40 protein-coding genes and 1 other annotated feature (2 of these 41 only partly in view) are annotated in these 57,671 nt (G+C 46.0%); of the genes, 32 read left to right on the top strand and 8 right to left on the bottom strand.

What is annotated here, in order from left to right; translation table 11 throughout:
- The 9 genes from WH46_RS08675 to WH46_RS08635 form a co-directional block, all read left to right on the top strand.
- A protein-coding gene (locus WH46_RS08675) for a HAMP domain-containing sensor histidine kinase (protein WP_046226428.1) crosses the window boundary here: on the top strand, positions 1-1,292 show its 3' portion. It extends 172 nt beyond the left edge of the window; the window shows 1,292 of its 1,464 coding nt (coding positions 173-1,464); its start codon lies off the left edge, out of view; it ends in the stop codon at positions 1,290-1,292.
- Complete coding sequence (locus WH46_RS08670; RefSeq protein WP_052714169.1) at positions 1,289-2,434, top strand: hypothetical protein; 1,146 nt, start codon at positions 1,289-1,291, stop codon at positions 2,432-2,434. The genes WH46_RS08675 and WH46_RS08670 overlap by 4 nt, the downstream gene beginning before the upstream one ends.
- Before the next feature lie 261 nt (positions 2,435-2,695).
- The gene (locus tag WH46_RS08665) at positions 2,696-4,528 is read left to right on the top strand and encodes an acyltransferase family protein (RefSeq protein WP_046226427.1); all 1,833 of its coding nucleotides are present in this window, start codon (positions 2,696-2,698) and stop codon (positions 4,526-4,528) included.
- 27 nt (positions 4,529-4,555) lie between these two features.
- A complete protein-coding gene (locus tag WH46_RS08660) occupies positions 4,556-5,233 on the top strand; it encodes an SGNH/GDSL hydrolase family protein (protein ID WP_046226426.1) in 678 nt (225 codons plus the stop codon).
- A 57-nt stretch (positions 5,234-5,290) separates the two neighbouring features.
- The gene (locus WH46_RS08655; protein ID WP_046226425.1) at positions 5,291-6,304 is read left to right on the top strand and encodes an LCP family protein; all 1,014 of its coding nucleotides are present in this window, start codon (positions 5,291-5,293) and stop codon (positions 6,302-6,304) included.
- A 90-nt stretch (positions 6,305-6,394) separates the two neighbouring features.
- The gene (locus tag WH46_RS08650) at positions 6,395-9,211 is read left to right on the top strand and encodes a M14 family metallopeptidase (RefSeq protein WP_046226424.1); all 2,817 of its coding nucleotides are present in this window, start codon (positions 6,395-6,397) and stop codon (positions 9,209-9,211) included.
- A 269-nt stretch (positions 9,212-9,480) separates the two neighbouring features.
- Positions 9,481-10,818, top strand: a complete 1,338-nt coding sequence (locus WH46_RS08645; protein WP_046226423.1) for a DUF418 domain-containing protein — start codon at positions 9,481-9,483, stop codon at positions 10,816-10,818.
- A gap of 159 nt (positions 10,819-10,977) precedes the next feature.
- Complete coding sequence (locus tag WH46_RS08640) at positions 10,978-11,718, top strand: sulfite exporter TauE/SafE family protein (RefSeq protein WP_017815090.1); 741 nt, start codon at positions 10,978-10,980, stop codon at positions 11,716-11,718.
- A gap of 185 nt (positions 11,719-11,903) precedes the next feature.
- Positions 11,904-12,353, top strand: a complete 450-nt coding sequence (locus WH46_RS08635; RefSeq protein ID WP_046226422.1) for a hypothetical protein — start codon at positions 11,904-11,906, stop codon at positions 12,351-12,353.
- 103 nt (positions 12,354-12,456) lie between these two features.
- On the opposite strand, the gene WH46_RS08630 is transcribed toward WH46_RS08635, so the two are convergent.
- Complete coding sequence (locus WH46_RS08630) at positions 12,457-13,953, bottom strand: glycoside hydrolase family 43 protein (protein ID WP_046226421.1); 1,497 nt, start codon at positions 13,951-13,953, stop codon at positions 12,457-12,459.
- Positions 13,954-14,151: 198 nt separating this feature from the next.
- Here WH46_RS08630 and WH46_RS08625 point away from each other — a divergent pair, with 198 nt between their 5' ends.
- On the top strand, positions 14,152-15,057 hold the full coding sequence (locus WH46_RS08625; RefSeq protein ID WP_046226420.1) for an ArsR/SmtB family transcription factor: 906 nt from the start codon (positions 14,152-14,154) through the stop codon (positions 15,055-15,057).
- A gap of 449 nt (positions 15,058-15,506) precedes the next feature.
- Here WH46_RS08625 and WH46_RS08620 read toward each other — a convergent pair whose 3' ends face one another.
- Positions 15,507-16,751 carry an outer membrane protein assembly factor BamB family protein gene (locus WH46_RS08620; protein WP_046226419.1) on the bottom strand — a complete coding sequence of 415 codons (1,245 nt, stop codon included), beginning with the start codon at positions 16,749-16,751 and terminating at the stop codon, positions 15,507-15,509.
- A 261-nt stretch (positions 16,752-17,012) separates the two neighbouring features.
- On the opposite strand from WH46_RS08620, the gene WH46_RS08615 reads away from it, so the two are divergent.
- From WH46_RS08615 to WH46_RS08600, 4 genes are all read left to right on the top strand, one after another.
- The gene (locus WH46_RS08615; protein ID WP_046226418.1) at positions 17,013-17,591 is read left to right on the top strand and encodes an RNA polymerase sigma factor; all 579 of its coding nucleotides are present in this window, start codon (positions 17,013-17,015) and stop codon (positions 17,589-17,591) included.
- Entirely contained in the window at positions 17,588-18,724 is a 1,137-nt protein-coding gene (locus tag WH46_RS08610) for a DUF4179 domain-containing protein (RefSeq protein WP_046226417.1), read from the top strand. The genes WH46_RS08615 and WH46_RS08610 overlap by 4 nt, the downstream gene beginning before the upstream one ends.
- A 306-nt stretch (positions 18,725-19,030) precedes the next feature.
- Positions 19,031-19,287, top strand: a binding site (T-box leader).
- A 78-nt stretch (positions 19,288-19,365) separates the two neighbouring features.
- The gene (gene trpS, locus WH46_RS08605; RefSeq protein WP_046226416.1) at positions 19,366-20,358 is read left to right on the top strand and encodes a tryptophan--tRNA ligase; all 993 of its coding nucleotides are present in this window, start codon (positions 19,366-19,368) and stop codon (positions 20,356-20,358) included.
- A gap of 130 nt (positions 20,359-20,488) precedes the next feature.
- Positions 20,489-20,854, top strand: coding sequence for a hypothetical protein (locus WH46_RS08600; protein ID WP_017815081.1), 366 nt, complete (start codon positions 20,489-20,491; stop codon positions 20,852-20,854).
- A 179-nt stretch (positions 20,855-21,033) separates the two neighbouring features.
- Here the strand turns inward: WH46_RS08600 and WH46_RS08595 are convergent, their stop codons facing one another.
- Positions 21,034-21,714 carry an expansin ExlX gene (locus WH46_RS08595; RefSeq protein ID WP_046227162.1) on the bottom strand — a complete coding sequence of 227 codons (681 nt, stop codon included), beginning with the start codon at positions 21,712-21,714 and terminating at the stop codon, positions 21,034-21,036.
- 342 nt (positions 21,715-22,056) lie between these two features.
- Between WH46_RS08595 and WH46_RS23345 the strand changes: the two genes are divergently transcribed.
- The 14 genes from WH46_RS23345 (at position 22,057) to pelA (ending at position 41,318) form a co-directional block, all read left to right on the top strand.
- Positions 22,057-25,866, top strand: a complete 3,810-nt coding sequence (locus WH46_RS23345) for an S-layer homology domain-containing protein (protein WP_052714168.1) — start codon at positions 22,057-22,059, stop codon at positions 25,864-25,866.
- Positions 25,867-26,068: 202 nt separating this feature from the next.
- Complete coding sequence (locus tag WH46_RS08585) at positions 26,069-26,299, top strand: hypothetical protein (RefSeq protein WP_046226415.1); 231 nt, start codon at positions 26,069-26,071, stop codon at positions 26,297-26,299.
- A gap of 110 nt (positions 26,300-26,409) precedes the next feature.
- Positions 26,410-26,778, top strand: coding sequence for a hypothetical protein (locus tag WH46_RS08580; RefSeq protein ID WP_046226414.1), 369 nt, complete (start codon positions 26,410-26,412; stop codon positions 26,776-26,778).
- Between the two features lie 506 nt (positions 26,779-27,284).
- Positions 27,285-27,524 (top strand): YkuS family protein, encoded by a 240-nt coding sequence (locus WH46_RS08575; RefSeq protein ID WP_017815076.1) that lies wholly within the window; start codon positions 27,285-27,287, stop codon positions 27,522-27,524.
- Between the two features lie 112 nt (positions 27,525-27,636).
- A complete protein-coding gene (locus WH46_RS08570; protein ID WP_052714167.1) occupies positions 27,637-28,827 on the top strand; it encodes an alpha/beta hydrolase in 1,191 nt (396 codons plus the stop codon).
- A gap of 30 nt (positions 28,828-28,857) precedes the next feature.
- Positions 28,858-29,796, top strand: a complete 939-nt coding sequence (locus tag WH46_RS08565) for an alpha/beta hydrolase (RefSeq protein ID WP_046226413.1) — start codon at positions 28,858-28,860, stop codon at positions 29,794-29,796.
- Positions 29,797-29,826: 30 nt separating this feature from the next.
- The gene (locus WH46_RS08560; protein ID WP_017815074.1) at positions 29,827-30,189 is read left to right on the top strand and encodes a response regulator; all 363 of its coding nucleotides are present in this window, start codon (positions 29,827-29,829) and stop codon (positions 30,187-30,189) included.
- 1,854 nt (positions 30,190-32,043) lie between these two features.
- Positions 32,044-32,799: a GNAT family N-acetyltransferase gene (locus tag WH46_RS24375; RefSeq protein ID WP_052714166.1), complete on the top strand. Its 756-nt coding sequence runs from the start codon at positions 32,044-32,046 to the stop codon at positions 32,797-32,799.
- Between the two features lie 301 nt (positions 32,800-33,100).
- On the top strand, positions 33,101-34,831 hold the full coding sequence (poxB, locus tag WH46_RS08545; protein ID WP_046226411.1) for a ubiquinone-dependent pyruvate dehydrogenase: 1,731 nt from the start codon (positions 33,101-33,103) through the stop codon (positions 34,829-34,831).
- Between the two features lie 251 nt (positions 34,832-35,082).
- Positions 35,083-35,910 (top strand): alpha/beta fold hydrolase, encoded by an 828-nt coding sequence (locus WH46_RS08540; protein WP_046226410.1) that lies wholly within the window; start codon positions 35,083-35,085, stop codon positions 35,908-35,910.
- Complete coding sequence (locus WH46_RS08535; protein WP_046226409.1) at positions 35,910-36,467, top strand: nitrogen regulation protein NR(II); 558 nt, start codon at positions 35,910-35,912, stop codon at positions 36,465-36,467. Before WH46_RS08540 ends, WH46_RS08535 begins: the two co-directional genes overlap by 1 nt.
- Before the next feature lie 393 nt (positions 36,468-36,860).
- Positions 36,861-38,684 (top strand): proline--tRNA ligase, encoded by a 1,824-nt coding sequence (locus WH46_RS08530; protein WP_046226408.1) that lies wholly within the window; start codon positions 36,861-36,863, stop codon positions 38,682-38,684.
- Between the two features lie 108 nt (positions 38,685-38,792).
- On the top strand, positions 38,793-40,025 hold the full coding sequence (locus tag WH46_RS08525; protein WP_046226407.1) for an MFS transporter: 1,233 nt from the start codon (positions 38,793-38,795) through the stop codon (positions 40,023-40,025).
- Positions 40,026-40,355: 330 nt separating this feature from the next.
- Positions 40,356-41,318 (top strand): pectate lyase, encoded by a 963-nt coding sequence (pelA, locus tag WH46_RS08520; protein ID WP_017815067.1) that lies wholly within the window; start codon positions 40,356-40,358, stop codon positions 41,316-41,318.
- Positions 41,319-41,643: 325 nt separating this feature from the next.
- Here pelA and WH46_RS08515 read toward each other — a convergent pair whose 3' ends face one another.
- On the bottom strand, positions 41,644-42,465 hold the full coding sequence (locus WH46_RS08515; protein ID WP_046226406.1) for a M15 family metallopeptidase: 822 nt from the start codon (positions 42,463-42,465) through the stop codon (positions 41,644-41,646).
- A gap of 249 nt (positions 42,466-42,714) precedes the next feature.
- Between WH46_RS08515 and WH46_RS08510 the strand changes: the two genes are divergently transcribed.
- The gene (locus tag WH46_RS08510) at positions 42,715-43,848 is read left to right on the top strand and encodes an NAD(P)/FAD-dependent oxidoreductase (RefSeq protein ID WP_046226405.1); all 1,134 of its coding nucleotides are present in this window, start codon (positions 42,715-42,717) and stop codon (positions 43,846-43,848) included.
- Positions 43,849-44,114: 266 nt separating this feature from the next.
- On the top strand, positions 44,115-51,056 hold the full coding sequence (locus WH46_RS08505) for a non-ribosomal peptide synthetase (RefSeq protein ID WP_046226404.1): 6,942 nt from the start codon (positions 44,115-44,117) through the stop codon (positions 51,054-51,056).
- Between the two features lie 117 nt (positions 51,057-51,173).
- Here the strand turns inward: WH46_RS08505 and WH46_RS08500 are convergent, their stop codons facing one another.
- Complete coding sequence (locus tag WH46_RS08500; protein WP_046226403.1) at positions 51,174-51,638, bottom strand: hypothetical protein; 465 nt, start codon at positions 51,636-51,638, stop codon at positions 51,174-51,176.
- Between the two features lie 346 nt (positions 51,639-51,984).
- Here WH46_RS08500 and WH46_RS08495 point away from each other — a divergent pair, with 346 nt between their 5' ends.
- A complete protein-coding gene (locus tag WH46_RS08495) occupies positions 51,985-52,668 on the top strand; it encodes an SOS response-associated peptidase (protein WP_046226402.1) in 684 nt (227 codons plus the stop codon).
- Positions 52,669-53,060: 392 nt separating this feature from the next.
- Here the strand turns inward: WH46_RS08495 and WH46_RS08490 are convergent, their stop codons facing one another.
- From WH46_RS08490 to WH46_RS08480, 3 genes are all read right to left on the bottom strand, one after another.
- Positions 53,061-54,086 carry a bifunctional inositol 2-dehydrogenase/D-chiro-inositol 1-dehydrogenase gene (locus WH46_RS08490; protein ID WP_046226401.1) on the bottom strand — a complete coding sequence of 342 codons (1,026 nt, stop codon included), beginning with the start codon at positions 54,084-54,086 and terminating at the stop codon, positions 53,061-53,063.
- Between the two features lie 57 nt (positions 54,087-54,143).
- Positions 54,144-55,112 (bottom strand): sugar phosphate isomerase/epimerase family protein, encoded by a 969-nt coding sequence (locus WH46_RS08485; RefSeq protein ID WP_046226400.1) that lies wholly within the window; start codon positions 55,110-55,112, stop codon positions 54,144-54,146.
- Positions 55,113-55,316: 204 nt separating this feature from the next.
- On the bottom strand, positions 55,317-56,138 hold the full coding sequence (locus tag WH46_RS08480; protein WP_052714165.1) for a helix-turn-helix transcriptional regulator: 822 nt from the start codon (positions 56,136-56,138) through the stop codon (positions 55,317-55,319).
- A gap of 292 nt (positions 56,139-56,430) precedes the next feature.
- On the opposite strand from WH46_RS08480, the gene WH46_RS08475 reads away from it, so the two are divergent.
- Positions 56,431-57,671 carry the 5' portion of an FAD-binding protein gene (locus WH46_RS08475; RefSeq protein ID WP_082208350.1) on the top strand. It continues 22 nt past the right edge of the window, so only the first 1,241 of its 1,263 coding nucleotides appear in the window; the start codon lies at positions 56,431-56,433; its stop codon lies beyond the right edge, outside the window.

Raw genomic sequence — 57,671 nt, 5'->3', positions numbered from 1 at the left:
CTTTTCTGATCAACCATTTCACCAGCAATGAGTTATACTTTGGAGAGATTGCCCAGGAGATTGCGAGCGATCTTAACCACACCACCGATAGCAGCGTAGGGGTATACACCGTAGAGGGCAAATTGCTCTATGCGTCAGACGAATCCCGTTTTCCTGCGCAGATGCAGAGCGATCTGCAGCAGGCGGTTAGTGGCAATACTGCCTACAGTATTACAACCGGTAATGGCAAGACTACTGTGTTATTCTCCTATCCGGTTGTTATTGACGGTTCCAAAGTAGGAATTCTTCGTTTTTACCGGGACTTCAGCTCACTGTATGAACAGACAAATCAAGTTTTGCAGGTTACCCTCTATATTGCACTGGCGATTTTTGCAGCTGCATTTCTGTTCTCCTATATTTTGTCCCGGCATATTACGATTCCATTGACCAAGCTAACCCGCGCTTCGACCGAGGTCAAAAACGGCAATCTGGATATACGCCTGCATTTCCGGCGCAAGGACGAGATCGGCCATTTGGCTGAGAACTTCAACGACATGATCGGTCAAATCAGTAACCAGATCCATATTATCGAAAAGGATCGGGATCACCTCAAGGAGCTACATCAGCAGGAAAAGCGATTTTTCGATAATATTACCCATGAACTGAAGACGCCGTTAACGTCTATTCTCGGTTATGCGGAGTTGATCCGGCTGAACGGGGAGAAAGACCGTGCTTTTTTTGACAAAGGCATGAATCATATCATAGAGGAAAGCAGACGTCTGCATACGATGGTACTCAAGCTCCTCGAAGTCTCGCGCAATAGTAATATGCAGCACGAGCTGGAACCTGTAGATGCGGGGACGATCCTGCAGGATGTATGTGAAACTATGACTATTCGGGCTAGGCGATACAAGAAGGCTATTCAATACGATATTGGTGAAGGACTGATCTGTCTGGCTCATAGTGACAGGATCAGGCAGCTATTCATCAATCTGATCGACAATGCAATCAAGTATAGCCTTCCTTTGTCCACCGTATCTGTTCAGGCACAGCGGGAAGATGAGAATATTCGCTTTGTATTCAGCAATCCAAGTGATCCAATCGAGACGGAGCATCTGTCGAGACTGTTCCAGCCATTTTATCCGGCACATCCCAACAGTCCCGAAGAAGGAAGTGTAGGACTGGGGTTAAGCATCGTCAAAGCAATCGTGGAAGAATGTGAAGGTTCCATTTTTATTACCAGTGAGCATAACCATACGGTAGTTACTGTGGAATTAGCCGCCCTGGATATAGTGGAAAGTGAGAAAAAATGATGAAATACAATTCTATTAGAGCTTTTGCCGGACTGATTATTCTTATGATGTGTGTATCGGCATGCAGTGCAGAACCTCATACCGAGACGTTTGTCATGTCAAGCGGTAACGAGGTGACCAGCGTCGAACAGAGTTCCCGACCTTTTCAGATTCACAAAATCTATCGTCTTCCTGAAGCGTTGACAAATACAGTGCGATTGCTTGGCTGGTCGTCTTCCGATTCAGTTGTTGTAGCTGACAGGGATATAAGTGTATTGGATCAGGGAAATGTGAAACGCCTGGTGCGTCCCTATGAGCAAAGTAAGCTTATTTCAGGACTGCCTTATGTGAATTCTCATAGTACGCTTTCTCCGAATGGGAAATATATTTCCAGCACTTCTTCGACAACTACCAAAAGCAGATTGAAACTGATCAATCTGCAGGATGGTACAGAAAAGGAAATTGCCAGCTTTAATGCATCGGACAGCTATATACAATACATTTCCTGGTCCAATAATAGTGCATATCTCAGCTATCTTGTAGAAAGAATAAACGGTCTCCAGCCGGATTATTTATATATTTATGATATGAAGACTCAAACATCCAAAAAGTACGAGCTCACAAAATCCAGACAGGGAGATACACTGTTAAATGTAATGATTTCAAATGACGGCCGCAGCGTGCTGCTGCAGACGATCCGGAAAAATGAACAGCAGCGTATCACCCTGATCGCGGGGAAAGTCTCCGGCCGCAGCGTAGATATTCAGTACGAACGCGTTGTAGGTGGCGGAGAACAAACAACCTGGCTGAGTAACGATCAGTTTGTATTTCTTGGAGTCGATGGCACCCTGTACGAGTATGATCAGCGTAATGGTGAACTCTCGGTTCTACTCGAAAAAATACTCACCTTTAAATTTTCGCCAGATCGAAAAAATATTGCCTACACGACGTATGACGAGCAGACGGTTACTTACGTAGGCAAACTACAGGGAAGAAATATACTGTACAATGAAGCCGTGTATCATGGAATTCTGTTAAATGACATGTACTGGAGTCCGGATAATCAAAGTCTGCTAATTCAAGGACAAAAGCTGTTCGATCCTTCATTGAGCACATCGACAGAGTCGGTGACCAAAGAAGCTTTTGTAATTGAACTAAAATAAGGAACAGGATGGTAGAGGTTCCTAGCAGATACAATAAGCCTCAGCCCTATATCGGCGTTTCGCCGGAATAGGGCTTTTTTTTTTGCGCTGTTTTGCGCACTTTTGTTGGCTGCATAGCAATATGACTGGGTCTGATAACAGTCATGAAGATATCACGCTTGTGACAACTTGTTTACATGTCCGTCAAACTTCTGCGACATCTATTTCCTATAGTGAATAGAGTAAGAACATTAGCTCACCACAGACAAGGAAGGAACTACAATGAATGGGAAGCTTTATCCGAATCATGCAATGAAACGTTATATGACTGGACTGGATGGTCTAAGAGCTATTTCTGTCCTTGCCGTGATCGCTTATCACCTTCATTTGAAATGGGCACAGGGCGGATTGCTCGGTGTAGAGATTTTCTTCGTCATCTCCGGTTATCTGATTACAGACCAGCTTCTGTACGAATGGAAAACGTTTGGCCGAATATCGCTTCCGCAGTTCTGGGTGAAGCGAATGAGAAGATTACTGCCAGCCATGCTCGGTATGCTGATGGTAGTAGCAATGTGGCTGCTCCTTACCGATCCATCCCGGCTGATATCTTTGAAGGGAGATTTTTTCACTTCCATTTTCTATATCAATAACTGGTATCTGATTTTTCATGATGTTTCCTATTTTGAAAGCTTTGGACCTCCATCGCCGATCGGTCATCTCTGGTCACTCGCGATTGAAGAACAGTTTTATATTATTTGGCCGCTGGTACTGCTGATTGGTATATTTCTGGCACCAAGACGCGGCAAACTGACACTGCTCATTCTGATCGGTGCCGCTGTATCAGCTGTAGCCATGGCTATCCTGTATGAACCCGGTAGTGATCCCAGTAGAGGCTATTACGGAACCGATACCCGGGCATTTGCCATTCTGATTGGTGCAGCGCTCGCTGTACTATGGCCAAGCAGCAAGTTGAATTCACATATTTCTTCGCCAGCCAGGAATGTTCTGGATAGCCTTGGTGTGATAGGGATTGTTCTACTGCTCATACAAATTCACCAGACCAATGAGTATGATGATGCGCTGTATCCTACTGGATTCATTTATCTCTCAATCCTAACTGCCATTGTCATCGCCGTGCTCGTTCATCCTGCTAATAGGCTAGAAAGAATTATGGGTTGCCGTCCGCTCAGTTGGATCGGCAAACGTTCTTATAGTCTGTACATCTGGCATTATCCGGTGATTATCCTATCCAGTCCCGAAGTAAATACAGAAGATGTCAGCTATACACGTATTATTCTCCAGCTGGCTGTTAGTCTCGCAATGGCAGCCATTTCCTATAAATATATTGAAGAACCGATTCGCCGCAAAACGCTGCGGGGCTATCTGTACTCTATCCGCCGATCAGGCTATGGCAGTCAGGTGAGTCTGGTCACTGCCATGATGATTACTACTGTCATTCTGGCTTCCTGGCTCATGGGCTGGCAGGGGTGGAATTCCAATTCCTCGGCCATCGCTGTCATAGATTCGACAATAAGTAGCCAGGAAGCTGTTCAGCCACAGTCGCTGCAATATGATCCTGCGAAAGCAACGAATCAAGAAAAGCCAGTAGATCCGGTTGCAAAGGATTCGTCTGGCAGCGGCGAAGGCATTACAGCTATTGGAGATTCAGTAATTCTCGATGCGGCCCCTTTCCTCGAGAAAAAGCTGCCTGGCATCATTATTGACGGCAAAGTAGGCCGACAGATGACACAGGTGGATGACGTGATAGACAGCCTGAAGTCCCAGGGTAAACTCGGACAGACGCTGATTATCGAGCTGGGTACGAATGGCGTCTTTAACGAGACCCAACTGCGATCACTGCTGACTTCACTGCAGGATACTCGTCGAATCTATCTGGTCAATACCAGAGTCCCGCGCGACTGGCAGGATCGCGTCAATGCCAGTATACAAAAAGTTGCTGACGATTTTCATAACGTACAGATAATCGATTGGTATACAGCCAGTGCGAATAAGGATCAATTCTTTTACCAGGATGGCGTTCATCTCAAGCCGGAGGGCGCAGAATATTACGCGTCTCTGTTAGCCGACACGCTGCAGCAGAACCATACCTACTAATACAAGAATGAAAAGGATGATAAACCTATGAATAAAAAGAAAAGAAACCGATTGTTGGGCTTACTAATTATTATGGTAGCTGCAGGGGTGTTCGGAGTGCATTGGTACGCTCAAAAGCAGTCCGCCAAGGATGGGGAAAGTCAGCAGGGCATATCCGTATACCATGTCGATTCAGTCCAGCCGATTGCTCAGAAGCGTGGCGAGGCTCATGGAGGAGCTTCATCTACCTCCAGTCAGCTAACAGGCAAGGGAGTCACGATGATCGGTGATTCGGTTACTGTAGGGGTAGCTCCCTATCTCAAAGAGCAGATGCCCGACATTACTGTGGATGGCAAAGTAGGACGACAAATGTCCCAGGCAGGCAAGGTTCTTCGCGAACTGGCAGCCCAGGGTAATCTGGGCGATCGGGTCATTATTGAATTGGGGACGAATGGCCCTTTTAGTAAAGACCAACTGCGCAGTGTACTGCAGACACTATCCAATGCCAAGCAGGTACTGCTGGTCACAACCCGGGTTCCCAGAGGATGGCAGGATACAGTCAATGACACGATGGAGCAGACTGCCAGTGAGTTCAAAAATGTGCAGGTAGTCGATTGGTATGCAGCGAGTCAGGGTAAAGATCAATTCTTTTACAAGGATGGCATCCATTTAAAACCGGATGGCAGCAGATATTATACCTCACTGCTCGTTCAAGCCCTAAAATAATAAAGACAGATAACAACGAATTATCATTATCGATAGGTCTAAAGAAAGGAAATAACTATGGAACAGAAAAAGAAGAAAAATAGAAGGCGGACATTTATCGCCCTGGTCCTGATTATTATAGCAGCCAGTATCTTTTATTATTTCTTTTCGATTTATCGGGGACTGGATGGACTGAACAAAGGAGTAAATCATTCCCCATTGACCACAATCAGTGCCGCTCACGAAACACCTGTAAAAGCCCCGGAGTGGCTCGGTACCGAACCGGTCAATATCCTGCTGATGGGTGTAGATGCACGAGGAATTCAGAAAGGCGAAGTCCCCCGCTCCGACAGCATGATGGTCATTTCGATGGATCCGGTCAGGAAGCACATTCATGTATTTTCTATCCTGCGGGATACGTATACCGATATTCCGGGATATGACAAAAACCGGATCAATACTGCAATCACCCATGGCCCTGATACAGCCATGAAGGCAGCCAGTGAACTGCTCGGCATTCCTGTACAGTTTTATGTGTATACGGATTTTCAGGGATTTATCAAGCTGGTGGATGCCATAGGCGGGGTAGACTTTTACGTGGAAAAAGATATGCACTATGAAAGTGCAGCCGATCATCACGAATATGATATTAATCTCAAGCAGGGCAATCAGCATTTTGACGGCAAAACGGCGCTTCAGTATGTCCGATTCCGTCATGATGCTCTATCCGATTACTCCCGAACAGAGCGTCAACGTCAATTTACCAAGGCACTGGCAGACAAATTGAAAACAACGACCTCGATTATGAAGCTGCCTTCGATCCTGGATCAGATAAGTCCCTATATCGATACCAATCTAACCGTATCGGACATGTGGAATCTGGCTTCTGTCGGATATCAGAGCACCATGAAGGGCAGTGAACAGATCCCGCCGATGAAGCTGCTAAAAGAAACCTATGTTGGCCGGGCAGCTGTACTCGATATATCGAATCGCCAGGCACTTAAGCAATTTGTACAGGATACCATCACCTCGGATAATCCGGACACTGACAAAGATGCAAATGCATCGGCAAAATCAGAAAATCCGCTTTAATCAGCAGCGACAATCATCAAGTTGGATCTTATCGATCTGCAAACCACAGCATTTTATTATTACGATTTCAATTCCAAAGGAGACAAGGCAATGAACCGAAAATCCAAGATCCCTTTTTATTCTGCATTAACTGTATCTATTAGCGTACTTATCGGTACTACAGCACCTTTTACTGCCATGGCTCAGCCTGTGCTAAGTACCGAGACAATTACATCAGTGCAGCCGCATCAATCAACGACCGGCACTCCTACTACGGCTGATCGCCATATTCAGACACTGAAGCTGGACAAGCATACCGCATCCATGACCCAGAAGCGGGCCCTGAAAGCAACGTTCAGTCTCCCTCAGGGCGTTGATCCCAAAAAGGTCACCTGGACCTATGGCGGCAAACCGCTGTCTGAATGGAAAAAATACAAAAATGGAAAATATGAAGGAGCCCCTTTTATTACAGCATCACCGGTTCGAATAGTAAATGGACAAGCGACAGCTACAATTACTTTTGATCTTCCCTATGATACAGAGAATCTGTCAGCACCTTTTCTGCAAAGACCTCTGTACAAGTCACTTATGGGTACATTCAGCCTCTCTGCTGCAGTAAATGGCAAAGTTATTGCCCGCACACCCGTCAAGCTGACTCCTTACGAAAGTTATCATACGTATGAGGAGCTTAAACCGGAGATTGACGCTATCACTGCACAGGCTGCACGTCAGAACAACAGGTATATTCACACTCTGTCCATCGGCAAATCCGTAGAAGGCCGTGATATTTATATGACGATCGTAGCCAGGGACAAGGCGGTAGTGGACAAATATCAAACGATCACTCATCCCGCAATGATGAATGATCCGGCACAGCTGCAAAAAGATATCCAGTCCGGGACGTTTGGAGATTATCAGGTGCCTGTCTGGCTCAATAATATTCACCCTAATGAAGCGCCCGGAGTCGATTCCATTATGAATTATTTTAAAACAGCTGCTCTGGCCAAACAGATTACTTACAAGACCAAAACATCAGATGATCAACCGAACACAGTGCAGATGAACATGGATGATGCGCTGAATCATGTATTTTTCCTTCTTGTCTATACGGATAATCCGGATGGCAGAGTGCATCTTGAACGTACCAATGCCGCCTATTTTGATCTGAATCGGGATAATTCTTATCAGACTCAGCCGGAGACACGCAGTGTCACCGAGCAGATTGCCAAATGGTCACCGATATCCTTTCTGGATATGCATGGATTCGACAAGAACTTTCTGATCGAGCCGGCTACACCGCCGCATGATCCGAATATCGAATACGATTTGCTGATCGACCATATGGTGCAGCAGGCCAAAGACATGGGAGAAGCCGGTATCGCCAATACCAAATATGATTATTACCATATTCCATATGAAGAACACCGGAAAACGGTAGAAAACCCTGGCTATGTATCCAAAGGAACATCGTCTGGCTGGGATGATGCTTCTGCTGCCTATACTGCTGTACTTGCCATGCATCATGGTGCAATGGGACATACTCTCGAGATTCCCGAGACGAATGAAGATTCTACCAACGCACTCTATTATAGCGCGGCAGCAGCAACTTATTATGTGATGGAAAACAAACAGAATCTTTTCCTCAATCAGCTCAAAATCTATGAACGGGGGATCAACAATATAGACAGTCGCACGGTAGATCCGTATCTCGTAAATGCCAAAAACAAGATTATTGGTCGTCCGCGTCATGGTGATGATAACTTTTTCCCGGAATATTATGTGCTGCCGATCGATAAAGCATTGCAAAAGAACCCACTGGAAACATACCGGATGATCAAGTACTTCCTTCGTAACGGGGTAAAGGTAGAGCGTTCTATCGAACCGGTGACTACAGGAGGTCACACTTATCCGGCAGGATCATTCGTCGTAAATATGCATCAGGCGGAACATGGTATCGCAAATATGGTTCTGTATGATGGAGTCGATGTATCCGATTATCCTTCTGTAGCCGGCGAGATGGTACAGGACTTTCCGGATCTGCGCGGATTCAGCAGCTACTCTGTCCGGGATGTTGGAGCTTTTACAGGTAAAACATCGGCTGTAACTTCGGTATTCGTACCTGCTACGCAGTTGCCTGCTCATACTTCCTATACCGTTATACGCAATACCAATAATGATGCGATACAAGTAGTGAATCATCTGCTTGCTTCCGGTAAAAAGGTAACCATGCTAACCAGCAACCAATCCGGGATAGAAGCCGGAGACTTTGTAGCAGCCACCGATGATCTGAAGCCGCTTATATCCAAATACTATGTGGATACAGCTGCATTCCACGGTAGTAAGCCGCAGGGCAAAGTGCTCAAGCCCTCTGTCGTAGCCGCTCTTGGCGAGTCTGCTTATGTACTCAAAAATCTCGGATTCAAAGTGACCGAGAATCAGCAGCGCGCCGATGTACTGGTTAATACCTTTGACTCGGATAAGTTGGTGACCAGCGGTAAGCCTTATATTGCCTATGGCAACATGGGCATGGTGAATATAAAGGACTGGATTCCCGGATTTTCCTTTGCCGGTGCGACGTGGGAGCGATATGAGGGAGTATTCCGGACCGATATCAAGCAGGACAATCCGATTACTGCATCCTATGATGCCCAGGAATACTTGTACACCTTGTCCGGTTCCTATGTCACTACCGTACCAAAAACAGCCAAAGTACTTGCAGTGATCAGCAAACAGCCCGACTTTTACAAAGGGGGCTGGTGGCCCAAACATGATCAAGCCAAAGGCAAAATTCTTGCTTTTACTTATAAGGATAAAAGCAAAAATGTAACTGTATTCGCCAATGATCTGACGAGTGACGCACATCCACAGCATCAGTTCCGTCTATTGGCCAACTCTGTATTTCATGCTGCACCCGGTGCATCCGAATAAAGAGAACCTCCTAAATATAGAGAACCAGCAACCTTACTCTAGCGATCTGTTCAGGGTAAGGTTGCTTTTCTGATGACATTTGTTTAGGGGAATCGAGAAGAAGCAGATATTTCTGAGACCCTGCATCATTAACGGTTACAGTTCTCTGCTGCTTATGACATTCTGCCATACCTGACGTTTGTGACATCTTGTTTACAAGTTGATCAAACTTTGGCGACATCTGCGAAGTATATTGAATGAAGAACGCACATCACGTCTGTAGATACAGGATGAGGATGCGATTAATGAAGTTGGAATGGAATGAGGAGGAGTTCAAGTTGTTAAGCAGTATTCAGCGGACAGACAGGTCCGTCAGAAAATATGTAGAAAAAGTTGACCCATCTGGTGCAGAATCAGTCAATGGGGAGCAATCCAGAGTAGATATGGTGACGAATCAACCGAATGAAGTAGTCGGAGATAGCGCGACACCGATACAATCACGTTCTCGTAGCACAACTGCAATATCCAGACGAAAAGGAGGTGGACGCTTGATCGCTCTGGATGCAGCTCGTGGTCTGGCTGTAATCGGTATGTATTTGCAGCATTTCGGTTCCAATTTGACGATCTCGTCTATTGTAGCAGGTAACACGACACTGCTGTTTGTATTGTGCGGAGGAATATCCTATTCCATCATGGCTCAGCGTATGATGGAAAGAGGATCGGAGCCGATAGCGTTCCGTGCACGCATGATTGCTCGTGCAGTATTCGTGGACATCATCGGCTATCTGCTAATTATGCTCAATACCTCGTACGGAATCATATTACCCGCTTATGCCGCTTTGTTTGTACTGGCTTTATTATTGGTTCGGCGCTCGACACGTACCATCGCAACGACCGCAGTAGTTTTGCTCTTTTTGGCACCACCATTGATGCTGTTCGGGTCGAGCATGTTGAAGGATAGTTATCTGTTAAGTGATATCGCCGGTGGTCCGATGTCCGCATTGGCACTGGCACCTGTTTTTGTCGCAGGAATGGCTATTGGACGTATCGATCTGACGCGTATTCGTACAGGAGTATCGCTTACTGTTGGCGGTATCGTCATGCTGGTCACGGGCAAGCTGCTGGGTAACCTGGTAGTACCGGGATGGAGCGCCCGCTGGGAACAGTGGCTGATCAGCGTCATTGATTATTCTGCTGCACCACCTGATGAATATGCGATCTGGCCGCTGAATACGACGCCTGCACTATGGAACATGCTGTTCACGACTGCGCCACATACCGCATCGACTTTCCAGACGTGGATTGGACTCGGTATGGCATTTATCGCGCTCGGTGCGTCATGTCTTATAGCCCACAAATTATCTGCTATATTGATTCCATTTGCTGCTGTAGGACGTGTAGCGTTAACCATGTATGCATTACAGTTTGTCATCGTATGGATCTTGAGCTTGTTGAATATAGATTACAGTATGGAAAATGTGCCTTTCCATGACCTTGTCGTTGTACTGATGGGGCTATTGATAGGTTGGCTGTTCTCCCGGATGCCTTCGGGTCCGCTTGAGAATCTGATGCGTCGGTTTGATGGATTGTTCAGTTCCGCCAAGCCGGTGACGACACCTGTAAAGTAAGGATTCAGCTGTCTGCAAAGGAAGCAACCAGCTGCTGATAATGAAATATTCAAAAGAGAACTCTTTATGATAAAAGAGTTCTCTTTTTTGTGTACAATAGTCATAAAAGAAGAAGAGTGTACGGCATAATTCATACTATTTTACAACAAAGGAGTATATATGATTATAGTACAGGCGATTTTGGCAGGAGCCGCTATTATTCTTGTTGCGAGTTTTGTTCAGGGATTGACCAGTTTTGGATTTGCATTGATTGCACTGCCGCTGCTCAGCCTATTTATGCCGATTCAGCGTGCAGTGCCAATCATTGTTATTTTGAGTATGTTGATTTGTCTCTCCGTATTCCTGTCGATTCGCCGCGATGCCAATATCCGCAAAATTGCTTTGTTGATTATAGCGAGTGTGATTACAGCGCCGCTGGGTACTTTATTTCTGATTATTATAAGTGGTAGTACGCTCAAGATCATCACAGGTATACTGATCACTGTTTTTGCTATTTTTCTGATCAGTGGTCGTTCTTTTCCTATCGCCAATGAGAAAGCGGCCTATATCTCTGCTGGAGCGATTAGCGGCGTTCTGAATGGAAGTATATCGGTCAGTGGCCCGCCGATGGCATTGATGTTATCGAACCAGGGCATGTCGAAGCAGATGTTCCGGGCGAACCTGGCTCTGGTGGGAGTGATTCTGAATGCCGTGACTACCGTTACTTTTGCCTACAGTGGACTGATCGATCGGGAGCTTAGTCTGTATCTGGTCTGGATGCTGCCGGTCATGTTTATTGGGACCTGGATCGGCGCCAAAGCGGTTCGACATTTAAATGAACAAAAATTCAAAAAGTATTCGCTGGGTTTGATTATACTCTCTGGTATCTGGACATTACTCACAGGTCTGGGAGTGTTCTAATTGTCATTTTCTTTTACTATATGTATGAAGTCATATCATTTGTACGGAATATTATTTCTGCTTATTTTACACAAACTATAAATTACTATATGTTTAATATGGTAAAATAAGTTAAATTCGGTTCACTTCTCTGCTGCTCCTACATCCGGAAACCGGAATTTCTCAATTGTAGAGGGAGGTTAATTATGAAGGGTATAAACAGGTTTTTGTTTATCGCTTTATTATTGGTGTTGTCATTGTCCGGAAGTGGAACGGTCGGAGCAGAGGGAACAGGTACAGAGCGAGGTACGTCTCCACAGGCAGGTATGGGAATTATTTATGAATACTATGAGCTTCAACCCGGTGACTTGCAGTTTGCTGCGGACGTATACGCAGTTGCCGGCGCATGGGTATATATTGAAGTGCAACAGCCCGAGAAAGCCAGAACTGTCATCTCTTATGAGCGATATAGCCAGCAAAAAGGAGAATGGATACCTGTGCATGTAGACATTGTGGAAAATGGCGAACGAGGAAGCAGTGTTAATTTTCAGCCAGAGGAGGGCGTGGAGGGTCTATCTGAATATCGGGTAGCCATTTCGACAGATTCCCAGGCGTATATCAATATAGAAGGAACCTATCAGGCGAACGAAGGATAACGAAGTATTCGAATGATTACAAAAGCTAAGCCCCAGAACCTTTGTGTAAAGGTCTTGGGGCTTCTTTTTATAAAGTGAATCTATCGATATAACTACTGATTCTTCATACATATTGTACTTGGAAATTGGAGAACGCCGCTGTTGAACCTATGCCTGACGCATACAAGCCGATAACCACTCCCGTAAATCCGCCTGCCACTTCAGAAGAAAGATACCTCGTCTGCGCGCTGCCCAGTGGAATCTCGCGATTCTCTATACGAGCGAAGAAGTTATATCGTTCACGTTCTGCCCGGATGATGAGTGTCACTGGTTGATTGTCATTCAGTGCAAAAGCGGCTTCATTCGGTATAGAGGGGATACTCCCAATTGTGAGTTGCTGGATGACTTTGCATCCCGAATCATCTCTATACACACTCAAATCATAATGATGCTGCTCATCCATATAGAGGGTGATTCCCGCCTGTCCGGCGTGAACCTGCACGTCACACGAGATCTCTGCATCAAAATCCTTTTGCCGGATGCCAATAAAAGTAGGTGAACCTGCCTCGTTCAGCGTAGTTTCATTCCCATAGAGCAAGAGTCTCTTCGGCTCCAATGTATAATTGGCGAGCGAAGGGTGACGAAGATAACACCAGTCAGTATTCCAGTCGGTATTATCAAAGGTATACAGCTTCTGTTCCGCTTGGATCAGACTATCCGGAAGATGATCACTTTCAAATGTCATCAAAGTCGTACCTTCATGACCTGCCGTAAACCAACCCTCTTCATCAAAAGTGACCGGAGTCAAAAACACCTCGCGACCCAAGTGATGGTAAGTCTGCCAGCGTCCAATCTGTCTGAATGCCAGATGCAGCAGCCACCAGTTCCCTTGATGATCTTCGATCAGATCCGCATGGCCCACACCTTGCAGCTCATAACCACCCAGATTCCGATTGGTCAGTACCGGATTGAGTGGATAAGCTTCAAAAGGGCCATTTACCGAGTGACTACGGGCGTATGTCTCCATATGTCCATACTCGGTGCCACCTTCTGCAGCGAGCAGGTAATAGCGGCCATTAATTTTGTACATATGCGGACTCTCGAGATACCGCCCGCCGGATCCCTGCCAGATCGTACGACTTGGCGTCAACTTGTGCCCGGATGAAATATCAATCTGGCACTGCACAATGCCATGGATACCCTCATCATCTTCGCCATTACTCATGAAATACACACGATCTTCTTCGAAATAAAGGTCGGGATCGATTCCGCCCTGATCTACAAATACCGGCTCCGACCATTCGCCGTAAATATCATCGGTCCATATATAAAAATTCTGTCTGGTTGTGTCATTGGTCGTTGTTACATAAAAACGCCCCTGATAATGACGAATTGTAGGCGCGAACACACCACCCGAGCTGCTTACCTGTTCCAGCTGAACCTGAGTAGGACGGTTCAGGCAATGTCCAATTTGCTGCCAATTAATCAGGTCCTTACTCTCGAACAAGGGAATACCCGGAAAGTACTGAAATGAACTGCAGACGAGATAATAGGTATCGTCCACCTTGCATACACTTGGATCAGGGTAAAATCCTTTGATAACCGGATTGTTGTACCGCATGCTGTCACCTCATTGTATTTAGCTGTCTAATCATTGAGAAGTATAGTTGTCAGATAAAATCATTCAAAGGCTGCAGCCTCTATCATTAAACACCAGCAGCAGATCACTTTCAATACATCAAGCGTTGCTTCATTAATCAAATTGAGTTAAATTCATATAAATGTGAATTCATTGCTTGTGCTGAAGGAGAATATATTCATGCTAAAAACGGATGGCCAATCGCAATATCTACCTGTATATGAAGCACTGGCAAGCGAGGTGAGATGGAAGATCATGGAGTTCCTCGTGAGCGGCGAGAAAAGTGTCAAGGAGATCGCCGCCATGCTGCAGCTCAGTCCATCTATAGTAACTATGCATGTACGCAAATTAGAGGCGGCAGGAATAATCAGTAGTCGCAGGGTACGAAGAGAGGGAGGTACCCATAAGCTGTGCTTTCTTGTGCAGGATAGTATTCAGATTGCGCTGCCTTCCTCTTCACGCTTGAATGGCGTCACGGAGCATCATATTCCGGTAGGTCATTATACCGATTGTGAAGTGTATCCAACCTGTGGAATCGGTACATCGGAAAAAGAATTGGGGGTATGGGATGATCCGGGTTATTTTCATGATCCCGAGCGTGTGCAGGCTGCTATTCTCTGGTTCGCCAAAGGGTATGTTGAATACAAGCTGCGCAATCCACTGAAGCAGGAACAGATTGTGGAGCAGATCGAGATCTCGATGGAAATCGCTTCGGAAGCACCGGGGCTAAGAGATGCCTGGCTGTCGGATATCACTTTTACATTCAATGGCACTCGGCTCGGTACATGGACCAGCCCGGCGGATTTCGGCAGAGCAGCACGTGGCAAATATACTCCAGAGTGGTGGCATCGGAATCTGAATCAGTATGGCCTGCTCAAGACAATTCGTATGGACAGATCGGGAACTTATATGGATGAAGAGCGGATGTCGGATATAACGATCGGTGATCTGAATTTGCAGGAATCTTATTGGACATTACGCTTTGCTGTGGAAGAGGATGCAGCTCATGTTGGTGGTCTCACTCTATACGGCGCGGGATTTGGTAACCATGATCAGGATGTTGTGGTACGCGCTTATTATGTATAAGAAGGGCTGAATATGAAGCTGGCGAATGACGTGATGGTTCATTCAATCGGGTTGAACTTTTGGGGCCGAGCAACGGACGGAATTACTCCAATACTGGGCAAAACGATAACGAAATAGACGATGATTCACTATTAATCACTTTAATCGATTGTAGTCCAGGGCATATTAAAGAGCGTACTGAATTCGCGAAGTATCGCTTACAGTATGCAGATGATTTACTGGAAAAGATGTAGAGAGTGAGAAGATACTACAGAAAGAACCCCTTTTATTTGCAAAATAGATAATGTAGGATCTATAGAATATCCGCCTTAAAAAACAGCGTATAATATAAATTATACGCTGTTTTTATTCTAAGAGCTTATTTTACTGATATACGAGCACTTATGCACCTTCTAAATAACTATATTAATCAATAAATGTATATTATATCCAAACGTAATCACTCGTACTTACTTCTTGGATTTTTTATCATCAAGAGGGATTTCCGGAATTCTTACTGCCGATATTTTACCGGCTGTCTGAATAAGAAAATGGGTTTCGGCGTCCAGGGTCGTATTGAAGAAATTTGATTCGAAAATAGAGACACCCAGTTGCTGACCATTTTGCCGATTCAGAAAATATACATTCTCGTCCATGAGAGCAACTGCCAATACATTTCCGCTAAAATTAACCTGGTAGATCGGTGTGTAGAAACTATACGATGCTGCTGGTTTGGAACCGGAAAGTGTACCTAAAGGAATACGGAACAATCCCCATTGACGATCTTCATAACTGATGGTGCGTATAACGTAAAAATCTCCATCATAATAATCAACAGAAGCACCCCAACCGGACCAAGCTTCCTTATCGATGAGATACCCGAAAGTCTGAACTACTTTACCGGTCTGCAGATCAATTTTGTCTATATTGACTGTGTAACCGGGAGTTTCTTCGGTTTTGTATTTTTGACTATATACATACCCATCCTGGACGGTGATTGCTTTATTATATCGAGCTGCTGTTTTCCAGAGAAGCCGACCTGTGCGACTGTCATATGCATAAAAAGGATTACCGCGCTGCCAGTTAGGGCGATCCGGCATAGCCAGAATAATTGTATCACTACTTTGTTCCACCCGGTAACCTGCATTAGACGTTTTACTGTCCTGCCATTTCAATTTCCCGCTGACACGGTCAAAAGCACTTAATGTATGCGAGTCGCTAGTAATAATGAGATTCCCTTGTACAAGAACGTTTACTGGTACAGGCTTCTTCTTTGTTCCAGGATGAGGGATCGTCGATTTCCACAATACTTTACCGGTTTTCTGATCTAGCTTGTATAGCAGATTCTGCTTATTGATCACATACAGCGCGGTCGTATCCGCTACCGGAGGGGCAGCCATGGTGACCGGAACCGTCCATTTTGTTTTCCCGCTTGTTACTTCAGCAGCGGCAATTTGCTCTTTTAATTTGTAGTACACGCGTCCATTTGCATAGGTACTTATTTCTGCATCAACACCATATTGAGGTTTGCGAATTGTTTTCTCCCAGTCTGGAGTTAATTGTTGAAAGGTAGAACCCGTTGGTGCTGGATCACCGAGTTGATCTGCAGCATGTGCAGGCGTTCCGTGAGCACAAATAAACGGCGCCGCCCCTATTGTCAACGCAAACAGGAGTGGAAGAGATATTTTCTGTAAAGTTGTGAATTTATTTTTCATCTAAGTACTCCTTGAAGATAAATTTGGTATAAATGTATAGACGTTACAAGCTTATATTTTGTTCCGGCAAACACAATTCAAATTAGTTTACATAATTATTATTACGTAACCAAAATTAGAAATACATTAGAATGACCCATCATTTTTTCAATTGTAGGAAAGAAAAATATATGTGCCACCATGCTTTATGTACTAATTTATTGTAAATACCGAACACTTTGGCTTTTAAAAGCATATATATACAAAAAGGAGGATGAACCGTTGAATGAGTCTCTATCTCAAGAGCAAGCGCAGCATTTATTTGAAGAGCATTCTCACTACATATTCCGCATTGCTTTGGTTATGACCCGCTCCCGTATATTAGCCGACGATATGACGCAGGAAGTTTTTATTCAGCTATTTCGCAAATATCATCTATATAATAACGACCAGCCTATCCGTCCATGGATTGCGCGAATAACAGTAAATTTGATTCGTGGCTATTATCGTAAAAGGAAGTGGCAGGTGCTACTAGGTCGATTACCTGAACAAACAGGAGAAGACTATACCGACCAGATCGTTTTACAAAAGGAAAGAGGCCATATGTTATGGACGGCCGTCTCGCGGCTCTCTCTCAAACAACGTGAAGTCATTGTACTTCATTATTATGCCGGATTATCACTGGTCGAAGCTTCGGAAGCTCTCCATATCTCTCCCGGTACATGCAAATCCAGACTTCACGCCGGTCTGTGTAAACTAAGAAAATGTTATGAATTAAGAGAATTGGCGTTGGACGAAGAAATACTTTACTCCAATAAAAACAGCTCTGCCAAACCTGTTATCAAGGAGGATCGATCATGAATCACCTAAGACATGATAAGCTCTCCAATCGGGAATTAGAGGAATTAGAAGCAAGTATTCAGAGCGAGATTACCTCATGCGAACAGGAATGGAAAACATCGCTTTCTTTTGATCGGATCTGGTCAGAATATCATACTTCCAACTCTAAAAAGGAAGCTCGAGATTCCAAGCGCAGCAATCGCCCTAAATGGCAAATCGCTATTCTGTGTACACTTGTACTTGGTGTGGGAGTACTATTCACAGCCGCATTATTCCCTTCGATTGGTGAAGCGTTACGCAGTATATCCTTTGTTAACCGCTTATATCAGAGTGGTTTGACGAATCCGGAATATCAACGTATTGAACAGAAGCAGCTTGCCGATTACCTCAATGATTCCGTGACAGACCAGGGGATTTCTTTGACAGTGAATGATGTGTTTTATGATGGGGTCAATATCCTGATTAGCTATGAAGTGATCGACAAGGAAGGCAAGCAGCGGATCAAGGGAAGTAATCCGGGGCCGTGGTTGGACTATGACTTTCATGGAGCCAATCGTAGTGGAGCGATGATTGAACCTACAAATACATTGATTGATTCCAATCACCTCGAAGGTGTGACTATCATCAGTTTTATTGATGACAGTCTTCCCGATAAGATGAATGTTACTCTGTCCTGTGAGCGAATCACGGATGTGAGAGGGGATTGGAAGTTAACGATCCCTATTTCTCTGCAAAAAAGTAAACCTTACACCCAGACCATGTATCCTGATCTACCTTTTACAATGAATGGACGTACACTAAAAGTGAAAAAATTAATACTGGGTCCCGTATCCAACCAGATTACTATTACAGGAAATTCGCTGTCTTCTTACTGGGAACCTATGATTCAAGTAATGGATGACCAGAGCTATGTATTGGCACCAGCAGGTGGGGGAGGATCACCGGGAGAAATAATTAGAGGATTTAAACCTTTTACACTTCAGAATCCTCATCCCAAATATATAAAAATTATATTCAACGACCCACCGAAAGTAGCTTCTGATGGGACATCTGATGCCATATCTCCCAAACGAAAAAGCACTACCATCAAAATACCACTTCATTGGGAGCGAAAGGGGCAGTTGGTCCCAGAGCAAAAGCAGAAAGATCGTTAAAACAAATCAAAGGAACCCTGTGTTATTAGATTGTCCTTCCGTACTATACTTTTTTCATAATAAAGATGTCACCTAGCCAGCAAATCAATTATCGATTTGCTGGCTATTATTTTACTATGATAAAATATGCTTCTTTAAAATTTACATAATAATTATTATGTAAACTAAAATGATTTCGCATTCTTAATCTGTATTTTATTTCACTACATTCTCTATTATTTTATTACCATTTCACTACCTCTATAAAATAAATCTTGCCGATTGCGATATCATTCGCTAAAATAAGATCAATTATACGTCACCTATATCAAAGCTATGAATAGAAGGAGTAACTTAGCAGAATTGTCCAAGCGAGCCGGCGATTGGTGAGAGGTCCGGTACATGGAAGCTGAGTGAATGGGTCTATTCGCTTCAATCCGAACACGATCCCAGATGGTTAGTAGGCGTTGACGGCATCCCTCCGTTATCTCGGGGAGACCTGTTAGTCGTTGTGACAGGATAGAGAGCGGCCATATGGCCGTATTCGGGTGGTACCGCGGAGAACTAAGCACTTCGTCCCTTATTGATAGGGATGAAGTGCTTTTTGGCGTTCCGAGCGCTTGTTACAGAAGACGGATAATATCCATGAAGGAGGAATAGAAATGAAACGGATTTTGTCAGGCATCAAGCCCAGCGGTGATTTGAATATTGGAGGTTATGGAGGAGCGCTGAGTCAGTTTGTAAAGTATCAGCATGAATACGAGAGCTATTTCTTTATACCCGATCTGCATGCTGTTACGGTATATCAGGATCCGCGTGAACTGCACGAACGATCCAGGGAGATCGCGGCTTATTACATCGCTGCCGGTATTGATTATGATAAGTCACCTATTTTCCTGCAATCCCAGGTAAGTGCTCATGCCCAGATGGGATGGTTGATGGAGACGCAGGCACACTATGGTGAACTCGGCAGAATGACCCAATTCAAAGAAAAGACAGACAGCCAGGATAGCGTCAGTTCTGCGTTATTTACCTATCCAGCGCTTATGGCAGCTGATATCCTGTTATATCAAGCGACCCATGTACCTGTCGGAGATGATCAGAAGCAGCATCTGGAGCTAACCCGCGACTTGGCTCAGCGGTTCAACAACCGATATGGGCATACATTTACTCTGCCTGAACCTATTATTACCGAGATCGGCAGCCGTATTATGAGTCTGGATGATCCTTCTCGCAAAATGAGTAAAAGCAATCCCAACCCAAATAGCTATATTCTGTTGCAGGATTCACCCGAAAGTATCCGCAAAAAACTATCCCGCGCAGTTACCGATTCAGAAGGAATGGTACGCTACGACTGGGAACAAAAGCCGGCAATCAGTAATCTGATCGAGATCTATGCTGTCTTCTCGGGTGAACGGGTAGAAGAGATTGAACAACGCTACATAGGGCAGGGATACGGTGTATTCAAAAAGGAATTGACTGAAGTGGTTGTAGCGAAGCTGGTACCCATTCAGCAGCGTTTCTCGGAAATTATCGGCAGCAGTGAGCTGGATCAGATACTGCGACGCGGAGCAGAGCAAGCTTCGATGGTAGCCGACATGACTTTGCGTCAGGCTGCAAAAGCAATGGGATTCATAGTCAGCCATGAACAGTAACACATATAGTTCCTATCATCCTGGGCTATCAGTTGCCTGAATTACGGGTAAGAAGTAAGAACGACTGCTTTTGTTCCTGTAACAGAGCAGCAATACTATAGCAACGAGATGAGATAGGGAGGAATAGATTATGGGTTTTAATCTTGATAATTTGAAAGGTCTGCTTAACAATAAAGGAGACGGTAACAATAATGGTTCATCGGGTGGAATCATGGACATGATCAGCAAGCTTCCACTGGACCAGATTATCCAGAAGCTTCCGCTCGACAAACTGCTGACTCCGGAATTTATGCAAAAACATACACCGTTTCAATCGATAGGCGAGCTGTTGCAAAAGACAGGGTTGGGCTCAAATACTGACTCACCAGAGAAAGTGAAAGAGCTGCCTACCGACCAGGTCGATAGCCAGGTGAGCCAGAATACGCAGTTTGGTTCCTTGCAGCAGATGCTGCAAAAAGCAGCCGAATTCTATGCCGCCCGCAAAGGCGGACAGTAATTTCATGATTCCAGAAATCACTTGCTTTTCGCATTGAATTTATTATCTAATTTATAAAAAAACACAGAATTGTAAAAGGCGGCTGTCTCTTTATAGAGGCAGCCGCCTTACTGTGTACCGAAGAACTCCGGAATATTTCTTTTATACCTAGTCGATCTATTTTGTAATGACAATCGATATTAATTAGGGAACTGGGTATGACCAGCTACAATATAAGCATTGGAAGTACCGCTTTCCGGAAGTGCAGGAATGGTATCTGTTACTACTTTACCGCGGATATCGGTAATACGTACCTGAAGCGTCTTGTTTCCCAGTTGTTCACCGACAAAATGATTGTAATCCATCTTCGGCAGGCTTACCCAGCTGCCATTTTTTTGCACTTCCAGCTTCATAACCGGGTATTTATGGTTTCTGACCTGAATAGCTGCCCACCAGCGTGAACTGCCTTCCTTAATGCGATAGCTGAAGTTGCCGCTGATCGGCGCTTTGACCACTTTCCACTGAATATCTACTTTACCTTTGCTTACTTCTCCGATTTTGGCAAAAGCGTTGGGAGACAGATCTAGTGCACCGCTGGCACCATCCGGATACAGATCAGTAACATAGACGACCGTTTTCCCTTTGGGACCTTGTACTTCCAGATAGGCACCGGCAAGTGCTGCTTTGACACCGCCATAATTCATTTGTGCAGGATTGAGTGCAGTAATTTCCATATTGGCAGGAATCGGATCAAGCAGCACAGCTCCGCCTGAATAACCGGAACCGGTATAAGTCGCATAGCCTTTGTATGTATCATTCCAGGCAGCTGATGCTGGCAGAGCGAACAATACCAGACTTAGGGTGGCAATCATGCCGAGCATACTCCATTTGCGGGTGACAGACCATTTTATCAATATAATCCCTCCAGATCCATAGAATAAGGTGAGCTGTCTTATTCTCGGTGTCATGAACTTAGTATGATTCACAAAAATATGGTTCACCTCTATAAGTGGACAGCTACCGTTAACAATGTACTACATATTCACTTTAAAAACAATAAATGCCTATTTCTCATCATAAGGAACTTTTGTATCTGAAGACTGGAATAATCAAGGTATTTGAGAAGATATATGATTTTTACAGAGAAATGCTTTTATTTTTACGTTGGTATGATATGTTAGGAGCGATCAAGATTTTGACTACCGAACTGGAGGATCATACATATGAAGCAGTGGAAGAAAAAAGTCAGTCTGAGTGCAGCCGCCATTATGGTAGCATCGGCTATCGCTCCCGCAGGAACAATAACAAGTAGCATCTACGCAGAACAGTTGCAGACAGAGGTTGCTCCTGCTCTGCAGAAAGCCTCAATATCTGTAGAGGAGGCAGCTCATTCAGTCTCTGTCAGTGCAAATACATATGCGTTATCAGAGATTCGGCAGCAAAATACAGGCAGCAGGGTAACAGCCCGAGGATGGATTACATACAGAGAAGACACAGGAAGTAATTACAGTAATCTATACATTCAGGATGGAAGCGCCGGCATCGTGATCCGCGGACAGAATCTGCCTGGCGAACCGGGACAGGAGATTGAGACAACCGGTAAGCTGAGCGAATACCGCAAGCTGCTGCAGATTGAAGCGAGTGCAGCAGATACCTACATCCGGGAACAGACGCCTCAGACTGTGTCTGCACGTACGATTACAGCCGCAGACTTTACAGCAGATACTCCCTATGAAGGACAGCTTGTCCGGATTAATAAAGTTACCGTAACCGGTAAAAACAGTAATAACTATACACTCCAGGACAGCAGTGGCAACTTTACTGTATATAGTAAAAGTCCATGGCTGACTGCCGGAGAATCCTATGACTCGGTTACAGGAGTAATGTCCCGGTATAATGACAGCATCCAGCTGATTCCACGGTCTGTCGAGGATATTGCAGGTGCAGTTCCGCCGGTAGTCGAGCCACCGATCAAACTATCGATTCATGATATTCAGGGCGCATCCCAGCGTTCTCCCTATGAAGGACGTGAAGTACGCGAGGTAGAGGGAATCGTTACCATGGTCAAAGGAAAAACCACCTTTTATATGCAGACCGAAGATGCACTGGCTGATCAGGATGATCGTACTTCCGAAGCCGTTATGGTATACAAATCCGCTCATGGCATGAAAGTAGGCGATCGGGTCAGTGTAGATGGAGTGGTGAAGGAGTACAAGGAGACCGGCTACAGCGATGCCAGTGATCTGACGACTACTGAGATCGCTGCTTTCTCGATCAATCGTCTCGCCGAGAATCAGCCGCTACCGCAGCCTACCATTATCGGGCAGGGCGGCCGCATTATTCCGGGACAGATTGCTTCTGCACAGGGGTTGGCTTCCTTTGACCCTGCATCTTACAGTATAGATCTGTACGAGAGTCTGGAGGGTATGCGCGTTCAATTGAATAATGCCAGTATTATCGGACCCTATACGTATGAGATTCCAGTTGCGGTGGATATGCAGCCTGGCCTCAATGTAACTCCTGCAGGGGGCCTTGTAATCGCCAATAATCAGTTTAATCCAAATCGTCTGCTGATCGGGGAGAAGCCCAAGCAGCCGGTGAAGACAGGCGACCGGTTCGAAGGTCCTCTCTATGGAATCATGAGCTACAGCTATAGTAATTTCAAAATTCTGCCGGAAAAAGGATTGCCTTCTATCATCAGCGGTGGACTAAAACGTGAAGTATCAGCACTGCATAACGGTACCGAGCAGCTAACCATTGCCTCGTTTAACGTGGAGAACTTCTGGGATGATCCCGCTAATCAGGAGAAGACCCGGCGAATTGCACAGAATGTCGTTCAGAATCTGCATACGCCGGATATTATCGGGCTGATGGAAGTTCAGGATAATAACGGAGAGAAAGATGATGGAACTGCCGATGCCCAGACTAGCTTCAACGCGCTGATTCGCGAGATTCGCGCAGCTGGCGGTCCGGAATATCGGTATACGAGTATTGCTCCACAAAATAATGAGGACGGCGGAGCACCCGGCGGCAATATCCGTGTCGGCTTCCTGTACAATCCCGCTCGTGTAACCCTGGCAGAGGCTGCTGGAGGAACCGGAGATTCGGTCACGGCAGTCACCTACGGTCCGCAAGGACTTACCCACAATCCGGGAAGGATAGAGCCGGGCAATGAAGCATTTGCCAATTCCCGCAAATCGCTGGCCGCCCAGTTCATCTTCCATGGACGGCAGGTTATTGTAGTAGCCAATCACTTCAATTCCAAAGGAGGCGATCAGCCGCTATATGGTGCTGCACAGCCGCCTCAGCGAATCAGTGAAGTACAGCGCGCCAAGCAGGCTACGCTGCTCAGCCGTTTCATTCAGGATACGCTCGCGCAGAACAGCAGCGCGAATATCGTGCTGGTCGGCGACTTTAATGATTATCAATTCTCCAATACCCTGCAGATTCTCAAAGGGAACGTACTAACCAATCTGGTAGATACATTGCCGGAAAATGAACGATATTCCTATGTATATGAGGGTAACTCTCAGACACTGGATCATATTCTGATGACTGGTGGTCTGGCAGCTCGGGCACAGCTGGACATCGTACATCTCAATGCTGATTTCATGGAAGCCGATGGACGAGTAAGTGACCATGATCCGCTGCTGGCACGGATTGACTTCTCCAACCGTTCCAATAACGACAAGGACGATGACAAAGATCATCCGGGTCGCATCCCTGGAAATGGCACCAGTTCAGGCAATAATGGAAATTCAGGAGCGGGTGGCAGTACGCCGCCGGTAACTCCAACTCCGCCAGCTGCAGTCGATTCCATGCCAATTGCAGCGGGTGCATCAACAGATGGTACTGTATCCAGCTGGTCACTTCCAGTTGTTAAAAGTACAGACGGAGAGGATGCAGTAGCTGTAGCTGGACTAAGCGCAGATGCCACCGCAGCCATGCTCACCCAATCAGGAGAAGCACAGACACTGAATGTCCGGCTGCAGTCCACACAAGCTACCGATACCTATCGTTTGCAATGGCAACCTGAAGCGCAGCAGCTGTTAACCGAACAGGGTCGTATTAAGCAAATTACGGTCACAACGCCGATAGGCAGTTATGATATACCGGTCAACTGGCTGCAAGCTTCCAATAGCGTTTCCAAGCGTCTGGTATTGGAGATGTCAGCAGACCCGGCCGCTATGCAGCAAGCAGAAGGCAGCGGTTATCAAGTACGCAGCGCTGTACAATACAATCTGTATACGCTGGATAACAATGAGAATAAACAACCGATCCAGCAGATGGATCGTTATATCCGGCGCACCCTGCAAGTGGATGGTCTGGTGCCTGCCGACCGGATTGCTGTTGTACGGGTAGACACAGATACTAACGGCCGTACTATCTATACTTCGGTACCTTTCAATACCAAGGACGGAGCAGTCACCCTATTTAGCCGCAGTAACAGTACGTATGCTGTTCTAAATTCAGCGGTTCAATTGAATGATGTATCCGGCCATTGGGCACAGGCAGATATTAGCCGACTGGCAGATCAGCGGGTAATTACAGGAACGGTACAGGGTTCTTTCCGTCCGGATGCTGCTGTTACTCGGGCCGAGATGGCTGCTCTTCTGGTAAGAGCACTGGGTCTGTCTGGTGTAGAGAACGGTAGTACCTCATTCCGTGATATCGATAATTCGGCATGGTATGAAGATAGCGTGCGTACTGCTGCTCATGAGGGCCTGATCCAGGGCGATGCCAGCGGACGTTTTCGTCCGAATGCTACAATAACGCGGCAGGAGATGGCTGTCATGATAGAGCGCGCATTGGATTACATAGGAGCAGCGAACGTTACTGTCTCCAGTAGTCCTCCTGTCGATACCGCGAAAGCAGCAGTCTGGGCGAGACCGGCGATTGATCATCTGAGCGCTTCGGGACTGCTGAATGGCAATGCCAAAGGACAATTTCAACCGACCAAAAATCTTACTCGTGCCGAGAGCGCCGCTATCATTCAGCGACTGTTGAACCAGTTAACCGGTACTTCTCAGTAATCGCATATAAGCCTAAAAGTGCAATCTCCGAACCTAAAAATAGGGAGATTGCGCTTTTTGTTATGTTTGTCTTCTGAAGAGTCAACCTCTAGGCGGAGGAAACGCCGAAAACAATTCATCCTTCAAGCTGATTTGTAGAGCAGCGAATTGTAATAACATGATAGCAGATAGATAATTCCTGTATTACAAGGAGAGGGTCAGGATGAAATGTATGGATAATGAGGAACACGGTAATACGTTCACGATCACACAGACGGCTAAGTACTATTTTTATATGGAGTCGTTATCCCTGATGCAGTCAGCAGAGCCAATCACTGAATCTTGCCTTCAGCATTATTGCTGTACTGCTGAAGCTGTAGAGGCTGAACAACAGCAGATCGAACAAGAATTGGATTATCTTAATTCCTGGGAGAATATACTGGAATTTATCTAAAAGGAAAATTCGCAATATAATTACATAATAATAATTATGTAAACTTAAATGTATTTATTTCGATATTACTTTTTTTAACATATAAATATTACTCTAAAGGAGGAATTATAATGGGATTCAATTTGCACAATCTAAAAGGACTGTTGGATACAAAAACCAAAGGAAGTCAGGGGTCAGGTGGCAGCGGAATCATCGATCTGCTGAACAAACTGCCTCTGGACAAGATTATTCAGAAACTTCCCCTGGAGAAGCTGCTCACTCCCGAATTTATGCAAAAGTATACATCCTTTAAATCAGTAGGTGAAATGCTGCAAAAGATGGGGCTTGGCTCCAATAATGATTCGGCTACTCAGGTAATGCTGGTGCCCAAAGAGAAAATGGATAATCAACTGAGCCAGAATACGCAATTCAGCTCGCTCCAGCAAATGCTGCAAAAAGCTGCTGAGTTCTACGCTTCACGTAAAGCCGGTAATAAATAAATTTGCCAACATAGTCTACATTATTCTACAAAACCGTACTTCCAAATCAGGGGTACGGTTTTTGACTGTCGTTCAGCTTTCTTAGCTTCAATAATCATAATGTAATGCGATAAATGATAAATGATAAATGATAAATGATAAATGATAAATAATAATTCTTATTGTTTACATAATAATATATATGTAAACTAATTATCGATAAAAGCCCAATTTATATTGGATAGAGGGGAAGATTCGGTGAGTAATAAACTTTAGTATCATATGGAAGCCAATATAAGAGTGACTGCCCAAATCGAATAATATGAAATCCTATTGCTAATAGTATGATGCAAGTCCTCTAATCCGCTGTTGCACGTACTTTAATTAGCGGCATCACATCGTATGCTACGCATACATAAAAGCATTCATATCGACTATCAAGTTCCTGCATTCGTTTCATTATCGCCAAAGTTGGGGAAGCAAAGAAAGAGCGCACCAATCATATCGAATCTTGGGAGGTTATCATTATGGCTAAAATCGCCGTCGAAAAACCGTTTGATGATGTAAAGGAAGCACTGGAAGAAAAGGGACATCAGGTCGATCTGGTGGAGAGTGATCAAGAGCTGACCGGTTATGACCTGGGCGTAATCCGTGTTCAGAATGATGGAGACACGGATCTGTATGATTTCCCGGTTGTAAGCATTGAAGGCATGTCCATTGATGAAGTAGTAGAACGCGTGAGTGACTACATCGAGAAGATGAAGTAATACCATATGTAAGTACTTATGATTGATACGAGGCAGGCATAACTCTATGGCAAGTAGAGAATGTCTGCCTTTTTTATAAAAGGATCATTTGGTGAATAAGGAGAGATCAACTATGGAAATTGGCCAGCACTACCAGCAGCTAATGGCAACACTTCGTATGAGCCATCATAGCGAGAAGACAGGCAATCTGACGAAAATAATCAAATCTGTGCCAGACTCGGACATTCCGGGAGCACTGGATCCCCGAGTAAGGGATACGGTGGAGCAGCATGCTCAGGATCTGACTCTGCTACTGCCGGAGGAAGGCTCGGAAGCAGCAAAAGAGTCCGGCGAATTCGGTCAACCGGAGATGTCAGCAGAGGAAATTGCAGCTTTTCCTATTGAAGATATACGAACAGCCATGGTGCGTTCCAGTCTTGATATTATACGTGGAGATATCCGAATTATCGGAGAGACAATCGAGGGGCGAAATGGTGATATAGCTCTTCGAATTTATCGTCCCCATACAGGAGTATCCCTCCCGGCTATTGTCTATCTGCATAGCGGAGCCTTTATCGCAGGAGGTCTTGATGAGTCCCAGCATATTTGCAAAGCGCTGGCAGAGATGGCACATGCTGTCGTGATTGCAGTCGATTATCGGCTTGCTCCCGAGTATCCATTTCCGGCGGGATTAACCGATAGTCTGGATACCGTTCAGTGGGCATATAGTCAGGCAGATACTATAGGCATCAATCCCGAACAAATTGCTGTGGTCGGCAGCAGTGCCGGAGGAAACCTGGCGATCGGATGCTCAGTACTGGATAGACAGCAGGGAACTTCATTTATCGGATTTCAGGCGTTGCTCTACCCACCATTGAATCCGGCAAGCGTAACCGCGGAGGATTTCCAGTGGAAACTTAACGATCACGGGACAGAAGACAAGCGTCAGCATACACATCGTGAACTGACAGTAGGAGCGATTCAGGGATACGCCTTTCTCGGCGGTAAAGTATATGATCTGTATCTGCAGCAGCGAGCGAAGAAAACAGATCCTCTTGTCTCTCCACTGCTGCTGGAAGATATAAGCCAGATGCCGGAGACAATGATCGTTACGGCTGAATTTGACTATCTGAATCACGAAGGAGAAGCGATGGCAGCCAAGTTGGCCCGCGCTGGTATCCAAACCACTCTGCTCCACTATCAAGGGGTAGATCATGCGTTTGTAGATAAACTCGGGTATTATCCACAGGCAGAAGATTGTCTGGCCGAGATTGCTCGTGCCATTCGGCAAAAATGGGGAATCGACCGTATAGAATCCACATAAATCTTATTATCAAAGGGAGAGGAGAAGCTTATGCCACTTGATCCACAAGTCAAAGATTTTCTGAATATGTATAACCAGTATCAGATGCCTGCTCTCGATTCTATCGATCCAAAAATGATTCGTGCCATGGAACAAAATTCAGCTCTACAACAAATCGCTTCCCAAACCGATATATACCGGGTAGAGGATCGGACTATTCCTCTAGAGGACCGGCAGATTCCGGTTCGCCTGTATACACCGACAGATGCTAAAATTCATCCTGCCCTTGTTTTTTACCATGGAGGAGGCTGGGTGTTGGGAAGTCTGGATTCCCATGATGAATTATGCAGGAAGCTTGCTCGTGAAGCGGAATGTGTCGTCATCTCTGTCGATTACCGACTGGCTCCGGAACATCCTTTTCCGGCAGCTGTATGGGATGCATATGACTCTCTGCATTATATTGCAGAACATGCGGGAGAGTATGGTATTGATGCGGAGCAAATTGCAGTAGGCGGAGATAGTGCCGGTGGGAACCTGGCAGCCGTTGCCTGTATAATTGCCCGGGATAAAAGCGGACCTTCTGTCTGTTATCAACTGCTGTTTTATCCTTCGACAGGAAATGGGGCAGATACCCGTTCCTATCGGGAAAACAGTCAGGGCTATCTGCTGACAGCTGATATGATGAATTGGTTTCGCAAATGTTATTTTGAACAGCCGGATGATGAAAATCATCCTTATGCTTCACCCGTGCTGAGCAGTGACCTTAATGGATTACCGCCAGCGATGATCATTACAGCAGAATATGATCCACTGCGGGATAGTGGTGCCGAATATGCCCGCAGGCTGCAAGAAGAAGGCGTAGAAGTCGAATATCTCTGTTATGATGGCATGATTCATGGCTTTGTCACAATGAGTCAACTGGATCGGACACAGGAAGCGATTCGCCAGGCTGCTGCACGACTCAGACAGGTATATCAAATGGATGTCTAAATGAATGATAATTATTGGAGGAATAAACAAATGGCTAAAATTATGGTAGTGGATGACGCTGCATTTATGAGAATGATGCTAAAGGATATGCTGGCTGGGCTGGGACATGATATTGTAGCAGAAGCGGGGAATGGACTGGAAGCAGTCAAAGCGTATGAAGCTAACAAGCCCGATCTGGTGACGATGGATATCACCATGCCGGAAATGGATGGAATTGAAGCTGTGCGTTCTATTCGTAGTTCGGACCCTGGTGCCAAAATTATTATGTGCTCCGCAATGGGCCAACAGGCAATGATCGTAGATGCTATTCAAGCCGGTGCCAAAGACTTTATCGTGAAGCCATTTCAAAAAGACCGTGTAGAAATTGCTATTAACAAAGTACTCGGTGTATAAATTTGATGATACCAAAGATCTGGGCAACTGCTGTCCAGGTCTTTGATATACATTTCATCTGTAATTATGTATACAAATATAAATCCCCCACATACTTGAATTAACAAGGCTGTGGGGGTTTAATCGTTAGTAGCAATATTCAATTGTAACCTATCCTCCTATACAACAATCCACATGCTTGACATGGTATAGACTTGCACCGATCCATGCTGCCGATTGTCCAAGCTCTGCAGTCGCAGACAACCGTTTAGCGATTGTTCATCGATTTCATTTTGGGGAAGCTTTATCCGAAAAGCTTCGCATGTCCGTTATTTCCCTTTTCGACGGGCTCAATAGACGGTTCATGGGTTTTCACCTGATTTACGGTGAAGAAGGTTCATCCGCACATTTACAATGAATCATCCATGTCCTTGCATATGGGATGAGTTCCCACATACCACGATATCACGAAAAACGTTTTCACTGACGCTTTTCCCGCGTGAGACCGATCTAGTATGCTTCGCTAACCTGTTTCATTGGAATCCTGCTCCCTTCCTAACAAGTCAATTCAACATTGTTCGAAAATAGCATTTTCCTTTGTTCACAGCCTTTCATCATATTCAAAATGAAGAACATACTTTCATTCGTTCTACAAATTATTCATTTTAGCAGATAAAGATTTAAAGCTTAACAGTAGAGATTTAAAGCATTTTAAAAATTTAAATCCTTAGCCTTTACTGAACATTTAAAAGCTTAAAACGTTTTAAAATTTCTTGCTTTGCATCATACCATTGAATCTCGAATCCATTTCATACGCTTGCAATCATTTCTTTAATGCAGGTACAGCTTTCTTCATTTCCTTGAATTTACTGCTTCATACATAAATCCGTTGTAGATCAATCTCCATGAGTCCCCACATACCCACGAACTGCGAAAGATGTTTTCACGTACACCTTCCAGTGTGCAGCCGATTATAATATGCTTCGCTTACGCTATTGCATTGGAATCCTGCTCCCTTCTTAGCAAGTATTGGTCATTCTTGCTTGAAAACAGTTCATTCCGAGCCTACTTTCTGTCGTAATTTGACTCTGTACCGCCGATTGCTTCCCGCATACTCCAATATCCACGAAAAACGCTGTCACTACGCTTTCCTAGCGTGAAATTGTGCTAGTATGCTTCGCTACCTTTTTCCAACGGAATCCTGCTCCTTTCCCGCAAGTAGTTAATGCTTGCTTGAAAAAGCTTCTTCCTTCTTGCTTTCGTCAATGTGCTAGATTGATGTCCCGCATACCTGCAATCTGCGATCATGGGCATTTTCACGTATGCCAGATTGTTCTGCAGTTGAACCAGTATGCTTCGCTAACCTATTCCATTGGACGATCTCTCCTTTCCCGATAAAAAAGAATTGGAGGGAATCACCTAACAACGCCGTTAATGCTTGATGTTGAAGCGTTGTTTGTTGTTGCTTGTTGGTGATGACTACATCATACTCCCGATGTCCCAAAAATGAAAACGCTATAAAATTGATTAAGAGAGTGTAAAATCGCATGAGGATAAAATATATCATGTATGCTCTGAATTCCAGCTTTTTCCTTCTTTTTCTTAGTTATTTCGTTATAAAACGTTGAAAAGACGGCTCAAACTATCCTTTTTATCCTGTATTTATATACCTTCTCCCGTTTACATCCACCAAATAAAAAGATCATCTATGTAAAAAGAAAGTAAAAATGCGGACGCAAGAGAAAAGCTCTACAGATTGGGTAATAACTATATAACAAAAGAGGATGAGGTAGAGCAGTACATACTCATCCATCCCAATAGACAGCTGTTCTATGCCGGATGAATGGCATGCAGCAAGGAATGGAGGAATAAATAATGAAAAATCCAATCAAAGAATTAAAAGGCATTAAAGATAGTATTAACGAAGCCAAACAGGCGATGGATGGAATAAAGGCTACACTCAATGATGTGAAAAGCGACGTTGATGAAGCCAAGCAAAATTTGCAGCATACTATGGAGCATGCCAAAGAAACTTCCCAAGAAGCTAAAGCATCCACTGATCAGCTCAAAAGTGGAATCCAGAACAGCAAAACGGCGGTACAGGATACCCGTAATAATCTGTCTTCGGCAACACAGGATGTGAAGCAGAGCGTGACGATTGTTAAAGAAGAATTCAATACACCCGGCGGCGGATTTGCAGCAGATGAAGATCAGACAAAGCAAGGGAGTAACCGCCTTGGCGCATCTGGAACTATGACGTCTTCGGACAGTCAACTTCCTGTCATGCAGCCACCGCAAGCTACCGCGATTACGCCAGCGTATGAGAATCCGGGAGCAGAACTAATTGAAGGTGGACAGTTGATCAAGGAAGGCACTGCTTTTTTCCTGAAAAAAGGAGAAGAAATCGTTGGAGAAATCACTTATATTCCCGGACCGGAAAGTGATACATGGACGCTGAACCATACCTATGTAAATCCAGAGTACCGGGGCGGCAAAATTGCTCAAGGATTACTGGATCAGGTCGTTCAAGCGGCTAGAGCAGAGAACAAAAAAATTCTGCCAACATGTTCCTATGCACTGGCCCAATTCAAGCGTCATTCCCAATACGAAGATGTATGGATGCGTTATTAATCGTCTGATTGAGCCGCAGACGATCTATTATACAGATTGATGTTGTATGCCAAACGCCTGGATGATGTCCAGGCGTTTTTCTTATACATACAGCACGACAGGTACAAGAAACGATATACCTTTTATGCGCAGCGAAGAAAGATGAATTATATAATTATAGTTACATAATAAATAAGATGATTAATTTATTGGTCGGTTGTTAAGTGCAAGGAGAATAGGGGTAAAGAGACAGAGAGAAGTACGCAAAATTTGTAGAGAATTGTTGTAAAATACGAGCCAGTGGATACGGGAGGTAGAGATTTTGAAAAAGACAATTGCAGATTCCGTTGTAGAGACGCTAGTGAAAGCCGGGGTAAAGCGCATTTTTGGTATTACAGGCGATTCGCTGAATGCGATTATTGATGCTGTACGGCGCTCCGGTAAAATTGAATGGATTCATGTTCGGCATGAAGAAGTAGCTGCGTTTGCGGCGGGCGCCGACGCCGAGTTGAACGGTACGATCGCAGTCTGCGCAGGCAGCAGCGGGCCGGGTAATCTTCATTTGATTAACGGATTGTATGATTGTTATCGTAACCGGGTGCCGGTACTGGCGATTGCAGCTCATATCCCGAGTGACGAGATCGGCAGTGGTTATTTTCAGGCTACGCATCCCGAGCTTATTTTTCAGGAGTGCAGTGATTTCTGTGAAGTCATTATGACCGAGAAGCAGATGCCACGTACACTGACCATGGCGGTTCAGACAGCTATTGCGGGTTCTACCGTATCTGTTGTTGTTCTTCCAGGGGATATTGCCAGTCTGGATGAATCGACTCATCCTATTCCTGAGCAGGTCTACCATGCAGCCAAGCCGGTCGTATTGCCTTCGGAAGAAGAACTGCAGACACTAGCCCAGTATCTGAATGAGGGCAAAAAAATCACTCTGCTTTGTGGTGCAGGCTGCAAAGGCGCTCATGCCGAGCTGATGGAGCTGTGTGAGAAGCTTCAATCTCCAATGGTTATTGCCCTGCGCGGGAAGGAACATCTGGAGTATAACAATCCCTATTTTGCCGGACTGACCGGACTGATCGGTTATTCCTCGGGTTATCATGCGATGATGGATTGCGATCTGCTGTTAATGCTCGGAACCGATTTCCCCTATCGGCAGTTCTATCCGGAAGATGCAACGATTATCCAGCTGGATATTGATCCTTCCCGTCTGGGCAGACGAACCAATATCACACTCGGCCTATGTGGAGATGTCAAATCCACTGTACAGCAGATTCTACCGCGTCTGACCACGGAGCATGATTCCGGTCATTTACGCAAATCTGCGGACCGTTATGCCAAAGTACGTGAAGAACTCGACGAGATGGCAGTCAAAGGACGTACCGGACGCAAAGGAATGCATCCCCAGTATCTGGCCAAAGTGGTCAGTGATGCCGCTGCAGAAGATGCTATCTTCACTTGTGATGTGGGCACACCTACCGTCTGGGCAGCTCGTTATCTGGAAATGAGTGAACAACGCCGACTGATTGGTTCCTTTAACCATGGTACGATGGCTAATGCACTGCCACAGGCGATCGGACTGCAGGCAGCAGAGCGGGGACGCCAGATCATTTCACTCTCGGGTGATGGAGGTCTCAGCATGCTGATGGGCGATCTGATTACACTCAAGCAGCATAATCTGCCCGTAAATGTCGTTGTTTTCAATAACAGTGCACTGAGCTTTGTAGAATTGGAAATGAAAGCGGGAGGTTACCTGGAAACCGGTACAGATCTGCATCAGACCGATTTTGCAGCGGTAGCAAACGCGCTTGGTATTCTTGGTATTCGTGTCGAAGATCCAGAAGATCTGGAAGATGCAGTGCAGCGTGCGCTGGCACATGATGGTCCTACCCTGATCGATGTAGTGGTCAATCGTCAGGAACTGTCCATGCCACCAACCATTACCTTGCAGCAAGCCAAAGGATTCTCCCTCTGGATGGCGAGAGCCATTATGAACGGACGTGGCGATGAACTGATTGATCTGGCCAAGACCAATCTGCTTCGCTGATCAATAATAAATAGGGACAGCAGCTCATGAAGCTGTTGTCCCTATTTGTGCGTGATGGGTCAGTAAAAGGCAGACAGCCGATCCTCTGTTTTGCTATAATTACCCGATTGCACCAGCTTTATCATTACAAATCCAGATGGGTATAGAATCCTCAATCTACTATATTAATTAAAATTTTATGCAATATATTTGATATTTAAGATATACTGAAGTCTATAGTCTATATGGCAGCTTCAAGAAAGGAGCTTGATATGTCTACCATCCTGAGTCGAAATAATGTAAGAGTTACAGGGAAAGGAAGTCAGCCCATCGTTTTTGCTCATGGTTTTGGATGCGATCAAAGTATGTGGCGATTTGTTGCCCCTGCATTTGAACAAAATTACAAGATTATCTTATTTGATCATATAGGCTCCGGAAAATCTGATCTTCAGGCATACGATGCCGACCATCATAATCGGCTTACCGGTTATGCGAAGGATATGCTCCAGATTTGTGATGAGCTTCAGCTGGAAAGTCCAATATTCATTGGTCATTCGGTCAGCGGGATGATCGGTCTGCTCGCTTCACTATCGAGGCCGGGTTATTTCAAAAATCTGATCCTGATTGCGCCTTCACCGCGATATATCAATGATTTACCTGATTACATAGGCGGTTTTGAACAGAAGGATATTGAAGAACTCCTCTCATTAATGCAGCAAAACCATTTGGGTTGGGCAAGCTTTCTCGCGCCAATCGCTATGGGAAATCCGGATCAGCCGGAGCTGACTGCTGAATTGCATGAGAGTTTTTGCTTGTCCGATCCGGTCATTATACAACAATTTGCCGAGATTACCTTTATGTCGGATTATCGTTCCGAACTTCGACATGTGACAGCACCTTCACTTATTTTACAATGTGATCAGGACTATATTGCTCCTCTGGAAGTAGGGGCTTATATGCATCAGCAGATCCCGCACAGCATCTTTCAGCTAATGGAAGCGACGGGACATTGTCCCCATATGAGCCATCCGGATGAGACGATTTCTCTAATTGAGGAATATCTGACTCAATCAGTTACGGGAATGGAGATGTCAGGCTGATGAATAAACGATTGGACCCAGTGTTTTGCGGCTATATGTCATTATCTTCTGGCCATCTTATTACAGCTGCAAATGAAACGCTGCTGGAGCTGCTGGGTTATAATCAGAACGGACTTTATGGCTGTCATTTTGAATCGATTCTTACCCGGGCCAGTCGTATTTTCTACCAGATGTATTTTATCCCAAGAATTCGTCTGAATACCAATATTGAAGCTCTTCAGTTAGCAATCAAGTCAGGGGACGGTACCGAAGTTCCATTTCTGATCAATGCGAGAATACGGGAACGGGAGGGAGCAGCTGTATATGAATTGATCCTGCTTCCCATGCATCAGCAGATTCAACATGAAGAGCAGATTCGTATACTCAACCAGGAAGCCAAACGGCTGCAGCAAGAACTGGACATGCTTAGAAAGTCGGCAGAAGATTCCACAGCAGGCCAGCAAGAATTGGCCCGGCAGATTGATCTCCAGGAACAAAAAATTGAGCTGATGGAATCGTATGCCGGTAAATCCAAACCAGGTGAAGCACTCTTGACAGGTTCGCAGCTGATCGAGTAATCTCTATATTAACTTATTTTAGTAAATATGGAATGCACTATATTCCATCTTGCTAATCGTCAATAGCTATGATCAGGACCCCTTGGTTCTTCCATCGCTGTACAGAGAGGAAATCCACCGGCTGCAAGGTTTCCCGCTGCGACTGAATCCTGCCCCTATCCTGTGAGCTGCAATATGCAGCAGAGAATGCTATCTCTGAACTGTATTATTATTGCCGGATGCCTCCGTTAACGGCTGAAGGATTATGTAATCGCAGACGTATCGTATGTATTCCGCTTGCTGCAGAACCATGCTGCTGATTAATAATCGAAATTAGGGTGGTACCACGACACATTCGTCCCTGACGGATGTGTCTTTTTGCTTTTCCATACATTATTAGGGAGGAATTCAGCTATGAAGCAGAGTCAACTGTTAGCCGTCACGCTGCGTGAATCACCTGGAGATGCAGAAGCAGCAAGCCACCGCTTATTACTGCGGGCAGGCTATATTCGCCAGCTTGCAGCAGGTATTTATACGTATCTGCCACTTGGACGCATCGTGCTGCGCAAGTTGGAGCAGCTGATCCGCGAAGAGATGGATCAGAGTGGTGCCCAGGAAGTCCTATTGCCAGCGATACAGCCTGCCGAACTGTGGCAGGAATCCGGCCGTTATGATCGGTATGGTCGGGAACTGCTCCGTCTTCAAGATCGGCACCAGCGGGATTTTGTGCTCGGGCCGACGCATGAAGAAGTAATAACCGACCTGATTCGTAGCGAGATCGGTTCCTATCGTCAGCTGCCGGTTATCCTGTATCAGATTCAGACCAAGTTCAGGGATGAGCGCCGTCCACGATCCGGTCTGCTTCGAGGAAGAGAATTTCTGATGAAAGATGCCTATTCTTTTGACATGGATGAAGTCACTATGCAGCAGTCCTACAAAATGATGTATGATGCCTATCATCGTATTTTACAACGCTGCGGGCTGGACTTCCGCGCTGTGGAAGCAGATGCAGGATCGATCGGAGGAGAGGGCAATACACATGAGTTTATGGTCATGACCGAGGCTGGAGAAGATACGATTGCTGTCTGTACCCATTGTGATTATGCTGCTAATCTGGAAAAGGCAGAATCTGCGGTAATCCCATCGGCTGCAGGGTCCGATACCGATTATACAACCCCAACAGTTTTATCGTATGAAGCTGCTGGGGAAGAAGAGATCACTCCAATCCATGTGTCCCATTTGATTACAAAGACAACTGAAGTCGGGAATGGCTTGCATCCTGAGAAGTTCCACACTCCAGGTCTGCGAACGATCACTGAGCTGACCCAGGCATTATCAATTACAGCAGATCACATCATCAAAACAGTCATTTTCCTGGCGGATCAGCAGCCGATTGCTGTGTTGATTCGTGGCGATGAAGAGATTAATGCAATCAAAGTCCAGAATTATCTGCAGGTGGATGAATTGATTCTGGCTGATGCAGACACGATTCAACGTCTAACAAGCGCTCCGGTTGGATTTGCCGGGCCTTATGGTCTTGCAGCTAACGATTTGACCTGGCTGGCTGATTATTCCATCCTCTCGCTGCAGGATGCTATCGCTGGAGGCAATGAAGAAGACTATCATTATCGTCATATCAATGTGCAGCGCGACCTTAACCTCCTGCATATCGGCGATTTCCGCAATGTTCGTGCGGGGGACAGTTGTCCGCGCTGTCAGGAAGGACATATTTGTTTTCAGCGTGGGATCGAAGTAGGGCATGTGTTTCAGCTGGGAGATAAATACAGCGCTGCGATGAATGCTACTTATACGGATTCATCCGGTCAGGATCAATTTATACAAATGGGCTGCTATGGCATTGGTGTATCCAGACTGGTCGCTGCGATCGTAGAGCAGCATCATGATGAGCAGGGGATATGCTGGCCTGGTGCTATAGCTCCTTATCAGGTTCATCTGATTCCGATCTCTACCAAGGATGAGCAGCAGATGAGTGTAGCTCTCCAGCTGTATGAGAGACTGATCCAGGCTCATCATGACGTACTTCTGGATGATCGGGAAGAACGAGCCGGCGTCAAGTTCAAAGATTCCGATCTGATCGGCATCCCAATACGCCTTATTATAGGCAAAGGAGCTGCTGCAGGCGAAGTAGAATACGTGGAGCGCAGCACGGGTATACGTGAGCAGCTGACTATCGAAGGCGCGATTCAGCGTATCCTGACAGCAGGTATCAGACCATAGATGCGATGAAATGAAATTACTTTTAATAAATGTTTTAAAAAGTTCTGCTCTGATGATATGATAGATGCTGAATCAGCAGATATTCCAAAGATGGAGGTTATTGCACCTATGGCTACACTGTTTCTGATTGTCATCTATTTATCCTTTATCAGCCTGGGAATTCCCGATTCCATGCTGGGAGCAGCCTGGCCGGTCATGCATCTGGATATTCGGGCGCCCTTTGGAGCAGCCGGTACATTATCGCTTATCGCATCGGTAGGTACTATCCTGTCCAGTCTGGCCAGTGGTACCCTGCTGAACAAGCTGGGCACCGGACTGGTCACCCTGATCAGCTGCTGCCTGACTGCCGGAGCGCTGCTCGGTTTTGCTTTTGTTCCGTCGCTGACCTGGCTGGCAGTACTCGCGATTCCGCTCGGAATTGGTGCCGGTGCGGTCGATTCCGGGTTGAATCATTATGTAGCCTCCAACTATAAAGCCCATCATATGAGCTGGCTGCACTGCTTTTGGGGTGTAGGAGCCACTACAGGACCCATTATTATGGCCTACTATATGGGGACGGAAAGCTCATGGAGAGGCGGTTATCAGGCCGTAGCCATTATACAGATGGTGCTTGTTGTTATCCTGCTGTTCACACTGCCGCTCTGGAAAAAAGTAGCCTCGATTCAGCAGGAAGCCAAGCAGCGTGAGAAGCAAACTCAATCTACTTCCGAGTTACATACAACAGATTCAACATCGGATAACGATCCTTCGTCCGATGCGCCTGCCACCAAAATGAATTTATTGCGAATCCCTGGCGTTAATTTTACACTGCTGACATTTCTGTTCTACTGCGGGGCAGAGGCAACAGTAGGGTTATGGGGAGCCAGCTTCTTTGTTGGAGCGCGGGGAGTGACTCCCGAAATGGCTGCAGGCTGGGTGTCGTTGTATTTTGCCGGTATTACACTGGGACGACTAATCACAGGCTTCCTGACACTGCGTATGAGCAACCGCAAGCTAATCCTGATTGGGCAGCTGACTGCCGTTGCAGGTGGAATTCTGCTGCTTATGCCGCTACCGCCGGTTCTATTAATGAGCGGTCTGATTCTGATTGGTATCGGATTTGCCCCAATCTTCCCCGGACTGCTGCATGAGACACCTGCCCGTTTTGGAGAAAAGAATGCTGCCCGGCTAATGGGTTATCAGCTGGCTATGGCGTATGTAGGTATTACTATTTTGCCGCCTTTATTCGGATTGATTGCTGCTTATGTACATGTAGGATGGTTCCCTTTCGTTGTTCTCGCTTACATTCTGCTCATGCTGCTATTTGCAGAACGCGTGAATCAGAAATTAAGACATGCCTAGCATTTAATCCTATCTATAAGCAAATAGGTATTATAATTTGATATACAAATTGTGTTTTCGGATTGTCATTTTCTCGCTTACTTAACCTCCAGCTCCTATCCATGAAGCTGGAGGTTTTTTATGTAAGAATTCCTGATTATTATATATGTAATTACACAAAAAGAGAATCGAAATCATTGACACAAAAATGCATAATATGTAAAATTACCACATGTTTGATTGCGTTTACATAATAATGCATTGTATTTAACCATTTGGAAAATACAATGCAGAATGGCGAAATCAGACATATATTCTGTAATACAATCCATTTGATGAGGAGAAATGATTATGCAAAAAAACAAACTCTGGCTGCTGCTTCAAATTGTAAGTCTGGCAGCGATTATGGCACTTGTACTGCCAACCTTCTCTACGGTTCATGCTGCTGATGGTGACGGTACCACAGCCAGCATATCGGACATTCTGAAAAATCAGCAGGCGGATGGCGGCTGGAAAAAATACTATGACGAAAACAGCGGAGACTGGGCCAAGTCAACAATCGACAATAAGGCTACATATACGGAAATTCGCCGACTGGCTGCCGAATACACCAAAACCCGCAATAGCCAGTACTCGGCTGCAGCTATCAAAGGTATCAACTTCCTCTTGACTATGCAGTATGCCAACGGCGGCTGGCCGCAGGTATACAAAGCTTCCGGCTATCATCAGCACATCACATATAACGACAATGCAATGGTCAGTGTAATGACGCTGCTGGATGAAGTAGCCAACAAAAAAGGCGATTTTTCCTTTATCGACAATACCCTGGCTGGCAAAAGCAAGCAGGCTGTAGACAAAGGTATCGACTGCATCCTGAAAACACAGGTTGTATCAGGCGGTAAACTGACTGCATGGGGACAACAACATGACTCTGTTACGCTGAAACCGGCAGGCGCTCGTATCTATGAAGTACCTTCTCTGAGTGCAAGCGAAAGTTCGGGTATCGTAGCCTTCCTGAAAACAAGACCTGCTACTTCCCAGATCACAGCATCGATCAAAGCAGCGGAAGACTGGTTCAAAGCAGTCAAAATTACCGGCATCCGCGTTGTAAAAACAAGCTCTGATGTAACGGTAGTTAGCGATCCAAGTGTAACTACACCGATCTGGGCACGCTTTTACGAACTGAACACCAACAAACCAATCTTTGTTGGTCGTGATGGTGTAGTGAAATATCAGCTTAAGGATATTGATCAGGAGAGACGTACTGGTTATGCATGGTATGGCAACTGGCCTTCCAAGCTGGGAATTAATTAATTTGATTCCATTGCATTCGGTTATGTATGGTCGGCTATCCTGAGCAGTACTATACTGTATGGCTCTATATACGATCAGGCTATTCCAGACAAAGATATGACTATAATAATAAAGACCTTCTTTCCTTGGCGGAAGAAGGTCTTTATTATTATAGTCGGCACGGAATATATCCATATTTGATCCATAATAGAGTTTATTATTCTGCATCGTTGGTATCCATGATCATTTGTAAATTGCCCTTCGTTGCCGGAAGGTTGTATCTTCTTGCATTCAGGTATAGGCTACACGCCCACAGCCAGAATATGCAGACAACATCAGGTTGCAATCAGGAAGAGGAGGTTTGTTGTTGCTGTTTATATTCTTCCAGCGTCAGCTGCTTGCTCGTGATTTCACCTGCTATTGTTTTACCAACATAGCGCAGATGCCATGGCTCGTAGGTGTAGCCGGTAATACTTTCCTTGCCTTTGGGATAACGGATAATGAATCCATAGGAAGAGGCATGTTGAGCAAGCCATTTGGCTTCCTTGGTTCCGGCAAAACAGCCGGTGGCTGCGCAGCGGCCGTTCGATCCGCTTACATCGATAGCAAGTCCGGTCTCGTGTTCACTGGTACCTGGATACGCACTGTAGGTACGAGCTTTGGCTTCACCATCCCGGCGTACATATGCTTCAAAGATCGCTTTCTGTCGAGCATGGGAACGATAAGCAGAGACGCCGGCCAGCGGCACATGGTCCTGATCAGCTGCAGCAAACATTTGCTTCAGCGCAGCGGCTGCTTCTTTGCGCATTTTGCGCTTTTCAATCTTCTCTTTAAATGTAAATCGTACATCGGCATATACCAGATCTGCTGGCGTATACTTTTCCGGCAGTTTATTCTGCTTGTTAACCAGTACATCAATTGCTTCCGGCTGAGTAACCGTCTTCATCGCTGTACTGGTACTAGCTGTCGGACGGAGCGAGACGGGCGAAGCGGAAGTGTTGACTGTATTAGTGGACTCTCTCGGTGTTTTAGCGAGAGGAGCTGTGGCGGTATGTACCGGAGTGGAAACTGGGCTATATGGCTGCTGTGCGTTCGTACTATTGCTGCAGGCAGACAACAGGCAGATCGTACTGATCGCTGCCATCACAATTCCTTTTTTGTTTATCATCTGTTATTCTCCTTTTCCAAAAGTATCTCGTCTGGATACGGCGCGGATGATAGCCGTATTGCAGTGTGGGCAATAATCCTATCCTCTACATAAACTATATTCATTATGCCAGGTCATCGTATCTATATCGTATCGAACTTGTTGCTATCTTGTAAATGTTTCCCGGGAATTCGGCATGGACTTCATTGCTACTCATGCTAAGATAGTATAGCGTGTAACTATAGAGAAGACAGGAAAGGAAATACAGCAATGAAGAAAGTAATTGTAATCGGTGCAGGAATTCTGGGCGCTTCGACAGCGTATCAGCTCGCCCGGTCCGGAGCAGAGGTGCTTTTGATCGATCGGCAGGATCAGGGGCAAGCTACCGATGCGGCAGCCGGCATTATCTGCCCGTGGCTGTCCCAGCGTCGCAATCAGGCCTGGTATCGTCTTGCAAGAGGCGGAGCACAGTTCTATCCACAGCTGATTCAAGAGCTCGAAAATGAGGGAGAGACCGATACCGGGTATGCGCAGGTAGGCGCACTCAGTATTCATACCGATACCGGTAAAATCGGCAAAATGGAAGAACGGGCGCGCTTGCGCAGAGATAATGCGCCGGAGATCGGGGAGATCACTATACTCGATGAAGAGCAGACCCGTCAGCAGTTCCCGCTACTACAGGAAGGTTATCAGGCTGTACATATCAGCGGCGCAGCTCGTATCGATGGACGTGCTTTGCGGGATGCGCTGATTCGGTCAGCCGTGCGAAATGGAGCTGCATTTATTCAAGGAGACGCAGTCTTGCAATGGGAAGCGGATCGTATTACTGGAGTTCAGGTTGGAACGGATAGGTATGCGGCAGATGAAGTTGCTGTCTGTGCGGGAGCCTGGGCCCATTCGCTGCTGCGACCACTGGGTATTGATTTCAAAGTTAGCTTCCAAAAAGCACAGATTATGCATCTACAGACGACGAATCAGTCCGATACCGGCAGCTGGCCGGTTGTAATTCCGCCTACGGATCATTATCTGCTGGCTTTTGATGATCAGAAGATCGTGATCGGAGCTACTCATGAGAATGATGTAGAAGGATATGACACCCGAATTACAGCTGGGGGCATGCAGGAGGTACTCAACAAAGGCCTGGAGCTGGCACCGGGACTGATGGACAGTACTTTTCAGGAAGTACGGGTAGGATTCCGTCCATTCACACCAGGATTTCTGCCTGTGATCGGCAGGATACCTGGCTGGAAAGGTCTGCTGGCGGCCAATGGGCTCGGAGCATCCGGTCTGACGGCAGGGCCATATCTGGGCAGTCAGCTTGCCAAGCTGGCGCTGGAGATGGACCTGGATATTACAATCGAGGATTATGATATCAGCCAAGCTATCGAACAGATTTCGCTCTAGAATATTTTTGGTTTTTCAAAAGAGTTCTGAAAGATATGTAGATGATTACGTTCTCCCTTTAGAAAGTTCAAATCAAGAAGCAGCTGCTCCGGTGGCTGCTTTTTTTCATATTCTCATCTCTAATCATGTGTGCTTAGCACGTTATTCTTTTCCATTGTATACTGGTAAAGATGCTGTATTGGTAATAAAAAGAATTTTAAGAAATACAAGGAAATAAATATTATCCATACCATCCAATCAAGTACAGGCGAAGGGAGCTCTATATAATGACGAGCAGACACAACCATGCGGAAAATGAGAACGAGTCCCGGCAGTTCTGGCAAGAATATTTGAGAGGGATTACAGAAGCTTCTATTCTGCCGCAGCGCTTCACCAGTATAGAGCAAAATCGGGATACCTATGCCTCCATTCCCGAGCAGTATGAGCAGGTAGTCTACTTATTTGGTCAGGATCTCACTGCTTCCCTGATGGAATACGCCAGCAGCAGCGAAATCGCGCTGACTACACTGCTGCAGACGATCTGGGGCATTGTACTGCAGAAATACAATAACAGCGAAGAGGCTGTATTGGGCATGCTATTTTCCGGTAGCAATCAGGAACAGGGCCCATTAGCTGTACCGGAGCGTCGTATTCTTCCACTTCGCATAAAGACTTCCCGTACCACAACTTTCCACGAATTGTGCCGGGAAGTCCAGCAATCCTGGGCATTGATAGTCAACCAGCCATTATATAACCCGATAGAACTTCAGGAGATTGCGGATATTTCTCATCCGCTGATTAATCATGTGCTTGTATTTGAGCATGACACGCTAGATACTGCTTATTCGGCAGACATCAAGAACGAGATAGCATCATCTTCATCATCTACAAGAAGCCATACTGATAAATCTTACTTTGTGGATTCAGGTTCAGAAGAGGATCATCTTCACTACAGCATCCATATCCGTCTGGATCGGGCCCTGCATATCTCTTTTTCATACAATCCTGCCGTATATGATCGTGATCGTATACAGGCGGTCTGTCAGCACATCTCCCAGATTGCCGAGGCAGTTATGAAGCATCCCTATCTGCCTGTGCATACTTTCTCCATGCTGACTGCAGCAGAGCAGTATCAACTTATGCATACATTCCGTGGACAAACTATAGACCTGCCTGCAGACAAGACAGTACATGAACTTTTCGAGGAATGTGTTCAGCTGCAGCCGGATGCTGTAGCGATTGTCTGTAACGGACAATCCTTTACCTACAGGCAATTGAATGCCAGAGCGAATCAATTGGCACGTGTTCTGCGCAGGAGAGGAGCGGGACCGGAGCAGATTATTGGCATTATGGCCCATCATTCACTGGAGATGTTCATTGGTGTACTGGGCATTATCAAGTCCGGTGCTGCGTATCTGCCTATAGACCCTTCGTATCCAGTACAGCGAGTATCTTATATGCTGGAAGACAGCCGTACGACGCAGCTACTGATTCAGCCGGGTCTGGCTCTTCCCGAGTCTTATACAGGAACGAACATCCTGCTTGACCCTTCGGTATGGGAAAAGGAACAAGACCATAACATCGAGCCGCTGCATGAAGATCACCATCTGGCATATGTCATTTATACATCCGGTTCCACGGGACAGCCCAAAGGGGTAATGATCGAGCATCAGGCACTTGTGAATCTGTGCAGCTGGCATAATCAGGCTTTTCAGACGTCTCCGGCGGATCGCAGTACCAAGCTGGCAGGCTTTGGGTTTGATGCCTCGGTATGGGAGACATTTCCGCCTCTGCTGGCTGGTATGACGGTACATATTATCGACGAGAGAATACGCGGTGATATTTACGCACTGCAATCGTATTTTGCAGAGCATGATATTACGATTGCTTTTCTGCCTACCCAGCTGGCTGTTCAATTTATGGAGCTGGATCATCCTGGTCTGCGTCTGCTGCTGATTGGAGGAGAGCGCATCCAGCAGTTCAAGTCGCAGTCGTATCAAGTGATTAACAATTATGGACCTACCGAGAATACGGTGGTAACGACCAGTGGTTGGCTGGATGCAGATTCTCCTGTACTTACGATTGGCAGACCGGTCAGCAATCATCAGGTATTGATCCTGGATCATGCCGGACAGATGCAGCCTGTTGGTGTAACAGGAGAGCTATGTGTATCTGGAAGCGGGCTGGCACGTGGATATTTGCATCGTCCGGAGTTGACGGCAGAGCAATTCACCCGTCATCCCTTGTTCCCCGAAGAGCAAATCTATCATACCGGAGATTTGGCATGCTGGCTGCCGGATGGGCAGATTGAATATAAAGGTAGAAAAGATGAACAGGTCAAAATCCGTGGTTATCGTATTGAACCCGGTGAAATCGATGTTGAGCTAATGCAGTATCCAGCTATTCGTGAATCGCTCACTATTGCCAAGCAGGATCAAGAAGGATATGCCTATCTCTGCGCATACATCGTCTCCGATAGAGCATGGACAACGACCGAACTGCGTGAACATATCCTTCGTGCATTACCGGAGTATATGATTCCTGCCTATTTTATACAGATCGATCAGCTGCCGCTAACTGCCAATGGAAAAGTAAACAAATCGGCGCTGCCCGATCCGCCAGCCTATTCGTCCGCTTCTTTCGCACCTCCGGTAACCGATAACGAGATTGCACTTGCTGCCCTCTTCGAACAGATACTGGGTGTTCGGCAAATCGGCATTCACGATCACTTTTTTGAACGAGGGGGTCACTCTCTCAAAGCGATGACACTGGTATCCAGAATTCACAGGGAAATGAATATTGATATTCCGCTGAATGAAATCTTTTTAAGACCGACTGTACACGAGCTTGCCGATTTTATGGACCAAGCCGAATACAATCTATTCCGCAGTATCCCGCGGGCGCCAGAGCAGACCTGTTACCCGGTCTCATCCGCGCAGCGGCGTATGTATATGGTTCAGCATATTCAGGATACAGCGACTACAGCTTATAATATCCCACTCCTTTTCGAAATGAAGGGATACTTGGACCCCGCAAGACTTAATAGCGCATGGCAAAGATTGATCGCTCGGCATGAGAGTCTGCGGACTTCTTTTCATATGATTGACGGGCAGCTGATGCAGCATATTCATGAGGATATATCGTGGGAAATGGAGATTCATGAGACTGCAGCAGCTGAACAGCAGATGATGTTGCCGTCTTTTATCCGTCCATTTGAGTTATCCCAGGCTCCGCTGATCCGCGCAGGTCTATTCCGCTTCGGACAGGATCATCATCTGCTCCTGCTGGATATGCATCATATTATCTCGGATGGGGTATCCACAAGCATCCTGTTTGAGGACTTGCTGAAGCTGTACCAGGGGGAAGTGTTGCCTGAACTCGCGCTTCAGTACAAGGACTACGCTGTCTGGCAGCAATCGGAGATGGGCAGGTTGAAGTGGGAAGAACACAAGCAGTACTGGATGCAGCAGTTGAACGGAGAACTACCAGTTATGGAGCTACCCACTGATTATCCGCGTCCTGCTGTTCAGGATTATAGTGGTGAACTATGGAAATTCCATATAGATAAAGAGCTGCATAGCCAGATGCAGCAGCTCTGTCTGAATCAGGGAGTCACTCTGCATATGCTGATGCTCGCTGTATTCCAGCTGATGCTATCCAAATATACCAATCAGCAGGATATCATCACCGGTGCTCCGATCGCCGGCCGTTCTCATGCGGATGTACAGTCCATCCCGGGAATGTTCGTCAATATGCTGGCATTGCGGACACGCCCTGCACCGGAACTGGTATTTACCGATTATCTGGCACAGTGCAGGGAGACGATCCTGGAGGCATATACCCATTCGGATTATCCCTTTGAAGAACTGGTAGAACAGCTTGGAATTCAGCGCGATGTAAGTCGGCATCCGCTGTTTGATGTACTGTTTACCGTGCAGAATTTTACCAAACCGGAGTTTCGTCTGCCGGGTCTGGATATCCTTTCTGTCGAGCCGGACTGGAATCCATCCAAGTTCGCGATGAACTGGACCGTACTGGAAGGGGAGATGCTGGAGATTACTGTAGAGTATAGTACCAGCCTGTTCCAATCGTCTACGATTGTACGGATGGCGGAACATTATACCGAGCTGCTGAGACAGATTGTAGCTCATCCGCAGCAAAGTCATGCCGAACTCCATATGCTGGGTCCTGACGAGTATGAGCAGCTGACAATCACATTCAACCAGACAGCTGCCCAGTATCCAAAAGAGCAATGTATTCAAGAGCTGTTCGAGCAGCAGTGCAGACTTTATCCGGATCGTCCAGCAGTCATCATGGGAGAGCGGCAGCTGACATATGCTCAACTGAACCAGCAAGCCAATCAGCTTGCCCATACGCTGATCCGCCGCGGCGCAGGATACCATCCAGGCAAGAATCAGATCATCGGTCTGCTCGCTGAACGTTCACCGGAGATGATTATTGCTATTCTGGCTATTCTCAAAGCAGGTGCTGCATATCTGCCGATCGATCCGACGCATCCGGCAGAGCGCATCCTGCGTATGCTGTCTGACAGTGAAGCATCTTATGTAATTTCACAGCATCGTGAGCTGTGGACGGATTCCGATCGCTATGATGGTGAGGTATTGTATCTATCGGATCAGCCGGGTCAGGCAGAACCGGTATATTCTCCGCCTATCATGATACAACCGGAGCAATTGGCATATGTTATGTATACCTCGGGTTCGACCGGACAACCCAAAGGAGTTATGGTTACGCACCGGAATATTGTAAAAACCGTGATCAACAATGGTTTCCTGGATATTACACCACAGGATCGGGTTTTGCAGCTGTCCAATTATGCTTTTGACGGTTCTACATTTGATCTGTATGGAACTCTTCTCCATGGTGCAGCACTGGTACTGGTCACCCGTGAACAGTTGCTTCATCCGGTATCCCTGATCGATTACATGCGCAGCCAGCAGATTTCGGTAGCCCTAATGACCGTTGCGCTGTTCAATACCCTTGTAGAAGTGAACCTGAATGGTCTAACCGGTCTGCGCAAGCTGCTATTTGGAGGCGAGCAGGCTTCACGTGCCCATGTGGATAAAGCGATCCGTACACTGGGAGAGGATGTGTTGATTAACGTCTATGGACCTACAGAAACGACTGTAGGTGCAGCAGTATGGCCGGTGAATCAGATGCTGCTGGATCAGGGACAGCTGCCGATCGGTCGACCGATCCATAATACATCCCTGTATATCCTGAATACATTCGGGCAGCCACAGCCGGTCGGTATTACCGGCGAACTCTGGATCGGTGGGGAAGGCGTATCGTTGGGATATCTGCGACGTCCGGAACTTACAGCAGAGCGATTTATCGATAACCCATGGATACCCGGGACGCGCATGTACCGCTCAGGGGATCTGGCCCGCTGGCTCCCGGATGGCAATGTGGATTATCAGGGACGAATGGATGAGCAGGTCAAGATCCGTGGCAACCGGATTGAGCTGGGCGAGATTGAAGCAGCACTGTTGGAACATCCGTCTATTCAGGGGACCGTCGTTATCGCTCTTCAAAAAGATCATGCTTATTCCAGTCTTTGTGCTTATATTGTAGCCAACGAAGAATGGACGATCAGTAAACTGCGGTCTCATCTGGGGGTACGCATACCGGATTATATGATTCCTTCCCGTTTCATCGCGCTCGACCAGATACCACTTACATCCAATGGTAAAGTAGACAAACGGGCACTGCCTGTCCCTCATACAGATGGGGATCGGGAGATGATTGCTCCGCATACAATTACCGAAACAAGCCTGATCCAGTTGGTAGCGGAAGTGATGGAGATGCAACCGGAACAGATCAGTATGAATGATAATTTATTTGATATTGGCGGTCATTCGCTCAGCATTCTGAAAATGATTGGCAAATCCCATACGATCGGCTGGAAGCTGGAAATGAAGGACTTCTATATTTACCGTTCCTTTGCCGAATTAGCCTACAAAATAGATGCCGGAGAGTTGGATTCCAGGGACGAAGAAGTCTCAAAACCAGTGTTCACCCCGGGTAACCCTGTACCGATTCCCGATGTACCTATTCAGGACAGAATGGTTCCACCGGAATCGATTTTGCTGCTGGGAGCAACCGGCTTCCTCGGTATTCATATTCTGCATGAACTGCTGGCTACAACCACAGCTCGGATTATCTGTCTGATTCGTGCTGAAGATGAACAGCAGGCGCGGGATCGATTGAACCGGAAGCTGCAATTTTACTGGTCATCCCGATATGATAACAGCAAGCTGGCTCAGTGGATGAATCGGGTAGAGGTTCGTCATGGAGATATGACCGAGTATCAATGGGGATTAAGCAGTAAGGAAATGCAGTCGCTGGGCGAATCGATAGACGCAGTGATCCATACGGCAGCGCTAGTGAAGCATTATGGATTCTACGAAGAGTTCGAACGTGTGAATGTGCAGGGAACTCGTTATGCAGCTGAGTTTTGCCAGCAGTTTCATTTGCCGCTTCATTATGTATCTACACTCAGTGTATCTGGATCCTATGCGCCGGAGAGCAGCGAGAACCTGGTATTTACAGAAAGGGATCTGTATATCGGTCAGGACTATCAGTCCAACGTATATCTGCGCAGTAAATTTGAAGCGGAAGCGCTGCTAATAGAGGAGATGCACTTCGGACTTGACGTATCTATTTACCGGGTAGGCAATCTGACCGGTCGTTATGCAGATGGTCAGTTTCAGGAGAACATACAGGACAATATGTTCTATCTTTCGCTCAAAGCACTGGCTCTTATGGAAGGAGCCGAACCGGCTGTTATGCAGGAACTGGTCGATCTGACGCCGGTAGATATCTGTGCGGCAGCCATTGTCCGGCTGATCCATACTCCAGGCGTACAGGAAAGAGTATTTCATTTGCATAATCCGCATTATGTGAGCTATGGGGAGATTTGTACGTCCTGGACACCCTATGGATTCAAGCCAAAGACTATGAGCTCGGAAGAAATGAAGATCCAGCGGCAAAAGCTGCAGTCTACCGATGAGATGCTGGTGGGGATTGTAACGACTTTGTTTGAATCGGATGAGCCGGTAAATATTCGTATTGATGTAGAGCGTACGCTGGCCGTGCTGAAAAGGATCGGCTTTACCTATCCCGTACCGGATAGAGAGTATATTAGCAAATTAATGGCTTATGCTGTACAGAGTGGATTCATGTATTCGGAATCTTCGATTTACTAAGCTGGACGTTTAATTATCCAATGCACCTGTAATGTAATAAGCCCCAAACAATCCTGAAAAATATACAGGGTCGTTTGGGGCTTGTTTGGTAGAATTACTTGCAGACGCTTGGGATCATTATGCCCAGCGGTCAAACCAGTAAATATCGGTAATAATCTCTTGATCCATTGGGACGCCATAGGTCTCATGCAGCCATTGCAGACTATTCATCTTGTCTTTGACTACCTTTGCTTCTTCGGGAGTCAATTCCTTATCAATAACCTTGATGATAATATGGTCACTCCAGAAGTCATAAAAAATGACCCGTGCACCAATAGCTTCTTGAAGCGCCTGATAAAACCGTCCCCGCGGCTCACTTCCTCCTGCCATGATCGTATCCATAAAATCAATAGAGAACCGAACGCTGTGATAATTCTCAACCCCTTGATAACTCGAAGACTGCACGGCTGCAGCCTCATAGCTACTTGGAACGGCAGAAGAGACAGAGCTAGACTTCTCGACCTCAGCAGCGTATACGGATGATGAACTTGCTGTCACAGCAAGAAGGGACGCGGACAGCATAAAGGTAGACCATTTGAACATAAAAAAACCTCCCATATCAGTTATGATCGTGCGGTAATACGTGAACAGCAGAAGTAATGTACATTTTGAGTATCCACATCCCACATTCATAAGTATGTATGTAAAAGGTTCCTGATGCAGGATAATATAGTGGAACACAACTAGAGTATATACCAGTTTACAACTCATTAATATCCTTATTTGTAAAAATATACTACATATTATAAAGTACGACTATTTTATGTTTTTCAGTCTCTTATTTACAGGCATACATGAGATACATTTGATCCTATACGGCAGGCAGTGGTTGATTCAATAGCAGGAGAGGGTATTCATTTTTATACCATTTCTTAAGGAGGTCATTTTGATGTGCGGACGATTTACATTGCTGTCAGATCTCGATCAGATTCAGCAAGCTTTTCATATTACCAGCGTTCAATACGATCTACAGGCACGAACCAATATTGCTCCCGGGCAAGATATTGCTGTTCTGCATCAGGACAATGAAAAGCGCAGCCTGGAGGGTTTCCGCTGGGGTCTGATTCCTTCCTGGGCCAAAGAAGCCAAGATCGGCTACAAAATGATCAATGCCCGTGCAGAAACACTGAGCACCAAGGCTTCCTTTCGCTCACTGATTGCAAGACACCGGGTAGCTATTATAGCGGATGGATACTATGAGTGGAAAAAAGAAGGCAAAGAAAAGCAGCCGTACCGTTTTCAGCTGCAATCCAAGGAACCTTTTGCTTTTGCCAGATTGTATGACGAATGGGAATCTCCGGAGGATGGGGAACGAATCCGCAGCTGTACGATTATTACGACAGAGCCCAATACGATGGCTGCCGAGGTACATAACCGGATGCCGGTCATTTTAACCGCCAAGGCGCTGGATACCTGGCTCGACCCGGAGATGACAGACAAAGACCATCTGCAAAAGCTTTTGGTCGCGTATCCGGATAAGGAGATGATAAAATATCCGGTTTCCAAATCCGTCGGCAATGTGGCCAATCATAATGCAGAGTTGATCGAGGAAATACCCTTGAATTCCAAATAACTCCGTATAGTCGTTAGAATAAGATCTATCCAAAGGATAGATCTTATTCACAAAGGAGTACCATGGAAAATATATACTCAAAGATGCAAAAAATCCTGCTATACGTTCAAATTACAATTTTCACTCTCGATGCGGCTGTTTTGTATTTATTATTGGGAGGGGATCATATTATCTGGCTGCGGGAGACCTATTATCTCCCGCTGATTGGAGCCAATATCATTTTATTTTTTATATTATTGCAAAAGAAAAATTCAACCAAACGCAGAAGGCTGATTTTATTCATTATCATCAGTTTTATTTTGTTTATGCAGTGTTCAGCCTACTGGATTCTATACGCCATAACTTCATTATTCATACCGTCAATTGCTGATCATATGTTTTATGTTAAATGGTTAGGCAAACATCCGGTTTCGATTATAAAACGCCGGTTTTTCCCGAAGATGAATAGGCTCAATCAAACCTGAATACTTGGCTTTAACGCAGGCATCGGCTGTTACTGCGGCAACGTAACCATCCCACGCCGTCGGACCGTACACTTCGTTCTGCAAAGAAGCATCAATCCATTCCTGCAATTCCACATCGTATGCATCAGCAAAACGATCTTTCCAATCGGTTAATATTTCCGTAGATAGCCGGGCATCGCTGCGCATCTGTACGCTGGAAGGTTCAGGAAGATGGGCGATTCCTTTCTCTCCGACAATCTGGCACTGAATATCATACCCATACTGACAGTTTACGAAAATCTCTGTATCGATCCGGATGCCCTTGCGCGTCTCCAGCAGTACGATAATCGGATCCTGAAGTCCTTTTGCTGCCAAGCGGGTAGAACGGGGCTGAATAACCTGAGCAGAGATATAATCATCATCCAACAACCAACGCAGTACGTCTATTTCATGCACATGGGAGTCGGTAATAGCCATATCTCCTGTGCAACCCGGTGCAGATGGTGCCCGATGTGCAGCATGGACAAGCAGAGTCTCTCCAATACGACCCTCATCGAGCACCTGCTTTAACTGACGGTAACTGCGATCATAGCGCCGCATATATCCTACTTGAACCAGCGGTCTGCCGTATGCCATTTCTGCATCCATGATTCGCATGCATCCTTCAGCAGTTACTGCCAGGGGCTTCTCGCAAAAAACCGGCTTGCCTGCAGCAATAGAGGCAAGTACAAATTCTTCATGGGTAGGTCCCCAGGAAGCCACGAGTATCGCATCGACATCCGGTGATGCGATAAGCTGATATCCATCAGCAAATATACGTGCGGGCTCATTCAGCTGACTTGCAGTACGCTGTGCTTGTTCCAGATTAACATCTGTCACCGCAACAATATGGCCCCGATGTAAGTTGTTGGAGATTCTATGAATATGATCTTGTCCTATGGCACCTGTTCCTATAACGCCAATGCGCAATGTCACTATAATCACTCCTTCATAAACAGAATTAAAGACAGCATGTTTCGTGTGGCGCCCAGATCATCCAGTAACAGCAACTTTCGAACGCGAAAATGTTCTCGGCAGTGCGTCCTGCAGCAGCTGGATCGATTTCTGCACACCGGTTAGTGGATCCATCGTCAGATCTTCCATCTCCACAACGATAGGTCCTGTATAACCACTCATCTTGATCACTGTGAAAAATTCTTTCCACCATCCAAGCTCATGACCATAGCCAAGCGCCACATAATTCCAGGATCGGGAAGCAAAATGATCCATCGGTTTGATATCGATCAATCCTTGGGCATTACTGATTCCTCGTTCAATGCGAACATCCTTGGCATGGACATGATAAATGGAGTCACCCAATTCCCGGGCTGCTGCAATCGGGTCACCTCCCATCCAAAACAGATGGCTCGGATCCAGATTCATACCAATCATGGGTCCAACTTCATGACGCAGCTTCAGCAGGGTCTCGGCATTATATACCAGGTTATAGCCCAGGTTCTCAATAGCAATACGTTTTACCCCATAGGATTCTGCTGTCTTCACTGCTTCTGTCCAGTAGGGAAGAGCCACTTCATTCCACTGCCAATTCAGACTTGCAAAATGCGGTGGCAAAATGGGATGCGTAATCCAGTTGGGAAGTTGATCATCCGGTCCTCCTGCCGGGCAGCCAGACATCATGACAACCGTCTCTACGCCCAGCAGCCCTGCCAGTTGAAAAGTTTTGTCTACAACCTCTCGGTGTGCTGCACCGATGCCGGTAGGATCCAACGTATTACCGGAGCAGTTTAGCGCAGCAATATCCAACCCTCTGGACCGGATAGCATCCCAAAACTGTCTGCGACTTTGTTCGCTTTTCAATAATTCATCCAGATCCAGATGAGGGGCAGTGGACCAGTTCCCGCAGCCAAGCTCAAGTGTCTCGATTCCCATGGCGGCACAGGTATCCAGCATTTCTTCAAAGGGCAGATATCCCAGGATATCTGTGACCAATCCGGTTTTCATCATGTTAATCTCCTCCAGACTATTCTTTCAGGTCTATTCTTGATGATAGCGTTTTCCTATATGTTCAGATTTCTATACCAACCAGGGTGGTAATGCTTGTAATTTTAAGACAACAATAAACCTCTGTCATTGGCATATAAGGACAGAGGTTTATCATTTGAAGACATTTGTATAGGAAATAGATGGAAATCAGATAAAAGAAAACTACCTAATCGAATTGTTGTGATCCTGAAAGGAAAGCGATGTCTGATCTGTATACAGAGTGCGGAAAAGTCCGGGAGCTGTGCGATATTTGAGCGTGAATACCCGCGTGAAGTACTGCACGGATGAGAAACCTGTCATTTGCGCAATCGTTTTGATCGGGTGTCCGGTTGTTTTTAAGAGTGTGGCGGCCATCTGTAATCTCTCATTCTGCACATAATCAGAATAGCTGCCACCCCATTGTTGGGTGAAGATTCTCGACAGATGTCTGCTTGATATGTGCAGATAGGCAGCTGTATCTATAAGGCGGAGAGGGAGAGAGAGATTATCTTTGATAAACCGTTGCGCCTGACTGAAAAGAGCCACAGCAGATTTACTCGGTACTGGTGGATGGACAGAATATTCTTCAGGTACAAAAACATTCAGCATAGATAGCAATAAAGCGCAGGCCAGATCATGCAAAATACGCTGCGACAGGGTACCTGCTGTACAAGCTGCTTGCAGAAGCAGAGAATCCCACAGTCGTATAATCATGCTATCCGGGTCAAGTGTAATTACTACAGGCTCACAGATGGCAGCGCGGGCCATAAGCATATTCCACTGTTCAACAGAATGATCTTTGTTCAGCTCAAAGCCGACATAAAGCAGAAATAGACCGTTCTGGCTGCTAATCCGGTGCCTCTGCTTGGGTCTTGAAATAAACAGGGAACCGGTCTTGAGTTCGAATATGCGGTTATCTTCTATATAGAATCCGGTTCCGGAAACCACATAACAAATCTCAAAAAAAGAATGACTATGCAGCGGAATATCATAATGTTTGGGCATAGCACCCAATAATGAATAGAAAAGGTGGCTCCATCCGTGGATAAAGAGTCGGCGTAACGGTTTAGATTGGTTTTACCCAGTGTATACATGTCCAGCTCCATCATATATGTCCTTTCCTGTTTTCATAATTACCGATATTGTTCTACCGATCGTTTTCTTTTTTGATTATTCTAACACTGGATGGGATGATTGAATATTCATTCTACATATTCTGGATTTATAGACAGGAAGTTTGCTATATTAGAGGAATCAACATGGCAACCTCATATTGGGGAATAAGGGAGGATTTATAGTGAGTTATCAAAACTGGGCCGGTAACTATACATACGGTGCTACTGAAATGATCTATCCTGAAAGTATCGACCAGCTGCAGCAATTGATCCAAAATCATAAAAAGATCAAAGTACTGGGCAGCGGTCATACGTTCAACTCGGTTACCGATACAGACGGTGTATTCGTATCGCTACGCCATTGGAACCGCATGCTGGAATTGAACGAAGAACGCAGTACGGTAACAGTAGAGGCCGGTGCTACCTATGGAGATCTTTGTGCACAGCTTAGTGAAACCGGTTACGCGCTGCATAATTTGGCATCTTTGCCGCATATCACTATTGCAGGCGCTGTAGCGACATCGACCCATGGATCGGGTAGCAGCAATGTCAGTCTGGCAGCGGCTGTCGAAGCGATTGAACTGATTGACGCAAACGGTCAGCTGCATACGTTTAACCGGGGGGACGAGGAGTTTGCTGGTGTCGTTATCCATCTGGGCGCTCTTGGCATCATTACCAAGCTCACGCTGAAGGTAGTGCCTACTTATAAGGTAAGGCAGTTTGTATATGAGAATCTGCCGGTATCCGAGCTTCAGCATAATGGCGAAAAGATCTTTGCAAGCGCCTACAGCGTCAGTTTGTTCACCGATTGGCAGCAGCTGAGCTTTCACCAGGTATGGACCAAAAGCAGAGAGGAAGACGGACCAAGTTACGAAGGACGTGCCGACTTTTATGGGGCAGCACCTGCGACGGTCCCCTTGCATCCGCTCCCGGATATGCATGCCGAGAACTGTACCGAGCAGCTGGGCAAGCCGGGAATGTGGCATGAACGGCTTGCTCATTTCAAAATGGAGTTTACACCAAGTGCCGGCAAGGAGCTGCAGAGCGAGTATTTGATGGCTCGTGAGCATATGTATGAAGCAAGCCTGGCTGTGCATGAACTGAGAGAGCATCTGGCACCGGTATTATTTGTGAGTGAAGTACGTACAATCGCTGCAGATGATCTATGGATGAGTCCGTTTTACAATCAGCCATCGGTCGCGTTTCACTTTACCTGGAAAGACGATTGGGAGGGTGTGGAACGTGTACTGCCACTGCTTGAAAAGGCACTCGCACCATTTCATGCGCGTCCGCACTGGGGCAAGCTGTTCACCGTTCCGGCAGCGACATTGCAGCAGCAGTTTGATCAGCTACCGGCATTTCAGGAATTGATTCACAAGTATGATCCTACCGGGAAATTCAGCAATGCTTATCTGGATACGTA

This window comes from Paenibacillus dauci, from assembly GCF_000971985.1.
In the GTDB taxonomy this organism is placed as follows: Bacteria; Bacillota; Bacilli; order Paenibacillales; family Paenibacillaceae; genus Saccharibacillus; species Saccharibacillus dauci.
The sequence above is the reverse complement of the archived record's forward strand: the minus strand, read 5'-3'. Positions and strand labels throughout refer to the sequence as shown.

Excerpts from the sequence above, each read along its gene's own strand:
- WH46_RS08570 (WP_052714167.1), top strand. The coding sequence starts at position 27,637 with ATGGAAATTGGCCAGCACTACCAGCAGCTAATGGCAACACTTCGTATG.
- WH46_RS08665 (WP_046226427.1), top strand. The coding sequence starts at position 2,696 with ATGAATGGGAAGCTTTATCCGAATCATGCAATGAAACGTTATATGACT.
- WH46_RS08635 (WP_046226422.1), top strand. The coding sequence starts at position 11,904 with ATGAAGGGTATAAACAGGTTTTTGTTTATCGCTTTATTATTGGTGTTG.
- WH46_RS08525 (WP_046226407.1), top strand. The coding sequence starts at position 38,793 with ATGGCTACACTGTTTCTGATTGTCATCTATTTATCCTTTATCAGCCTG.
- WH46_RS08595 (WP_046227162.1), bottom strand. The coding sequence starts at position 21,714 with ATGCTCGGCATGATTGCCACCCTAAGTCTGGTATTGTTCGCTCTGCCA.
- WH46_RS08655 (WP_046226425.1), top strand. The coding sequence starts at position 5,291 with ATGGAACAGAAAAAGAAGAAAAATAGAAGGCGGACATTTATCGCCCTG.
- WH46_RS08530 (WP_046226408.1), top strand. The coding sequence starts at position 36,861 with ATGAAGCAGAGTCAACTGTTAGCCGTCACGCTGCGTGAATCACCTGGA.
- WH46_RS08575 (WP_017815076.1), top strand. The coding sequence starts at position 27,285 with ATGGCTAAAATCGCCGTCGAAAAACCGTTTGATGATGTAAAGGAAGCA.
- WH46_RS08565 (WP_046226413.1), top strand. The coding sequence starts at position 28,858 with ATGCCACTTGATCCACAAGTCAAAGATTTTCTGAATATGTATAACCAG.
- WH46_RS08620 (WP_046226419.1), bottom strand. The coding sequence starts at position 16,751 with ATGAAAAATAAATTCACAACTTTACAGAAAATATCTCTTCCACTCCTG.
- WH46_RS08510 (WP_046226405.1), top strand. The coding sequence starts at position 42,715 with ATGAAGAAAGTAATTGTAATCGGTGCAGGAATTCTGGGCGCTTCGACA.
- WH46_RS08585 (WP_046226415.1), top strand. The coding sequence starts at position 26,069 with ATGAAATGTATGGATAATGAGGAACACGGTAATACGTTCACGATCACA.
- WH46_RS08485 (WP_046226400.1), bottom strand. The coding sequence starts at position 55,112 with ATGAAAACCGGATTGGTCACAGATATCCTGGGATATCTGCCCTTTGAA.
- WH46_RS08670 (WP_052714169.1), top strand. The coding sequence starts at position 1,289 with ATGATGAAATACAATTCTATTAGAGCTTTTGCCGGACTGATTATTCTT.
- WH46_RS08650 (WP_046226424.1), top strand. The coding sequence starts at position 6,395 with ATGAACCGAAAATCCAAGATCCCTTTTTATTCTGCATTAACTGTATCT.
- WH46_RS24375 (WP_052714166.1), top strand. The coding sequence starts at position 32,044 with ATGAAAAATCCAATCAAAGAATTAAAAGGCATTAAAGATAGTATTAAC.
- WH46_RS08600 (WP_017815081.1), top strand. The coding sequence starts at position 20,489 with ATGGGTTTTAATCTTGATAATTTGAAAGGTCTGCTTAACAATAAAGGA.
- WH46_RS08640 (WP_017815090.1), top strand. The coding sequence starts at position 10,978 with ATGATTATAGTACAGGCGATTTTGGCAGGAGCCGCTATTATTCTTGTT.
- WH46_RS08515 (WP_046226406.1), bottom strand. The coding sequence starts at position 42,465 with ATGATAAACAAAAAAGGAATTGTGATGGCAGCGATCAGTACGATCTGC.
- WH46_RS08630 (WP_046226421.1), bottom strand. The coding sequence starts at position 13,953 with ATGCGGTACAACAATCCGGTTATCAAAGGATTTTACCCTGATCCAAGT.
- WH46_RS08660 (WP_046226426.1), top strand. The coding sequence starts at position 4,556 with ATGAATAAAAAGAAAAGAAACCGATTGTTGGGCTTACTAATTATTATG.
- WH46_RS08610 (WP_046226417.1), top strand. The coding sequence starts at position 17,588 with ATGAATCACCTAAGACATGATAAGCTCTCCAATCGGGAATTAGAGGAA.
- pelA (WP_017815067.1), top strand. The coding sequence starts at position 40,356 with ATGCAAAAAAACAAACTCTGGCTGCTGCTTCAAATTGTAAGTCTGGCA.
- trpS (WP_046226416.1), top strand. The coding sequence starts at position 19,366 with ATGAAACGGATTTTGTCAGGCATCAAGCCCAGCGGTGATTTGAATATT.
- WH46_RS08645 (WP_046226423.1), top strand. The coding sequence starts at position 9,481 with ATGAGGATGCGATTAATGAAGTTGGAATGGAATGAGGAGGAGTTCAAG.
- WH46_RS08505 (WP_046226404.1), top strand. The coding sequence starts at position 44,115 with ATGACGAGCAGACACAACCATGCGGAAAATGAGAACGAGTCCCGGCAG.
- WH46_RS08625 (WP_046226420.1), top strand. The coding sequence starts at position 14,152 with ATGCTAAAAACGGATGGCCAATCGCAATATCTACCTGTATATGAAGCA.
- WH46_RS08495 (WP_046226402.1), top strand. The coding sequence starts at position 51,985 with ATGTGCGGACGATTTACATTGCTGTCAGATCTCGATCAGATTCAGCAA.
- WH46_RS08540 (WP_046226410.1), top strand. The coding sequence starts at position 35,083 with ATGTCTACCATCCTGAGTCGAAATAATGTAAGAGTTACAGGGAAAGGA.
- WH46_RS08580 (WP_046226414.1), top strand. The coding sequence starts at position 26,410 with ATGGGATTCAATTTGCACAATCTAAAAGGACTGTTGGATACAAAAACC.
- WH46_RS08535 (WP_046226409.1), top strand. The coding sequence starts at position 35,910 with ATGAATAAACGATTGGACCCAGTGTTTTGCGGCTATATGTCATTATCT.
- WH46_RS08560 (WP_017815074.1), top strand. The coding sequence starts at position 29,827 with ATGGCTAAAATTATGGTAGTGGATGACGCTGCATTTATGAGAATGATG.
- WH46_RS08480 (WP_052714165.1), bottom strand. The coding sequence starts at position 56,138 with ATGCCCAAACATTATGATATTCCGCTGCATAGTCATTCTTTTTTTGAG.
- WH46_RS08500 (WP_046226403.1), bottom strand. The coding sequence starts at position 51,638 with ATGTTCAAATGGTCTACCTTTATGCTGTCCGCGTCCCTTCTTGCTGTG.
- WH46_RS23345 (WP_052714168.1), top strand. The coding sequence starts at position 22,057 with ATGAAGCAGTGGAAGAAAAAAGTCAGTCTGAGTGCAGCCGCCATTATG.